51 protein-coding genes (1 of these 51 only partly in view) are annotated in these 56985 nt (G+C 69.4%); 18 read left to right on the top strand and 33 right to left on the bottom strand.

The window, feature by feature from the left end:
- On the top strand, positions 1–351 hold the end of the coding sequence (locus F4X11_07485; GenBank protein ID MYN64853.1) for a Na+:solute symporter. 1395 nt of this gene lie to the left of the window's left edge; only the last 351 of its 1746 coding nucleotides appear in the window; the start codon falls outside the window, past its left edge; its stop codon occupies positions 349–351.
- Between the two features lie 9 nt (positions 352–360).
- Here the strand turns inward: F4X11_07485 and F4X11_07480 are convergent, their stop codons facing one another.
- The 10 genes from F4X11_07480 to F4X11_07435 form a co-directional block, all read right to left on the bottom strand.
- Complete coding sequence (locus F4X11_07480; GenBank protein MYN64852.1) at positions 361–1074, bottom strand: type II secretion system protein; 714 nt, start codon at positions 1072–1074, stop codon at positions 361–363.
- A gap of 13 nt (positions 1075–1087) precedes the next feature.
- Entirely contained in the window at positions 1088–1483 is a 396-nt protein-coding gene (locus F4X11_07475; GenBank protein ID MYN64851.1) for a prepilin-type N-terminal cleavage/methylation domain-containing protein, read from the bottom strand.
- A 4-nt stretch (positions 1484–1487) separates the two neighbouring features.
- A complete protein-coding gene (locus tag F4X11_07470) occupies positions 1488–2039 on the bottom strand; it encodes a type II secretion system protein (GenBank protein ID MYN64850.1) in 552 nt (183 codons plus the stop codon).
- Positions 2017–2616, bottom strand: coding sequence for a hypothetical protein (locus F4X11_07465; protein MYN64849.1), 600 nt, complete (start codon positions 2614–2616; stop codon positions 2017–2019). The genes F4X11_07470 and F4X11_07465 overlap by 23 nt, the downstream gene beginning before the upstream one ends.
- A complete protein-coding gene (locus F4X11_07460; protein ID MYN64848.1) occupies positions 2613–3197 on the bottom strand; it encodes a PilN domain-containing protein in 585 nt (194 codons plus the stop codon). The genes F4X11_07465 and F4X11_07460 overlap by 4 nt, the downstream gene beginning before the upstream one ends.
- A 10-nt stretch (positions 3198–3207) precedes the next feature.
- Complete coding sequence (locus F4X11_07455; protein ID MYN64847.1) at positions 3208–4179, bottom strand: hypothetical protein; 972 nt, start codon at positions 4177–4179, stop codon at positions 3208–3210.
- Positions 4172–5806 carry a type II/IV secretion system protein gene (locus F4X11_07450; protein MYN64846.1) on the bottom strand — a complete coding sequence of 545 codons (1635 nt, stop codon included), beginning with the start codon at positions 5804–5806 and terminating at the stop codon, positions 4172–4174. The genes F4X11_07455 and F4X11_07450 overlap by 8 nt, the downstream gene beginning before the upstream one ends.
- A 41-nt stretch (positions 5807–5847) precedes the next feature.
- The gene (locus F4X11_07445) at positions 5848–7053 is read right to left on the bottom strand and encodes a type II secretion system F family protein (protein ID MYN64845.1); all 1206 of its coding nucleotides are present in this window, start codon (positions 7051–7053) and stop codon (positions 5848–5850) included.
- A gap of 11 nt (positions 7054–7064) precedes the next feature.
- Positions 7065–7616 (bottom strand): lytic transglycosylase domain-containing protein, encoded by a 552-nt coding sequence (locus F4X11_07440; GenBank protein ID MYN64844.1) that lies wholly within the window; start codon positions 7614–7616, stop codon positions 7065–7067.
- A gap of 228 nt (positions 7617–7844) precedes the next feature.
- Entirely contained in the window at positions 7845–8621 is a 777-nt protein-coding gene (locus tag F4X11_07435; protein MYN64843.1) for a hypothetical protein, read from the bottom strand.
- A gap of 212 nt (positions 8622–8833) precedes the next feature.
- Here F4X11_07435 and F4X11_07430 point away from each other — a divergent pair, with 212 nt between their 5' ends.
- Together F4X11_07430 and F4X11_07425 are read left to right on the top strand one after the other, a co-directional pair.
- Positions 8834–9121 (top strand): BMC domain-containing protein, encoded by a 288-nt coding sequence (locus F4X11_07430; GenBank protein ID MYN64842.1) that lies wholly within the window; start codon positions 8834–8836, stop codon positions 9119–9121.
- Positions 9122–9288: 167 nt separating this feature from the next.
- Positions 9289–10989 carry an aldehyde dehydrogenase family protein gene (locus F4X11_07425; protein ID MYN64841.1) on the top strand — a complete coding sequence of 567 codons (1701 nt, stop codon included), beginning with the start codon at positions 9289–9291 and terminating at the stop codon, positions 10987–10989.
- 57 nt (positions 10990–11046) lie between these two features.
- Here the strand turns inward: F4X11_07425 and F4X11_07420 are convergent, their stop codons facing one another.
- Positions 11047–11733: a glycosyltransferase family 2 protein gene (locus F4X11_07420; GenBank protein MYN64840.1), complete on the bottom strand. Its 687-nt coding sequence runs from the start codon at positions 11731–11733 to the stop codon at positions 11047–11049.
- Between the two features lie 173 nt (positions 11734–11906).
- Here F4X11_07420 and F4X11_07415 point away from each other — a divergent pair, with 173 nt between their 5' ends.
- From F4X11_07415 to guaB, 4 genes are read left to right on the top strand one after another with little or no spacing between them, the layout of a single operon-like run.
- A complete protein-coding gene (locus F4X11_07415) occupies positions 11907–13415 on the top strand; it encodes a YifB family Mg chelatase-like AAA ATPase (protein ID MYN64839.1) in 1509 nt (502 codons plus the stop codon).
- Between the two features lie 58 nt (positions 13416–13473).
- On the top strand, positions 13474–14364 hold the full coding sequence (locus F4X11_07410) for a M23 family metallopeptidase (GenBank protein MYN64838.1): 891 nt from the start codon (positions 13474–13476) through the stop codon (positions 14362–14364).
- Positions 14365–14377: 13 nt separating this feature from the next.
- Positions 14378–17272, top strand: coding sequence for a preprotein translocase subunit SecA (secA, locus tag F4X11_07405; protein MYN64837.1), 2895 nt, complete (start codon positions 14378–14380; stop codon positions 17270–17272).
- A gap of 47 nt (positions 17273–17319) precedes the next feature.
- A complete protein-coding gene (gene guaB, locus F4X11_07400; GenBank protein MYN64836.1) occupies positions 17320–18813 on the top strand; it encodes an IMP dehydrogenase in 1494 nt (497 codons plus the stop codon).
- Between the two features lie 70 nt (positions 18814–18883).
- Here the strand turns inward: guaB and tsaE are convergent, their stop codons facing one another.
- Both tsaE and F4X11_07390 read right to left on the bottom strand, forming a co-directional pair.
- Positions 18884–19318 (bottom strand): tRNA (adenosine(37)-N6)-threonylcarbamoyltransferase complex ATPase subunit type 1 TsaE, encoded by a 435-nt coding sequence (gene tsaE, locus F4X11_07395; protein ID MYN64835.1) that lies wholly within the window; start codon positions 19316–19318, stop codon positions 18884–18886.
- Positions 19315–20868, bottom strand: coding sequence for an NAD(P)H-hydrate dehydratase (locus tag F4X11_07390; GenBank protein ID MYN64834.1), 1554 nt, complete (start codon positions 20866–20868; stop codon positions 19315–19317). The genes tsaE and F4X11_07390 overlap by 4 nt, the downstream gene beginning before the upstream one ends.
- 123 nt (positions 20869–20991) lie before the next feature.
- On the opposite strand from F4X11_07390, the gene F4X11_07385 reads away from it, so the two are divergent.
- A complete protein-coding gene (locus F4X11_07385) occupies positions 20992–21867 on the top strand; it encodes a branched-chain amino acid aminotransferase (GenBank protein MYN64833.1) in 876 nt (291 codons plus the stop codon).
- A 1-nt stretch (position 21868) separates the two neighbouring features.
- Here F4X11_07385 and F4X11_07380 read toward each other — a convergent pair whose 3' ends face one another.
- Together F4X11_07380 and F4X11_07375 are read right to left on the bottom strand one after the other, a co-directional pair.
- Entirely contained in the window at positions 21869–22243 is a 375-nt protein-coding gene (locus F4X11_07380; protein ID MYN64832.1) for a type II toxin-antitoxin system VapC family toxin, read from the bottom strand.
- Positions 22227–22520: a ribbon-helix-helix protein, CopG family gene (locus F4X11_07375; GenBank protein MYN64831.1), complete on the bottom strand. Its 294-nt coding sequence runs from the start codon at positions 22518–22520 to the stop codon at positions 22227–22229. Before F4X11_07375 ends, F4X11_07380 begins: the two co-directional genes overlap by 17 nt.
- Before the next feature lie 138 nt (positions 22521–22658).
- Here F4X11_07375 and F4X11_07370 point away from each other — a divergent pair, with 138 nt between their 5' ends.
- A complete protein-coding gene (locus tag F4X11_07370; GenBank protein ID MYN64830.1) occupies positions 22659–24638 on the top strand; it encodes a PQQ-binding-like beta-propeller repeat protein in 1980 nt (659 codons plus the stop codon).
- Between the two features lie 97 nt (positions 24639–24735).
- Here the strand turns inward: F4X11_07370 and F4X11_07365 are convergent, their stop codons facing one another.
- The 3 genes from F4X11_07365 to F4X11_07355 are packed head-to-tail and all read right to left on the bottom strand — an operon-like array spanning position 24736 to position 25819.
- A complete protein-coding gene (locus tag F4X11_07365; GenBank protein MYN64829.1) occupies positions 24736–25158 on the bottom strand; it encodes a hypothetical protein in 423 nt (140 codons plus the stop codon).
- Positions 25155–25583, bottom strand: coding sequence for a type II toxin-antitoxin system VapC family toxin (locus tag F4X11_07360; GenBank protein ID MYN64828.1), 429 nt, complete (start codon positions 25581–25583; stop codon positions 25155–25157). The genes F4X11_07365 and F4X11_07360 overlap by 4 nt, the downstream gene beginning before the upstream one ends.
- On the bottom strand, positions 25580–25819 hold the full coding sequence (locus tag F4X11_07355; GenBank protein ID MYN64827.1) for a hypothetical protein: 240 nt from the start codon (positions 25817–25819) through the stop codon (positions 25580–25582). Before F4X11_07355 ends, F4X11_07360 begins: the two co-directional genes overlap by 4 nt.
- Before the next feature lie 24 nt (positions 25820–25843).
- Between F4X11_07355 and F4X11_07350 the strand changes: the two genes are divergently transcribed.
- Positions 25844–26830: a hypothetical protein gene (locus tag F4X11_07350; protein MYN64826.1), complete on the top strand. Its 987-nt coding sequence runs from the start codon at positions 25844–25846 to the stop codon at positions 26828–26830.
- A 31-nt stretch (positions 26831–26861) separates the two neighbouring features.
- Here the strand turns inward: F4X11_07350 and F4X11_07345 are convergent, their stop codons facing one another.
- The 3 genes from F4X11_07345 to F4X11_07335 all read right to left on the bottom strand — a co-directional run bounded on the left by F4X11_07345 (position 26862) and on the right by F4X11_07335 (position 30082).
- Entirely contained in the window at positions 26862–27596 is a 735-nt protein-coding gene (locus F4X11_07345; GenBank protein ID MYN64825.1) for a hypothetical protein, read from the bottom strand.
- A 13-nt stretch (positions 27597–27609) separates the two neighbouring features.
- Positions 27610–29052, bottom strand: a complete 1443-nt coding sequence (locus tag F4X11_07340; GenBank protein ID MYN64824.1) for a PQQ-dependent sugar dehydrogenase — start codon at positions 29050–29052, stop codon at positions 27610–27612.
- Positions 29053–29158: 106 nt separating this feature from the next.
- Positions 29159–30082: an MBL fold metallo-hydrolase gene (locus tag F4X11_07335; GenBank protein MYN64823.1), complete on the bottom strand. Its 924-nt coding sequence runs from the start codon at positions 30080–30082 to the stop codon at positions 29159–29161.
- Between the two features lie 93 nt (positions 30083–30175).
- On the opposite strand from F4X11_07335, the gene F4X11_07330 reads away from it, so the two are divergent.
- The gene (locus F4X11_07330; protein ID MYN64822.1) at positions 30176–31792 is read left to right on the top strand and encodes an amidohydrolase family protein; all 1617 of its coding nucleotides are present in this window, start codon (positions 30176–30178) and stop codon (positions 31790–31792) included.
- 27 nt (positions 31793–31819) lie between these two features.
- On the opposite strand, the gene F4X11_07325 is transcribed toward F4X11_07330, so the two are convergent.
- The 3 genes from F4X11_07325 to F4X11_07315 all read right to left on the bottom strand — a co-directional run bounded on the left by F4X11_07325 (position 31820) and on the right by F4X11_07315 (position 35793).
- Entirely contained in the window at positions 31820–33454 is a 1635-nt protein-coding gene (locus tag F4X11_07325) for an amidohydrolase (GenBank protein MYN64821.1), read from the bottom strand.
- Positions 33455–33667: 213 nt separating this feature from the next.
- Complete coding sequence (locus tag F4X11_07320) at positions 33668–34252, bottom strand: Uma2 family endonuclease (protein MYN64820.1); 585 nt, start codon at positions 34250–34252, stop codon at positions 33668–33670.
- On the bottom strand, positions 34243–35793 hold the full coding sequence (locus tag F4X11_07315; GenBank protein ID MYN64819.1) for a Uma2 family endonuclease: 1551 nt from the start codon (positions 35791–35793) through the stop codon (positions 34243–34245). The genes F4X11_07320 and F4X11_07315 overlap by 10 nt, the downstream gene beginning before the upstream one ends.
- Between F4X11_07315 and F4X11_07310 the strand changes: the two genes are divergently transcribed.
- The 3 genes from F4X11_07310 to F4X11_07300 all read left to right on the top strand — a co-directional run bounded on the left by F4X11_07310 (position 35782) and on the right by F4X11_07300 (position 39481).
- Positions 35782–37677, top strand: a complete 1896-nt coding sequence (locus F4X11_07310; GenBank protein MYN64818.1) for a PQQ-binding-like beta-propeller repeat protein — start codon at positions 35782–35784, stop codon at positions 37675–37677. The two genes, F4X11_07315 and F4X11_07310, sit on opposite strands and share 12 nt — an antisense overlap.
- Positions 37678–37786: 109 nt before the next feature.
- Complete coding sequence (locus F4X11_07305; GenBank protein ID MYN64817.1) at positions 37787–38860, top strand: asparaginase; 1074 nt, start codon at positions 37787–37789, stop codon at positions 38858–38860.
- Positions 38861–39157: 297 nt separating this feature from the next.
- Entirely contained in the window at positions 39158–39481 is a 324-nt protein-coding gene (locus tag F4X11_07300) for a hypothetical protein (GenBank protein ID MYN64816.1), read from the top strand.
- A 100-nt stretch (positions 39482–39581) separates the two neighbouring features.
- On the opposite strand, the gene F4X11_07295 is transcribed toward F4X11_07300, so the two are convergent.
- From F4X11_07295 to F4X11_07275, 5 genes are all read right to left on the bottom strand, one after another.
- On the bottom strand, positions 39582–41318 hold the full coding sequence (locus tag F4X11_07295; protein MYN64815.1) for a PQQ-dependent dehydrogenase, methanol/ethanol family: 1737 nt from the start codon (positions 41316–41318) through the stop codon (positions 39582–39584).
- Positions 41319–41469: 151 nt separating this feature from the next.
- Positions 41470–42507: a lactonase family protein gene (locus F4X11_07290; GenBank protein MYN64814.1), complete on the bottom strand. Its 1038-nt coding sequence runs from the start codon at positions 42505–42507 to the stop codon at positions 41470–41472.
- A 221-nt stretch (positions 42508–42728) separates the two neighbouring features.
- Positions 42729–43313, bottom strand: coding sequence for a DUF1080 domain-containing protein (locus tag F4X11_07285; protein ID MYN64813.1), 585 nt, complete (start codon positions 43311–43313; stop codon positions 42729–42731).
- 90 nt (positions 43314–43403) lie between these two features.
- Complete coding sequence (locus F4X11_07280) at positions 43404–44411, bottom strand: alpha/beta hydrolase (protein MYN64812.1); 1008 nt, start codon at positions 44409–44411, stop codon at positions 43404–43406.
- A 44-nt stretch (positions 44412–44455) separates the two neighbouring features.
- The gene (locus tag F4X11_07275) at positions 44456–45784 is read right to left on the bottom strand and encodes a PQQ-binding-like beta-propeller repeat protein (protein MYN64811.1); all 1329 of its coding nucleotides are present in this window, start codon (positions 45782–45784) and stop codon (positions 44456–44458) included.
- 816 nt (positions 45785–46600) lie between these two features.
- Between F4X11_07275 and F4X11_07270 the strand changes: the two genes are divergently transcribed.
- A complete protein-coding gene (locus F4X11_07270) occupies positions 46601–47752 on the top strand; it encodes a beta-lactamase family protein (GenBank protein MYN64810.1) in 1152 nt (383 codons plus the stop codon).
- A gap of 121 nt (positions 47753–47873) precedes the next feature.
- The gene (locus F4X11_07265; GenBank protein ID MYN64809.1) at positions 47874–49052 is read left to right on the top strand and encodes an ATP-binding protein; all 1179 of its coding nucleotides are present in this window, start codon (positions 47874–47876) and stop codon (positions 49050–49052) included.
- A gap of 32 nt (positions 49053–49084) precedes the next feature.
- On the opposite strand, the gene F4X11_07260 is transcribed toward F4X11_07265, so the two are convergent.
- From F4X11_07260 to F4X11_07250, 3 genes are all read right to left on the bottom strand, one after another.
- Positions 49085–50392 carry a beta-lactamase family protein gene (locus tag F4X11_07260; protein MYN64808.1) on the bottom strand — a complete coding sequence of 436 codons (1308 nt, stop codon included), beginning with the start codon at positions 50390–50392 and terminating at the stop codon, positions 49085–49087.
- A gap of 9 nt (positions 50393–50401) precedes the next feature.
- Positions 50402–52036, bottom strand: a complete 1635-nt coding sequence (locus tag F4X11_07255; protein MYN64807.1) for a PQQ-dependent dehydrogenase, methanol/ethanol family — start codon at positions 52034–52036, stop codon at positions 50402–50404.
- 115 nt (positions 52037–52151) lie between these two features.
- Positions 52152–53060 carry a hypothetical protein gene (locus F4X11_07250; protein ID MYN64806.1) on the bottom strand — a complete coding sequence of 303 codons (909 nt, stop codon included), beginning with the start codon at positions 53058–53060 and terminating at the stop codon, positions 52152–52154.
- Here F4X11_07250 and F4X11_07245 point away from each other — a divergent pair.
- A complete protein-coding gene (locus F4X11_07245) occupies positions 53041–53916 on the top strand; it encodes a Uma2 family endonuclease (protein MYN64805.1) in 876 nt (291 codons plus the stop codon). The two genes, F4X11_07250 and F4X11_07245, sit on opposite strands and share 20 nt — an antisense overlap.
- Positions 53917–54009: 93 nt before the next feature.
- Positions 54010–56187 carry a xanthine dehydrogenase family protein molybdopterin-binding subunit gene (locus F4X11_07240; GenBank protein ID MYN64804.1) on the top strand — a complete coding sequence of 726 codons (2178 nt, stop codon included), beginning with the start codon at positions 54010–54012 and terminating at the stop codon, positions 56185–56187.
- A 78-nt stretch (positions 56188–56265) separates the two neighbouring features.
- On the opposite strand, the gene F4X11_07235 is transcribed toward F4X11_07240, so the two are convergent.
- A complete protein-coding gene (locus F4X11_07235) occupies positions 56266–56871 on the bottom strand; it encodes a helix-turn-helix transcriptional regulator (GenBank protein ID MYN64803.1) in 606 nt (201 codons plus the stop codon).
- Between the last annotated feature and the right edge of the window lie 114 nt (positions 56872–56985).

The raw sequence follows: 56985 nt of genomic DNA, 5'->3' as shown, positions 1-56985 counted from the left end.
GACTCGCTGCTCTATCTCGTACCCTGGACGACGGCCTGCTGGATCGCCGTCACGCTGGCCACCCCGCCCGAGCCGCTGGCGCACCTGATCCGCTTCTACCGCCGCACGCGGCCCGCCGGTCCGGGCTGGCGCCGCGTGGCGTCCGCCGCGGCAGAGCCCGCGCCGGCGCCCCTGCTTCCCGATCTGCGCCGCTGGGGAGCCGGCTGCGCCGCCGTCTACCTGACGCTCGCCGCGACGCACAGCCTGTTGTTCGGCTCGGTTCCCGGCGGGGCGCTGCTGCTCGTCGGCGCCGCCGTTTCGGCCGCGTGGCTCGTCAGGGGCCTCACCCGCAACGGACCGGCGGGCGACTGACCGTCACCGTCATCGTCCGCCTCCGCCGCGGCCCTGTCGGAACGCTCCCGGGCCGATTCCCGCTCCCCGGCTCGAGGGTCCGCCGAAGGGATCCGACAGACCTGGCTCCGGCTGCCCTGCCTCGCCGCCGGCCTCCCCCGCCGCCGACCCCTCGCCGAGAAAGACCCAGTCGCTGTACTTCGACTGCCCGTTGTAGAGGGCGATCGAGGTCTCCTCGCTACGGCTCACGACGCCGGCGATGTTGCCGTCCACGCCCCCGGGATCGCGCTCGTCCCGATTCGCGACCGGCCGGACGCCCCGCATGAATCCCGGTCTGTTCCCCGCGTCGTCGTCCGAACGCCGCGTCCCGCCCCCCGCTTCCGAGGATGCGCCGCCCGCTGGCGACCCGTCGCCCCCCGCACCGCCGAACTCCGACAACTCCGACTGCAGAATGAGGCGGAACTCACCGCCGGCGGTCATCGGATCACGGTAGGCGCGGCGCAGGAACCTGCCCTCCACGAGCGTATCGACGTCGGGTGGATAGGCGCCGGGGGTCTGCCGCTGATAGAGCATGATCGCCCGCGCGTACTGCTCGCCGCGGAAGATCAGCTCGGCCTCGCGCTCGCGCTGCGCCGCGTGGTGCCAGGTGGGGAGCGCCATCGACAACATGAGGCTCATGATGGCGAGAACGACGAGCAGGGCCGCCATCGCGAACCCCCGCTGCCCCCGCAGTGGCCGGCGCATCTTCACGCGGTCCCTACCAGTCGGCGTAGGTGGTGCCGTCGAGGGCGATCCCCTCGGACCCGCTCCTGATGTCATAGACGCCCTGCACGAACGGATCCGCCAGATCCGGTTCCGCCGGCACGACCACCCAGGTCTCGGACGAGCGCGTCATCGGATCCTCGGGAATCGCACGCAGATAGCCGGCGCTCACCAGGGCGTGCAGATCCGGGGGGTACTCCCCGAGGTCGGCGTAGTGCTGATCGATCGCGTCGCGCATGCGGAAGAGATCCTCCTTGAGCACCGCCTCGCGCGCGCGGGCCACCGCGTTGCCGTAGCCGACGAGGGCAATCGTCGACAGTACCGTGATCAGCGAGATGACGATCGTCAGCTCGATGAGCGTCCAGCCGCGCGCGTTCCGCCAGTCCTGCATCGTGTCACCAGTCCCGGTAGCGCGTGCCGTCGAGTGCCATGCCCCGCGACCGTGTGTAGACGTCGTACACATTATCCCCACCCCAACGTGTCGCGTCCGGATCGTCCTGGTAGGACCGCAGGCCCCAGTCGGTGCTCTTCGTCATCGGATCGATCGGAATCCGCCGCAGGAAGCGCAGCACGCCGCCGGTGCTCTCGTCGACCGGCTCCACGCCCTCCACCAGCGTGCCGAGGCTGGGCGGATAGCCCTGGTTCTCCGGATCGATATCCGTACCCCCGATGACGCCGAGGTCCACCGCGTCCTTGTAGCGGTCGATGGCCGTCCGCATCTCGCGCAGGGCCCGCCGCAGCTCCGATTCCCGTTGGCGCTGCATCGTCACCTGCGCGAGCGGCGCCACCGCCGACGCGAGGATCAGGAGAATGCTGCTGACGACGAGCAACTCGACGAAGGAATAGCCGCGCGTTGCGCGGTCCGGGCGCTCGCGCACACGCCGGAGCGCGGCCCTCCACGGGCCGCTTCTGCCGTGCAGGCTCCTAGGGCTCGAGGCGCTCGGCATGGTCATGGTGCCGATAGTACGTGGAGAGCATCAGGTTCAGCACTTCGCCGGCCTCCGACTCGTCTCCCCGGCTCAGGACGATCTCCTCGATGACGAGAAACTCGGGCGCGGTCTCGATCGCGTGAATGAACCGGCGGATGTCCCGGTACGCCCCGCTGAGCAACATCGAGACCTGCAGGCGCGCCAGGAGGCTGCCTTCTTCGCGGTCCGTCGCCGAAGCGCGCCGTTCCATCAACAGCGCGTGCTCGGACGCGAGCCCCGCGAGTCGGGCGAACGTCAGCGCGCGTGCGCCGGCCAGGTCACGCGGCAGAATGTCCTGGTGGAACGCAAGCAGTCCGGCCTCGGCGCGCGCCATCCCGTCCGCCGCAAGCCGCGCGGTCTCGAAGCGCCGCCGCGCCGCTTCCAGTCCGGCGGAGGCCGCCGCCGCGCGCAGACCGGCGTTCTCCACCCTGACGAACTCCGGATAGACCACGAGGGCATAGAGGCCGGCGTCGACGATCAGGCCGATCGCCAACAGCAGAGCGACGACGCGTTTCTCCGCAATCACCCGCCGAACGAACGCGAGGGTCCGGCTCATGCTCCCTCCGCCGGTTCGTCCCGGCCGGCCGTCGTCTCATCGGGGCGCACCAGGCGCCCGCGCAACTGCGCCCGGTACATGCCCTCCTCGTTCAGCTCGCCCTGCCGGGCCAGCACGTCCGCGAAGACCCCGGTCTGCTCGAGTCGTCGGATGAACTCCTCGATGTCGGCGACGGTGCGGCCGATCACCGCCAGATCGACGCTGGTCCCCTCTTCGTCCGCGTCCGGACGTACCGCGGTCAGCATCACCGCCGCCGGCAGGGTCTGCTCGATGACGTTGAAAAAGGCGGTCCACGAGAACAGCCGCTGCTCGATCAGCCGGTTGACCTCTTCCGCTGCGGCGACCACAGTGGCCGTTGCGTCGCGAGGCATCTCGCGCTCGAGTCGCGCCGTTCGGGTCGAGACGGCGGCCGCTTCGCCTTCGGCCGTCTCCGCCGCCAGCGTCAGCTCGCCGTGCGCCCGCGACAGCGCCACGAAGCGGACGACCTCCAGCGCGAGGATCGCGACGATCGCGAGCCCGACCGCCGCCACGACGAGATGAACCGCGCGTTCGTTGTAGAACGGTCGCGTCGCCAGATTCATCCTCGGCACCTCATGCGGACGCCCGCCGCGGCGGACGCGTCCGCAGGAGTAGTCCCAGGGGCGCCGCCAGGCCGTCGAGCGCGGCGGCATCGAGCCCGTCCCGGTCCGGCAGCAGACGCGCGAGCCGGTTCGCAATCGGCTCGACCGCAATCGCCAACCGGCCCTCGATGGCCCGCCGGATGGCCTCGAAACCGTGCTGCGCCCCGCCGTTCCCGGCGATCAGCGCGTGGGAGAGCCCACCGCCTCCGAGCCGGTCCTCGTAGTACATCGCCGTCTGGTGCACGAGGTCGCCCGGCGGCTGCCCATCCGCAACGGTCCGGAACAGGAGCGGATGCCGGTCGCGCACCACGGCGAGCGTGCTGGAGCCTCCACCGACGAGCACGAGCAGCCAATCCGCGGTCGGGTCGGTCGCGCCGCACGCGACCGCCGCTTCGATCAGGCTGAAGCTCAGCAGGTCCACCAGCCCGGCGTGCATTCCCGCCGCCGCGCAGACCCGCTCGTACTCCTCGATCACCGCGCGATGCGCGAGAACCGTGACGAATTCCTGCTCGCCCCCGGCGGTCGTCCGGCCCGGCATCCAGTCCACCTGCGCTTCGTCCACGTCGAACGGCACGGTCTTTCGTACCTGCCAGCGCAGCATGGAGTCGAGATCCGCGGCCCGGGCCGGCACGCTGGCGAACCGCACCATCGAGACCTTGGCCGCGGCATCCGGCAGCAGGAGCCCGATCCGGCGCGGGCGGCGCGGAAGCCGCTCCAGCACGCCATCCAGTGCTTCGGCAACCGCAGCCGGGTCCGCGAGGTTCGTGCCCTGGACGGCGGGCGTCACGGCTCCCGGGGGCAGGGGCAACCGCGCGTGCCCCCGCACCAGCGGCCCCGTCCGGCCCGATTCCACGTGCACCGCCGTCACCTGCTCCGGCGCGATCGAGACGGCGACCGCCGGACCGGGGGTCGTGAACAGTGACCGCAGGAGGTTGCTACGCAACGAAGGTGACCTTGTTGATTTCGTGCAGGGTGGTCCTCCCCTGCAGTACCTGCTCGACCGCCGATTCGCGCAGGAAGCGCATGCCGGCGTCGCGCGCCGCCTGCTTGATCTCCGACGTGGGGCGCCGGCCCAGGATCAGCTCCCGGAGGTGGTCGCTCAGGTCGAGCAGCTCGCATATCGCGGTACGGCCCCGGTAGCCGGTCCCACCGCACTCGATGCAGCCGCCGCCCTCGTAGAAGGTGTGCTCCGCCGCGACTGCCGGATCGATCTTCGCTTCCCGGAGCTCTTCTTCGGGGACCGTCACCGGATGCCGGCAGTCCCGGCAGATCGTCCGCACGAGGCGCTGCGCCAGAACGCAGTTGAGGGCCGATACGAACTGGTACGCCTCGACGCCCATGTTCAGGAACCGTCCGAGCACGTCGATGACGTTGTTCGCGTGCACCGTGGTGAACACCAGGTGGCCCGTGAGCGCGGACTGAATCGCGATCTGCGCGGTCTCCGGGTCGCGGATCTCCCCTACCATGATCTTGTCGGGATCGTGGCGCAGAATCGAGCGCAGGCCGCGGGCGAACGTCAGCCCCTTGCGCTCGTTGATCGGGATCTGGGTGATCCCCTTGAGCTGATACTCGACCGGGTCCTCGATGGTGACGATCTTGTCCTCCAACGAGGTGATCTCCGCCAGCGCCCCGTACAGCGTCGTCGTCTTCCCGCTGCCGGTCGGACCGGTCACGAGCACCATGCCGTACGGCTCCGCGATGGCGCGGCGGAAACGCCGCAGCTCGTCGGCGGGAAAACCCAGGATGTCGAGCCGCAGCTCCCGGAACTGCTCGCTGATCGATTCCTTGTCGAGAATGCGGATGACCGCGTCCTCGCCGTGGATGCTCGGCATGATCGACACCCGGAAGTCGATGGTCTTGCCGGGCATTCGCAGCTTGAAACGCCCGTCCTGCGGCACCCGTTTCTCGGCGATGTCGAGCTCCGCCATCACCTTGATGCGCGACAGCACGGCGCTGTGGAACTGCTTGTCGATCGGCCGCATGGCCGCCTGCAGCACCCCGTCGATGCGGTACTTGACGTGCAGCGCGTCGTCCTGGGTCTCGACGTGGATGTCGCTGGCGCGCCGCTGGATGGCCGTGTAGATCATCGAGTCGACCAGCTTGATCACCGGACTGATGTCGCTGGTCAGTCGTTCGACCGTGAGGCTCTCGTCGGCCGCCTCCTCCTCGCGCAGGAATTGCAACTGGAAGCTCTCGGTGGCCTCGTCGAGCACGCGCTGCGAGCTCTCGCTACGGGTGAGAATCGACTCGATAGCCGACGCGGTTCCCACCGTCACGGTCACCGGGGCGCCCAGCAGGAGCGCAAGCTCGTCGATCATCGGCAGGTCGGTCGGATCCGAGACGATGATCTCGAGCGCCTCGCCCGTGCGGCGCCGGGGCACGAAGCGGTAGCGCAGCATCATGTCGGCGGGAATCGACCGCAGCAGAGCCTGATCGACGTAGTACCGCTCCATGTCGACGTACTCGAGGCGGTACCGCTCGGCGAGCGCGCGTGCGCGCGCGACCTCGGCGTCGGCGTCGGGCGCCGGCGGCTTGCCGGGCGTGGAGGCGTCGGCGGCTTCGTCCAGCATCGCGTTCCCGGGTGGGGCGGCCGGCCGGCGCTCGTCGGTCATCAAACGATGGCGCCGAGTTGCAGCAGCGGCCAGTACAACGCCAGCAACAGTCCGGCGATCACGATACCCATGATCACCAGCAGCAACGGCTCGATGAGCGTCATGAACCGCCCGAGCGTCGTCTCGATTTCCTCGTCGAAGAAATCGGCCACCGCGTTCAGCATGTCCTGCAGCGCCCCCGTGGACTCTCCCACTTCTACCATCTTGACGGCCACCGGCGGAAAGATCCCGCGCGCGTCCAACGAGGACGAGAGCGCACCGCCCTCGCGCACCTCCCCGGCGATGGTCTCCAGGTTGCGGGAGACGTGGCGATTGCCGACCGAGCGGGCCGTGACGTCGAGCGCGTTGACGAGCGGAATGCCCCCGCCGAGCAGCGTGGCCAGCGTTCTCGCAAACTGTGAGGTGGCGAACCGGGTGGCGACGTCGCCGACGAACGGCAGCCCGAGCAGCAACCGGTCGAGCTGCGCGCCGCGTCCGGGCTGCCGGCTCCACGTCCAAACCGCGCCGGCGAGCGCCGCGGCCGCGAGCGCCAGGACCCAGAAGAACTCGGTGACGAAACGCGAGACGCCGGTCAGCACGCGTGTGGTAACCGGCAGGCTCGCCCCCATCGAGTCGTAGAAGCTGGTGAACTCCGGCACGACGCGAACGACGATGATGGCCACCACGATGCCGGACAGCGCCAGCAGGATGGCCGGGTAGATGAGGGCCGAGAGCGTCCGGCGGCGCACGCCGCTGATGACCCTGGCATAGCTCACGTAGCGCCGGAGCGTCTCTTCGAGGTTGCCGCTCTTCTCGCCCGCCAGGATCGAGGCGGTATAGACGCCGGGAAAGAGATCACGATGGCTGTCGAACGCGTCGGACAACGAGGAGCCGCCCCGCACTCGCTCGTGAACGTCGTCCAGGACGGTCTTCAGGACCGGCTGATCCGTCCGCCGCCGCAGGATGTCGAGCGACTGCAGCAGCGGCATGCCCGCCCGAAGCAGCGCAGCCAGCTCCTGGTTGAAGACCGTGAACTCCCGCAAGCCGGGCCGCCGTCTCCACCCGAGCGGCGCGCCCGCCCACGCGAATCCGCCCCGTCGCCGGAGCGACAGCAGGTACAGGCCTTCCTTCTCCAGGTCCCGCCGGAGGATGGTCTCGCTATCCGCGATGCAGACCCGTTCGACGATCTCGCCGGTCTCGGTTCCGAGGCGGCAGCGAAACTCCATCGGTGCATCGGTCAGTCGCCGCCGCCCCGGCCCCGTTGTGACAGCAGGACCTCCAGAACGCGGCGCACGAACCTGCGGGTCTGCGGATAGGGTGGAATTCCCCCGTGCCGCCGGACGACGACCTCGCCAGCGTTGTACGCGGCCAGCGCGCTCAGCTCGTAGAGGGGGCCGAACTCGTCGAGCAGCGCCCGCAGGTGCTGCGTTCCCGCGTCGATGTTGGCTGCCGGATCCAGCGGATCGGAGACTCCGTAGCGCCGCGCGGTGCGCGGCATCAATTGCATCAGACCCATCGCGCCGACGGAGGAGACCGCGTCGGCGCGATAGCCGGACTCCACCTCGATCAACGCGTGCACCAGACCCGGGTCGACGCCGTGGCGGGCCGCGGCCTGCTCCACCAGACGGTCATACGGCCGTTCCGGCGTCGCGGACCGTACCGCCGGGGACGCCTCGCCCCGGTAGCCGCCGGTTGCCGAAGAGGCCTCCTGCCCGACGGGCTCCGCCAGCCGTGCCGGGACGGGCCGCGCGTCGAGAAAGCCGTTCCCGCTACCCTGAAACGCCGGCATGACCGGTGCCCGTGCCGCACGATCGACGATGGACTCCACCCGTTCGCGGGCGGCCCGACCCTTCCCATTCACCACATAGGCGACGGGCGCCCAGGCGAGGGCCAGCATCGCCGCCGCGCCGCAGAGTATCAATCCCCACTTCAGCACCATGGTTACCGCCTGCCGGTTCGCACGCCGTCGTCGCGCCCCGCCGTGGGCGGATGCGCAGCGACCCGCCGCCGCCCAGAATCAGAGCGGCTCGAAGTACGTGTAGAAGACGCGGACGCCGAGCTCGCGCTCGTCCGGCGCCTCGCCATCGATATCCGCGGGTGTGAAGGTTCGATCCACCCGCAGCTCCAGATTCACGATGTCTTCCGATCCGAGATCGGACGCCGCGATGTCGCACGTGAGATAGACGACCTCGGTGGCATCCACCTCCGATTCCTCGATCGTACGATCGCCGATGACGACGGACAGCCTCTGCGGCGATTCGAACACGTCCGCACGGCCGTCGAACTCCACGACGAACCGGGAGTCGCGTTTCGGATTCCGGAACGACAACACGCCCCGGCCGGTCGTCCAGCGCCACTGCCTGCGCCCGTCGGCGCTGATCTCCGCCTCGTGCCACCCGTCGCCGTACGTGACGAAGCTGCTCTCGTGCTGCGGCTCGAGCCGGATGCTCGCCACGTCGTACCCCATCTGACCGAGATCGCTTCCGGCGAGGGGGAGGCGCGTTCCGTCCCGGGGAGAATAGAGCCCCGCCGCGATCATCGAATCGCCGATATACGGATACATCGGAATCTTCACGCGCCGCGAGTACTCGATGGGCTGCCCCGCGGTCCACTGCGACGTCGGCACGGGAGGATCGTGATCCTCGGTCCACAGGATCTGTTCGCGGTCGTCGAGGAAGTGCACGAACACCCGGTAGTCGTCGCCGGGTCCGTCAGCGAGATCCGGCAGGACGTCGAAGCGGAAGCGCAGGTCCAGAGGGGCGCCCAGGGATACGGCCGCGCGATCGGGCTCCACGGAGATGGAAGCAATCGGTTCCGGGGGATCCGCACAGCCAAGTGAGGTCGAGAGCCAAACTACAACGAGCGCCCCGCGCACCGGGGTCGAACGAACAGAGAGCATCTGTCACCCATGCTAGCGTGTTGCGGGTGTCTTCGGCAATGTGCTAGTCTGCCGGCCGTTCAGCGCTGCGTGCGCGCGGCGCCTCCGTCGGGGAGATTGACGCGGGAATGACACTCGAAGCGCTCGGCATGGTGGAGACCAAGGGCCTCGTCGGATCCATCGAGGCCGCCGATGCGATGGTCAAGGCGGCGAACGTCCTGCTGATTGGCAAGGAGTACATCGGGGCCGGCTATGTGACGGTCATGGTGCGGGGCGACGTCGGCGCCGTGAAGGCGGCTACCGACGCCGGGGCGGCCGCTGCGCGCCGGGTCGGCGAGCTCGTCTCGGTCCACGTCATTCCGCGGCCGCATCACGAGGTCGAGAAGATCCTGCCCGCGGCCGGGGACGCGACCTAGGAGTCTGCGCCGCAGAACGGTGCGGACCTCCCGACCGGGCCCGGTTGGGCGGCAATCGGAGGCCGTAGCGCGACCGCAGCGGTCGCGTAGGGCGACGATTGTCGGACGAGCCCGGCCCTCCTTTGCCGCGCGTCCTCCGGCGTTGGGTGCGAACCCCTTGCGCCGCCATGGCTGAACTGGATTCGGGCATCGACCAGCGCTCCACGGAGCAGGCCCGCAGCCTCGCGGCGCGGGCCTGCGAGGCACGATCCCCCCTGGCGGAGCTGGATCAGGAACAGGTGGACCGCATCGTCGGCGCCATGGCCGCGACGGCCGCCGAGCACGCCGGCGAACTGGCGGCGGCCGCCGTCGACGAGACCGGCTACGGGGTCCGTGCCGACAAGGTCCGGAAGAATCTCTTCGCGGCGCGCACCGTGTACGAGTTCATCCGACCGATGAAGACGGTCGGCGTGCTGCGGCGGCTCGACGACCGGCGCGTCGTGGAGATCGCAGAGCCCTTCGGGGTGGTCGCCGCGATCGTCCCGTCCACCAATCCCACCTCCACCGCCATCTACAAGCTGCTCGTAGCGATGAAGGCGCGCTGCCCGATCGTTATCAGCCCGCACCCGGCGGCGGTCGACTGCATCAACCGAACCGTGCGCCTGCTGGAGCGTGCGGCACGCGGCGCCGGAGCTCCCGAGGGCGCGATCTCCGTGATGGAGTCGGTAACCCTTGCGGGCACGCAGGAGTTGATGCGCCGGCGGGAGGTCGCGGTCATCCTCGCGACCGGAGGCATGGGTCTCGTCCGCGCCGCCTACTCGGCCGGCAAGCCGGCCTACGGCGTCGGTCCGGGCAACGCGCCCGCCTACATCGAGCGATCCGCCGACGTCGGGAAGGCCGTGCGCGACGTCCTCACCGGCAAGACCTTCGACAACGGACTGCTCTGCTCCTCCGAAAACTCGGTAGTGGTCGACGCCCCGATCGCCGAGGAGGTGCGCCGCGAGTTCCAGGCCCAGGGAGGGAACTTCCTGAACAGCGCCGAAACGGCGGCCCTGGCCGGAGTCCTGATCACCCCGCAGCGGCTCCCGCATCCGAAGCTCGTCGGCCGCACGGCGGTGGAGATCGCCGGGCGCGCCGGCCTGGAGGTCCCGAAGCACACGCGGGCGCTCATCGCGCCGCTCGACGGGGTCGGCCGCGACCATCCCCTGTCCATCGAGAAGCTCTGCCCGGTGCTCTCCTTCTACGTCGTGGCGGACTGGCGCGAAGGCTGCGAGCGATGCAGACAGATTCTGGCCTACGGCGGCATGGGCCACACCATGGCAATCCACTCCAGAGACGAGTCGGTCGTTCTCGAGTTCGCTCTGCGGAAACCTGCCTTCCGCATAGTGGTGAACACGCCCGCGACGCTCGGCTCCATCGGCATGACGACCGGCCTCGATCCGTCGATGACGCTCGGCTGTGGCGGGCACGGCGGCAACGTCACCTCCGACAACATCTCGCCGCGCCATCTGCTCAACGTGAAGCGGCTGGCATACGAGTTGCGCACCGCACGCCAGGCAGCCGCCACCCTCGACTCGCCCTCGAAGCAGGACTCGGACGCGGGGGGCGGCCGCTCGGGGCGCGCGGCGGGGCTGGACCGGCGTCTGGTAGCCGAACGCGTCGCGGCGCTGGTGGACGCGCCGGCCGCCGCTGGCGCGCCCGTCCCTCCATCGCCGACGCGGGACCCGGGCCGCGCCGCCGGACCACCGACGGCGGTCCCGTTCGTCTGCGAGGAAGACGTCCGGGCCGCCATCCGCGAATCGCGGCCGATCGTGATCGGCGAGCGCACCATCGTGACCCCCGCGGCGCGCGACCTTGCGGCGACGCACGGGGTCTTCGTGGAAAGCTGAGCCGACCGCAGCGCGTACCGCAGGCGAGGCTCCGGCCCACGTCCACGCGCGCGGGCCTCAGCCGGAAACCCGCAGCCGCACCAGCGTCCATACCGCCAAAACGAAGTCGACCCACGAGATCTTCTTCCCCTCGGCGAAGCTGCGCCCGGTGTAGCTGATCGGCACCTCGTGAATCGTCACCCCCGCCCGCAGCAGCTTGGCGGTGATCTCGGGCTCGACGTCGAAGCGGTTGCAGGTAATCGCCAACTCCACGAACAGGCTCCGCCGGAGCAGCTTGTAGCAGGTCTCCATGTCCGTCAGCGACGATCCGTACAGCACATTCGTCAGACCGGTCAGCAACCGGTTGCCCATCCGATGACGCACCGACATGTTCGGACGGCCTCCGCCGAAGCGCGAGCCGTAGACCGCTTCCGCCTGTCGCGCGTCCACGACGGCGATCAGTTTCCTGTAGTCGGCCGGGTCGTACTCCAGGTCCGCATCCTGAACGATGACGTAATCGCCGGTAGCGCGACCGACGCCGGAGGCGAGGGCCGCCCCCTTTCCCCGGTTGACCGGATGTTGCACCAGCGTGATCTTCCGGTCGTTCCGGCGGGCGCGCTCTGCGAGAAGCGCCCGCGTGCCGTCCGTCGATCCGTCATCGACCACGACGATCTCCGCTTCGGAGTCGATCGCCGCCACGCGGTCGAGCACCTGCAGGACGGTCGCGCGCTCGTTGAAGACGGGAACGATGATGGAGAGCCGCATGTGACGCCTTGGGCCGCAAGCTAGTGCGGAGGGATTATAGGTGGCCGCGCCGGAACGCAGTTTCTGCGCCGCCTTCGATCCGCATCGACTGAAGAGACTGCACACGCCGTCCCCGAAACCGCCGGAAGAAGCAACTCGACGATATGGACCGGGGTTTGCAACCTGCACGCGGCATGTTGGGCAGGCTGCGGTCCGCGGCGATGATCGGCGTCGAGGCCTCGCTCGTCGACGTCGAGATCGACGTCGCGGGCGGCCTTCCCGCCTTCAACGTGGTGGGTCTTCCCGATTCGACGGTGCGGGAGAGCCGCGACCGCGTCCGCAGCGCCATCCGTCATGCCGGTTTCGAGTTTCCCGAGCGCCGGATCACCGTCAACCTGGCCCCGGCCGACGTCCGCAAGAGCGGCGCCAGCTACGACCTGCCGATCGCCCTCGGGCTGCTGGCCGCCACCGAAGTGCTTCCGACGCGGCTCCTCGACGATCTCGTCGTCGTGGGCGCGCTGTCCCTCGACGGCGGGGTGCAGCCGGTCCGGGGCGTGCTCCCGGTCGCACTCCTCGCCGCGCGCCACGGTCACCGCCTGGTCCTTCCGGCGGCCAACCTCCGGGAGGGCCGCATCGTGCGGCAGGTCGCCCTGCGCCCCGCCGCCTCCCTGGCGCAGATCGTCGCCGACCTGGTCGACGGCGCCGAGACTGCGCCGTGCGTGCCGGAACGACCCGCTTCGACACCCGTTCGCCCCGCGCTCGACCTCGTCGACGTCCGGGGGCAGCGCGGCGCGAGGCGGGCACTCGAGATCGCTGCCGCCGGCCGTCACAACCTGCTGTTCGTCGGTCCTCCCGGCGCCGGCAAGACCCTGCTGGCCCGGCGACTGCCCGGCATCCTGCCGCCGCCGACGTTCGAGGAGGCGGTGGCCTCGACGGCCGTCCATTCGGTCGCCGGACTGCTCGATCCGGCGGCCGGCCTGCTGTCGGAACGCCCCTTTCGGGCTCCCCATCACAGCGCGTCGGACGCCGCGCTCATCGGCGGCGGACGCGACCCGCGACCCGGCGAGGTCAGTCTCGCCCACAACGGCGTCCTGTTTCTCGACGAGATCGTGGAATTCGACCGGCGCGCCCTCGAGGCGCTGCGCGAACCCCTCGAGGAGGGTGTCGTCCGCATCGCACGGGCTCTGCGCACGGTGCAGTTCCCCTCTCGCTTCCTGCTGGTTGGGGCGATGAATCCCTGCGCGTGCGGATACGCCGGGGAGGCGCTCGACCGCTGCCGGTGCAGTCCGACGGACATCCGTCGGTACCACGATCGGCTGTCCGGTCCGCTGCGCGACAGGTTGGACCTCACGGTGCGCGTGGAACGCGTCCCGTTCGAGGTGCTCGCCGGGGACGCGCCCGCCGAGGACTCGACCGCGGTGCTCGAGCGGGTGCGCCGCGCACGGGACCGCCAGGCGGCGCGCTACTGCGACGAACCGTGCTCGACCAACGCGGACCTCGGCGGGCCGGCGCTCCGGCGTCACGGCCGACTCGATGCCGAGAGCCTGGCCCTCGTCGAGCGGGCCGTGCGGCGGCTCGGACTCACCGCACGAGGGTTCGACCGCATCCGCCGCGTGGCCCGCACCATCGCGGATCTGGACGATTCGCCGAGCATCGGAAGAATGCATGTTGCAGAAGCGATCCAGTATCGCGTGATACACTAGGCTCCGTCCGGCACGGAACATTCCAAGGACTTCTGGCGGAATCGGGAGTGCTCCCTTCATGATCCGACGACGCTACGCATTCATCGTCGCCGACCGGGCAACCGGGGCAGTTCGCCGTTTTTCCGTATCGGCCGGTCTCGCGGCGATCGTTGCGACCGCGGCGGCGGGCCTCCCGCTCGGATGGCTCCTGCACGTCGGCTGGGACGCCCACGTCGAGATCCTGCACCTGCGGCTGAACAACGCCCGTCTCGAGATCGAGAACTCGGACTACCGCGCCACGGCGGCGGAGGTCGTCGGCGACATCGCATCGCTGCAGGCGGTCATCGAGAACCTGGCTGCGCGCACGCCGCTCGACGCGTTGCGGGTGCGGACGACCACCGAACGGCTGCCGGCGAGGATGGCCGCAGCCTTGCGTCCGGACGTCGCCGCCCCGGTCGGCGGCCAGATATTCGGAAGCCTGCGCGAGCTGTTGGACTCGCTCAGCGAAGAGCTGGATGGGGTGCGGCACGGCGTCGCGTATCGCGAAGCCCTGGCCGCGGCGACGCCCACGCTCTGGCCGGTCGACGGCTGGGTGTCGGCAACCTACGGCTACCGCCGCGATCCCTTCACCGGCGCGCGCGACTACCACCCGGCCATCGACATCTCCACGCGCCCCGGGGAGCCGGTCTACGCGACGGGCGCCGGTCTGATCGCCTCGGCGAAGCGCAGCGGCGCCTACGGCAACCTCGTCGAGATAAACCACGGGTTCGGACTGGCCACCCGCTACGGCCACCTCTCCACGTTCGCGGTGCGCTCGGGCGACACCGTGGAGCGCGGAGACCTGATCGGACACGCCGGGGCGACGGGCCGGGCGACGGGCAATCACGTTCACTACGAGGTCTGGGTGAACGGGCGCACCATCAACCCGTTGCGGCTGATCAGCCCGACGGACGCGCTCGCCGCGAACTAGCTCGCTCACGATAATGCTGGACACCTTACTGGCCAAGGTCTTCGGCACCCAGAACCAGCGGGATCTCAAGCGCGTTCAGCCCCTGGTCGCCGCCATCGGGGAGCGTGAGGACGAAGTACGCGCGCTCTCCGACGGCGATCTCCGCGGCCGTACGGCGGATCTGCGCGCGCAGCACGACCAGGGAGCCGCGCTCGACGACCTGCTGGTCGACGCCTTCGCAGTGGTGCGCGAGGCCGGACGGCGCATGCTGAGCATGCGGCACTTCGACGTGCAGCTCATCGGCGGCATCATGCTGCACCGCGGCAAGATCGCCGAGATGAAGACCGGTGAGGGCAAGACCCTCGTCGCGACCCTTGCCGCCTACCTCAACGCCCTCGCCGGCGAGGGCGTGCACGTCGTCACCGTCAACGACTACCTCGCTCGCCGGGACGCCGACTGGATGGGCCGCATCTACCGCTTCCTCGGGATGACGGTCGGCGTGATTCAGCATGATCTGCGCGACGCGGAGCGCCACGCGGCATACCGTTGCGACATCACCTACGGCACGAACAACGAGTTCGGCTTCGACTACCTCCGCGACAACATGAAGTTCGATGTGGCGCAGTTCGTGCAGCGCGGCCATCACTTCGCGGTCGTGGACGAGGTTGACAGCATCCTGATCGACGAGGCCCGGACCCCGCTCATCATCTCGGGGCCCGCCCAGCAGTCGACGGAGCTGTACTACGAGGTGGACCGGATCATCCCGCGCCTGAAGCCGGGCGCCGTCACCCAGGGCAACGTACCGGCGGAACGTCGGGAGGAGCTCGAGGACACCGGCGATTTCCTCAAGGACGAGAAGCACAAGACCGTCACGCTGACCGAAAGCGGCATGGCGATCTGCGAGAAGCTGCTCAAGCATCGCCTGCAGCCCGGCGGATTGTACGACCCGTCCAACATGCCGCTCCTGCACCACATCAACCAGGCGTTGCGCGCCCACAGCCTCTTCGAGCGCGACGTCGACTACATGGTCAAGGACGGCCAGGTGGTGATCGTCGACGAGTTCACCGGGCGCCTCATGCCCGGCCGGCGCTGGAGCGACGGGCTGCACCAGGCGGTGGAGGCCAAGGAAAAGGTCAAGATCGAGCGCGAGAACCAGACCCTGGCCACGGTCACCTTCCAGAACTACTTCCGCAAGTACGAGAAGCTGTCCGGCATGACCGGGACGGCCGAGACCGAAGCCACCGAGTTCGCCAAGATCTACGAGCTCGACGTCTTCTCGGTGCCGACCAACCGCGAGTTGATCCGCGTCGAGGAGCCCGACCTCGTCTACCGCACCGAGCGGGAGAAGTACGTCGCCATCGTCGACGACATCATCGAGCAGCAGGAGGCTGGACGGCCGGTGCTGGTCGGCACGGTCTCGATCGAGAAGTCCGAGCGGCTGTCGGGCCTGCTCAAGCGCCGCGGCATCAAGCACGTGGTCCTCAACGCGAAGTACCACGACAAGGAAGCCGAAATCGTGGCCCAGGCGGGCCGCTCGGGCACGGTGACCATCGCCACCAACATGGCAGGACGCGGCACCGACATCCTGCTCGGCGGCAATCCCGACCACATGGCGCGCCGGCAGGCGCTGGCCGACGAGGCGGCCGAGCGGCTGCCGGAGGGCGAGGAGAAGTTCGTCGACGACGAGGAGTTCGTCTATTTCTCGCACGACGGCTTCCATCGGGTGCCGCGCGCGGACTGGGATCGCCTCCAGGCCCGGCACGTGGCGCAGACCCAGGCCGATCACGAGGCCGTCGTCGAGGCGGGCGGGCTGCACATCATCGGCACCGAGCGGCACGAGGCGCGACGCATCGACAACCAGCTCCGCGGGCGCGCCGGACGGCAGGGAGACCCCGGGTCGTCGCGCTTCTACCTGTCGCTGGAGGACGACCTGATGCGGATCTTCGGGTCGGATCGCATTCAGGGGTTGATGGACCGTCTCGGGATGGAAGAGGGCGTGCCGATCGAGCACGGCATGGTAACCAAGGCCATCGAACGCGCGCAGAAGCAGGTGGAGGCGCAGAACTTCTCCGTCCGCAAGCACCTGCTCGAGTACGACGACGTGATGAACAAGCAGCGCGAGAACGTCTACGCGCTGCGCCGGGAGCTGCTCGAAGGCACGATCATCATCGAGGAGGACGAGGAGATCGATACCCACGAGTACGTCCTGACCCTGGGCGAGGGCGCGATCGACGAGGCCGTCCAGACCCACTGCGGGCGGGATGTCGATCCGGACGAGTGGGATCTGACCGCCCTCCGGCAGAGCGTCGAGGAGCTGTTCGGCCTCGATCCCGACGAGCTCGACGCGATAGAGCTCGACGACAAGAGCCCCGACGAGATGCACGAGGCGCTCTGGTCGATGGCGCGGGGCCACTACGAGGAGAGAACGTCGGCGCTCGACGGCGGCGTGCTGCGGCGCGTGGAGCGCGACCTGATGCTGCAGGTGGTCGATTCGCAGTGGAAGGACCACCTGTACGGCCTCGACCACCTCAAGGAGGGGATCGGCCTGCGCGGGTACGGCCAGCGCAACCCGCTCGTCGAGTACAAACGCGAGAGCTTCACGATGTTCCAGGCGATGAAGCAGCGGATCGACGAAGAGACGCTGCGTTATCTCTGGCGACTGCGGCCCGTGGTGCGAGACGGTGACGGCAACGGCAACCGGCCTTCCCCGGTTCCGGCCCGGCAGGCGACCCCGCTGTCGTTCAACGATCCGGGCCAGCGGGCGCCGGCCTTCCCCGGCGCAGCGGCCGGCGGCGCCCCCCGACCGGCTCGCACGGGCGGCGACGACGTCCGCGTCAAGACGGTACGCCGCAACGTGCCGAAGGTCGGACGCAACCAGCCGTGTCCATGCGGCAGCGGCAAGAAGTACAAGAAGTGTTGCGGAGCGTGAACGGCGGGTGCAGCATGACAGTCAAGATCGAGACATCCACCGAGCGGCTGACCAGCGCCACCGTCGAGACGGCGTTGACGTTCGACGACGTCCTGCTCCGCCCGCGCCACTCGACCTCCCTGCCGCGCGAGGTGGACGTCGGCACGCGTCTGACGCGGCGCATTCCCCTGAACCTGCCGCTCCTCAGCGCGGCCATGGACACCGTAACGGAGTCACGGATGGCGATCGCGATGGCGCAGCTCGGCGGCATCGGGATAGTCCACAAGAACCTCGACGTCCAGGCGCAGGCATCGGAAGTGGACCGGGTAAAGCGCTCGGAGAGCGGGATGATCGTCAATCCAATCACGCTCTCGCCGGAAGCACGGGTCTCGCAGGCGCTCGAGTTGATGCGGAAGTACCGGATTTCGGGCGTGCCGATCACGGCCGACGGGCGCAACGAGGGGCGCCTGGTCGGAATACTGACGAACCGCGACCTGCGGTTCCACGGCGACGTCCAGCGTCCCATCTCGGAGGTGATGACGCGCGAGAAGCTCATCACCGTGCCGGTCGGCACGACGCTCGCGCAGGCGAAGGACATCCTGCATCAGCACCGCGTCGAGAAGCTCCTCGTCGTCGACCAGCAGTTCAACCTGCGCGGTCTGATCACCGTCAAGGACATCCAAAAGGCGATCAAGTATCCCAACGCGTGCAAGGACTCGCTCGGCCGCCTGCGGGTCGGGGCGGCCGTCGGCATCGCCGCCGACGCCCTCGAGCGGGCCGAGGCGCTCGTCGCCGCCAATGTCGACGTGCTCGTCCTCGACAGCGCGCACGGGCATTCCCAGAACGTGATCGACGCGGCGGCCCGACTGCGGCAGGCGTTTCCGTCGGTGGATCTCATCGCCGGCAACGTCGCGACCGCGGGCGGGGTGCGCGCGCTGGCCGAGGCGGGGGTGGACGCCGTCAAGGTCGGCATCGGCTCCGGCTCCATCTGCACGACCCGGATCATCGCCGGCATCGGGGTCCCGATGGTCACTGCGGTCGCCGAGTGCGCCGCTGCCGCGGCGAAGTACGACGTTCCGGTCATCGCCGACGGCGGGATCCGCTATTCGGGCGACATCACGAAGGCGCTGGCGGTCGGCGCCAGCGCGGTCATGATGGGCAGCCTGTTCGCGGGCACCGACGAGAGCCCGGGCGAGCTCGTCCTCTACCAGGGCCGCAGCTTCAAGGACTATCGCGGGATGGGCTCCCTCGGGGCGATGCGCGGCGGCGGCACGGATCGCTACTTCCAGGAGGAGTTCGATCTGTCCCGGCCCGAGGATAGTGAGCAGAAGCTCGTGCCCGAGGGCATAGAGGGACGTGTCCCCTACAAGGGCAGCGTCGCGACGATGATCCACCAGTTGGAGGGCGGGCTGCGGGCCGGCATGGGGTACTGCGGAGCGCCGAACCTGGACGCGCTCCGGCGCGACGCGGAGCTGGTTCGCATCACGCCGGCCGGGGTACGAGAGAGCCACGTCCACGACGTGGTCATCACGAAGGAAGCCCCGAACTACCAGAGCGAGTAGCGCCGGCCGAACCCGTCGCAACGCGCCGCGTACGGTCCCGGCCCCCGCCGCCCCAGGAGTCTGCGCCGCGTCACGGCGGCACCGGTCCGTCCACGGTGATCTCGCGGTCGTCTCCGCCCCGGTCGGTGATGCGCACGCGCACGGCGGCTTCGGGCAGGCTGCGAAGCCGGTCGGCCCACTCGATGGCGACGATGGCGTCGGCGGCGAGCATCTCGTCCAGCAGCGGCTCCAGATCCGCGACGTCTTCGCCGCCCAGGCGGTAGAGGTCGACGTGGTGGACGAGCCGGCGGCCGGGATACTCCTGCATCAGTACGAACGTCGGGCTGCTGACCTCGTCCGGGCAGCCGCCGGCGCCTTCCACCAGCCCGCGCACGAAGGCCGTCTTGCCCGTCCCGAGATCGCCGTACAGGAGCACGGCGGACGGCGCCCGCTCCAGGACGGTGGCCAGATCGCGGGCGATGCGCATCGTGTCCGCCTCGGAGCGGCTGGCGTGCGTCGTCGTCACCGGTCGTCGTCCTTCCCGGTCAGCTTCTCGACCGCCCGGCCGAGATGGTACGCGATGTCCCGTGCGATCACGCCGGTCTCGCCCATTTCCGCCGCGGCCAGGTCACCGGCCAGACCATGGAGGTGCACGGCCAGCGCGACGGCCGCACCGACGTCCTCCACCTGCGCCAGCCAGGCCGCCACGACGCCGGTCAGCACGTCGCCGCTGCCGCCCGTGGCCATCCCCGGGTTGCCGGTGGTGTTGATGAGCACCCCGCCGTCGGCGCGGGCGATCACGGTCCGGGCGCCCTTGAGCACCACATGGACGCCGTGGGAGGTAGCGAGCCCGTGCGCTGCCCCTATCCGGTCCCGCTGAACGTCGTCGACCGTGGCGCCCGACAGCCGCGCCATCTCGCCCGGATGCGGCGTGATGACGACCGGCGCTTCCGGACGGCCGCGCAGGCGGCCGGGATCCTCGGCGCAGACGGTCAGCGCGTCGGCGTCCAGCACGAGCGGTCCCCGCCCGGCACGATCGAGCAGCCCGTGCACGATCGCACGGCATCCCGGCCCCGTCGCCAGGCCCGGTCCGGCCGCCACGACGTCGAACGAGCCCGCCAGCAGGGCCGCCAGTCCGGCCCCGGTGACCACCCCCGCCGCGTCCGGCAGATCCAGGGTCATGTACTCCGGCTCGCCGGCGATCATCTCCCGGCACGACGCCGGCCCCGCCACCGTCACCAGGCCCGCGCCCGCCCGCAGCGCGCCGAGCCCGGCCAGCCGCGCCGCACCGGTCCGCCCGCGCGAGCCCGCCACGATCGCGACCCGCCCGTAGTCGCCCTTGTGCGACTCCGCCGGACGAACCGGTATCGAGGAACGAATCGCTTCGGCCGTGAGCAACTCGATGCGCGGACCTTCCAGGGTCGCGATCACGCCGGCCGGGATACCGATGTCCGCCACCACCACCCGGCCGGCCGGTTCCGGTCGCAGGGCGAGGGCCAGCTTCGGCGCGCCGAGCGTGACGGTGAGCGTCGCACTCGGGCACGGCCCCGACGGGCGCGACAGGTCGGCGAGCAACCCGGACGGAAGATCTATCGCCACCACCGGACCGCCCGCGGCGTTGACGTCGTTCGCGACGGTGGCGAGCAACCCGTCCAGCGGGCGTTTCAACCCGGTCCCGAAGAGCGCGTCCACGACGAGGCCGCCGGCCCCCAGCCGTCGCCGGTACGGATCCCAGGCGACGTCGTCCAGCACCTCCGCGACCGGAACGCCGGCCTCCCGTGCCCGCTCCAGATTGACACGGGCGTCGCCGGCCACCTCGTCCACCCGCGCGAACAGGAGCCCGGCCACGTTCCACCCGCGCTGCCGGATCAGCCGGGCCGCCACCCAGCCGTCGCCGCCGTTGTTCCCGCGGCCACACAGAACCGTCGCCTCGCCGGGCCGGCTCGCCACGTGCGCCTCGATGGCGGCGACGACCTCTTCCCCGGCGCGCTCCATCAGGTGCAGCGACGGTACCTGGTGGTCGTCTATCGTGCGGCGCTCTGCGTCGCGCATCTGCGCCGGGGTGAGGATGCGCATCCCGGCGATCCTATCCGGTGTCGCCACGGCCCCGCATCGCGCCGCACGGCCGTCCCGACAAGGCGGCGGTCCCGCGCGGCCCGCGCCCCCGGCGGAAACGCCGACAGGCGATAATCAGCGACCATGCACATAGCCATCGACGTCAACGGACGCCTCGGCGACGGCGAGAGCGCCGGCGTCCCGGTCCTGGATCGCGGGTTTCTGTTCGGCGAGGGGGTCTACGAGACGCTGCGCACCTACAACCTCCAGCCGTTCCTGCTCGACCGCCACCTCGCGCGACTGCGCGCGTCGGCGGAGCGCATCGCGTTGCAGCCGCCGCTCGACGACACGGCGTTCAGGGCCCGCATCCTGGCCACCATGCAGGCCGTCGATGCGCCCGGCGAGCGCAGCATCCGGCTGCTGCTGACCCGCGGGGCCGGCGAGCTCAGTTACGACCTCGCGAACTGCCCCGCGCCCACGGTCGTGGTCATCATCCGGCCGCACCGGGAGACGCCGCCCGAGGTCGCGGCGCGCGGCATCGGCATCGTACGGTCGTCCATCATGCGCAACCACCCCGCGGCCCTCGACCCGCGCATCAAGTCGAACAACCTCCTCAACAATGCCCTCGCCATGCAGGAGGCGCTGCGCGCCGGGGCCTCCGAGGCCCTGATGTGCAACCATCGCGGAGAGCTGGCCGAGTGCGCGCAGTCGAACGTCTTTCTCGTCCGCGGCGGCGCCGCACTCACGCCGCCCGTCGACGCCGGCATCCTGGAAGGCGTCACCCGCAACTTCGTCTTCGAGGTGGGCAGGTCCGCCGGCGTTCCCGTGCGGGAAGAAACGTTGCGGCCGGCCGACCTCGACACCGCCGACGAGCTGTTCGTGACGAGCACCACCCGGGAGGTTCTCGCGGTCACCCGCGTCGATGGGCAGCCCGTCGGCGAAGGGCGGCCGGGGCCGGTGACGCGGACCCTCGCGGCGGAGTTCCAGCGGCTGGCGCGGCGACTCTGCGCGGCAGGGTGACTCAGGCGAGTTCGAGGCCGGGTACGTCGCTGAAGTCCTTCGGGTTCAGCGTCCAGAGCGCCGCCTCGTCGACCAGGGCGCAGGCGGCGATGGCGAGGTCGAGGTCCCGACCGCGCGGGCGCGGCAGTCGCGTGTACAGGGCGGCGGCCTCGGCCGCGGCCTCGGGATCGAACGGGACAGCGTGCTCGCGCGGGAAGAGGTCCTCCTGCACGCGCAGCTCGCCGGCCGTGCGCGGCCCGCGCAACCACTCGTAGAGGACGATCGAGGAGATCCGCAACCGATGGCTCCGGTCTATGAACGCATACAGGCGGTCAGCGACGACACGCGGTCCGGTGAGCGCCCCGACGAGCGCGGAGGTGTCAAGATGGATCGTCATGGACGGCACGCTGCAGGGATGACTCGCGACGGGACAGACGAATCTCCCTGAGCTCCGATTCGACGCTCTCGCGGGAGCGCGGAGCCTGTTCCTCACGCCAGCGGTCCAGCACCCCGAGCATGCGCAGCCGCTCGGCCTCGCTCAACCGGTCGGTTCGCGCGTCGTATACGGCGACCGCCTCGCGGACGACGTGGCTCTGCGGCTTGCCCAAACGCTCCGCCGCCCGGCGGATCCGGCGCACCGTGGCGTCGTCCAGAGAATAGGTGACCTTTGCCATATAGTTGCAATACTACCATACTCCCGCACCGCGCGGCTCCGTCTCGGCGCACGGCCGGGCGTTCGCGTCATATGATCGGCGGGACGTCCGGGCCGGCCCCTGCCGTCCGTACGAATACGCCACACAGGAGGGACTCCAATGGTCCGAGGCCGACGACTTCGATACTGGTCCACCGGCGTCGCGATTCTGCTTGCGGGGCTCGTGCTTGCCGCGCCCCGACCGGCTGCGGCGCAGTCGAAGGCCGACACGGAGTGGCATCACTTCGGCCACGATGCCGCCAACACGAAGTACTCCCCGCTCGATCAGATCACGCCGGCCAACTTCACCGACCTGGAGATCGCCTGGCGCTGGAGGTCGATCGAAACCGAGGTCACCCGCGAACGGGAGGAAGTCCGACCCGGCCCGTTCAAGTCGGTGTCGCTGATGATCGACGGCCGCGTCTACCTCAGCACGTCGCTCGGGCAGGTGGCGGCGCTCGACGCGGGCACGGGCGAGCTGATCTGGTCGTACGACCCGCAGACCTACGATCGGCTCGACCGCCCCGCCAACATGGGTTGGCAGCATCGCGGCGTCTCCTACTGGGAGGACGACGCGAGCGACGACGCGCGCATCTTCATCGCGACGCACGACCTGCTGCTCGTGGCGCTCGATGCCCGAACCGGCCAACAGTACGCCGACTTCGGCGCCGACGGAGCCGTGGACCTGAGCACCTCCCTCGGCCGCGGGATCGACCGCTCCCGCTTCACCCACTCGCAGCCGCTCGCAATCGCCGGCGACACGGTGATCGTCGGCAGCATCGTGCAGGACACCAGCCTCACCCGGCGCGAGGCCGACCCGGGCCACGTGCGCGGCTTCGACGCGCGCACGGGCGAGATGAAATGGATCTTCCACACCATCCCGCAGGGGGAGGAGTTCGGCGCCGACACCTGGCACGACGAGTCGTGGCGCTACAGCGGCCATTCCAACGTCTGGGGCACGATGGCGGTCGATGAGGAGCTGGGCTACGTCTACCTGCCGACCGGCACCCCGACGAACGACTGGTACGGCGGCATGCGCCCCGGCGACAACCTCTTCGCGGAGAGCATCATCGCGGTCGACGCCGAGACCGGCGAGCGGGTCTGGCACTTCCAGGCCGTGCATCACGGCCTCTGGGACTACGACTTCCCCACCGCCGGCAACCTGCTGGACATCACCGTCGACGGCCGCGAGATCAAGGCGATCGCGCAGTCGAGCAAACAAGCCTTCACCTATGTATTCGACCGGGTCACGGGCGAGCCGGTGTGGCCGATCGAGGAGCGGCCCGTGCCGCAGGGCAACGTGCCCGGCGAGTGGTACTCCCCCACGCAGCCGTTCCCGACGAAGCCCGCGGCGTTTGACCTGCAGGGAATCACCATCGACGACCTCGTCGACTTCACCCCGGCGATCCGGGAGGAGGCAATCCGCATCGCCGACCGGGCCCAGCTCGGTCCCATCTTCACGCCGCCGCCGGTGCGCGGCGAGGGGAAGCCGATCATCCAGTCGCCCGGTCCCGGCGGGGGCATCAACTGGCCCGGCTCGGCCGTCGATCCGGAGACCGGCCGCCTGTTCGTCCCGTCGCAGACGCGCCTCCGCGCCGTGGAGCTCGTCGAGTACCCGCCGCCGGCCACGGTCGGCTACTTCACCGATCCGTGGGCCGTCGCGGTGCCCGGCCCGCAGGGACTCCCGCTCGTCAAGCCGCCGTACAAGCGCGTCACCGCGATCGACCTCAACACCGGCGACCACGTCTGGATGGCGCCGCACGGCGACGGCCCACGCAACCACCCGGCAATCCGGCACCTGAACCTGCCGGCGCTCGGCGGCCACGGCGGCATGCACGGCGGCGGCCCGCTGGTCACCAAGACCCTGCTCGTCGTCAACTCGGGAGCCCGCTACGTCGAGGATCAGAACGCCTCGGCAAGGGCGATCACGGCGTACCACAAGGACAACGGCGACTACCTCGGTTCGATCGAACTGCCGTCCATCCCCTACGGCAACCCGATCACGTATCTGCACGAGGGCAAGCAGTACATCGTGGTCGCAGTGGGCACGGGGAGCAGCGAAGCGGCGCCGCCCGAGCTCATCGCGCTAGCGCTCCCCTGAGGCAATGAGATTCCTTCGGCGGGCAGTCGGCAGTCGCTCCAGCGGCGGAACGGGCGCAAGCCGGTCCGGCGGATCGGGGACCACTCGGCAGCCTAAACTATCCGATGTCGTCGGATGCGAGATCGGCGGCGGCCGCGAGTACGCGGTCGATGTCGTGGAGAGCTCCCTGCGGTGCCGTGTCGTCCTCGATCCAGCGGTTGCTCGACGCGAACCAGAACGCGAGCTGCCACGGTGACATGCCGGCGGGAAGCACCGCCAGGATTCTTGCGAGCTCGGGTCTCGGCCGGCCCCCGGCAAACTGGAACGCCGGGTAATGATCCTGGTTGCCGACCGGCACGCCGAAGATGCGACGGTGGCGCTTCCAGCGTGACGCCGGTTCGGACGGATTCCGCGTGGCCGATCCCGACAATTCCCTGACTTCGCGACTGGTGTACGTCTTGTGGCCGTCGAGGTACCGCGCGCGCAGGATCGCGTTGTGCACCTCGATATCGGCCGCCAGATTGGATGGGGAATCGATCATGTGCTGAAGTCGGCGGGCCGGGTTCGCCAATTCTCTATTCGAAGATCCGTGATGCGGCTCATGTGCGCTACGTTGTCGCTCACCAGCGTCGCATCCAGCGCCAGCGCGTGGGCGGCAATCGCCACGTCCAGATCCTCGATTCGGATGCCTTCGCGTTCCAGTCGGGCCTTGATCCTGCCGAACGCCCGGCTCACCTCATCGGTCCAGACGGCTCGCGTCAGCTCGCCGAGGAACACCCCGAAGCGTCGGGTCAGTCGTTCCCGTTTCTTCGACTTCCGCAGCCGTGCCAGACCGTACTGGATTTCGGCGATGACCGGTTGCGGCAGGAGCACGTCGGTACGACCGTGCGACACGATGCGCTCGCACACCGTGGCGTCGCCGCCCATCGCAAAGGACAACGTGTTGGTATCCAGGACGTACTTCACAACGGAGGCCCCTTGCGCGTCCGGCCGGCCGCGACCGCGACCCGGAGGTCCTCCATTTCTCGTCGACCCTCGACATCGGCCCGCGCCGACCCGAGCGCTTCGAGAAACTCGGCGCTCCACCCCGTCTCGGTTGCCAGCGCCCGTTCCAGCGCACGAATGATGTAGCGGTTTCGGCTCATCGCGAGAGCCCGCGCCTGTCGATCGACGGACGCCAGCAGGTCCACGGGCAAGTGCACGGTAGTGCTCATGGCGAATAGAATATGAGTCTATTCGAGCATGGTCAATCCCTGCCGCGGACAGCCCTCCCTTGCCCTGCGTCCCACGATCCTGTAGAAACTGCACGCGTAACGTGCCGCGACGCCTCTCGACACCCACGCGCGGCAGCGGAGGATTCCAGAACGATGAATGACGTATTGACCGGAGTCGAGTTCAAGCAGCAACTGCGCGAGGGGATGCCCAAGCTGGGGCTGTTCCTCAATGCGCACAGCCCCACCGTGGCCGAGCAGCTCGCCCACAGCGGCTACGACTGGCTGCTGGTGGATTCCCAGCACGGCCCGATGGGCTTCGAGACGCTGTCGGCGATGATCGCGGGGATCTCCAGCGGCGGGGCCAAGTCTCTGGTGCGCGTCGCCGGCTGCCACGACCGGGGCGGCATCCAGCAGTCGCTCGACGTGGGCGCGGACGGGGTGCTGGTGCCGTACATCAACACCGCCGAGGAGGCGCGGCAGGCGGTGAGCTGCTGCCGCTACCCGACGGCGGGCACGCGCTCGGTCTACTTCCCGCAGCGCAGCATGAACAAGGGAGGCCTGCTCGGCTACGCCGGCGCCGCCAACGACAACGTGATCGTTGCGCTGCAGGTGGAGACGGCCGACTGCATCCGGAACATCGACGAGATCGCCGCCGTGCCGGGAGTGGACCTGCTGTTTCTCGGCCAGAACGACCTGTGCATGTCGCTCGGCCTCTACGAGAAATACCAGTTCCCCGACATGTACTTCTCGGACGAGCTGCGCGACGCGACGGATCGCCTGCGCGCCGCCGCCGCGAAGAACAACGTGATCCTCGGGCTCTTCCTCTTCGGCACCGACCGGGTCGGCGAGTTCCTCGAGAAGGGATTTCCGTTCATCAGCGTCGGCAACGACCTGCACCACGTGCTGACCCAGGCCGGGACCTACGTCGGCAACGTGGAAGGAATCTCGCAGGACAAGGGCAGGCAGCCCTGGCAGCGCCGCTCCACGGCGCTCTTCTAGATTCGGATCCGGGAAGGGACGGGGAAGACGGCTATTCGCCGTCTTCCCGTTCCAGCACCAGCGTCGCGAAGGGCACCTCCCGCACCCCGGCGGGCAGGTCGTCGATCGGTCCAATCGGCTCGTGCGGGGTGACGTCGGCGTTGGGCGCGGTGAACGTCGCTCCGCTGTCCGTTCCCGCGTCGTAGCCCGCGAGGTCCATCTCGATTCGGGGCGCCCAGCATTCCCCTTCACGCAGGCCGATCCCGTCGACGCCGACGAACCAGTCGGGGCTCGGGGCGATCATCGACACCAGGGTGAGGAACGGGAACCCCTCGTCGGCCTCGAAGGACAACGTGACCGTGCCCGGGGATCTGAACGAGCCCTCTTGTCCCCTGATGCAGCCGTTCGCCCGTCCGCTTCCGACCTCCGCCTGCACCTCGTCGCACAACACGTCGACGGCGCCGGTCTCGGCCATGATCTCGATACCGTCGGTCGCGATGCCGCCGCTGCTCCAGAACGAGGCCTCCTCGACGTGCGTCGTTCCGACCACACGGGAGAAATGGGCGCCGGATGGAAACGGCGGCGAGTCGCCGTGGGACGCCGCGTCCCAGGTGGCCCGGAACGTCACGCCGTAGGTTGCCGACGCGGGGCACTGCCCCGCCGGTTCGACAGGGATGGCCGGAACGATCGAGGTCGGCGCCACCGGCGCGTCCTCGCCGTCGCCGCAGCCGACCCACCAGACCGAACAGCTTCCCACGAGCAGGGCGAGCAGCAGTGTGCTTCTCACGTCGTCCTCTCCGTTACGGCACCAGCCGGCGGATGACGCCGTCGTGCTTGTTCAGCAGGAAGAGCTGGCCGCCGGGGCCGGAGTCCACGCGCACGTCGGCACGAGTCGCCGGCGTCCGCCCCTGGCTGACGTTCTTCTCCCGGATCATCTGCAGCAGCGTCTTCGTCTCGCCGCCGTGGTCGAACAGGACGCGGCGCATCGCATCCTGGCCTCCTGCGGGCAGGTCGTCGGCGGAGAAGTAGAAGACCTCGCCGCTGGGACCGTCCCCGAACAGCACCAGGTTCTCGAGCTGCGGCACGACGTCGTCCCGGTAGACGACCAGGCCGGTGGCCATGGAGCTGGGCTGGAAGAGCGGATCGAGCTGGCCGTACTCCACCACCGGGTACGACAGGCCCGCCTCGCCGCGCGGATCGACCAGGCTGACCGCGCGCCGGCTGATCCACCGGAAGCTCCCCTCCCAGTCGTTCCACCCGAGGTTGCCGCCGCGGGGCACGAGGCTGATCTCCTCGACGATGTTCTGGCCGATGTCGGCCAGGAACAGGTTGCCGTTCCGCTCGTCCCACGCGAAACGTTGCGGATTGCGAACGCCGTAGGCGTAGATCTCGCCGAGCGTGGCAGGGTCGCCGTCGCCGGCGAACGGATTGTCGGCGGGCACGCCGTACTGTCCGTTCGTGCTGTTCGTGCCGAGCGGGTCGATGCGCAGGACCTTGCCCAGGATCGAGCCGAGGTTCTGAGAGAGGTCCAGCGGGTCTCCGCCGCTCCCGCCGTCCGCCGATCCCACGTAGAGGAGGCCGAAGTCCGGATCGCCGGGTTCGGCGAGCGGCTTGAAGGCGAGCTGTCCGCCGTTGTGGTTGCGGAACGGCTGCTCCACGCGCAGCAGCTCGCGCGGCGGACCGCCGTCGTAGACCGCGGCCGTCGGATCCGCCGCGGTCCACTCGAGCAGGATCGTGTCCTGCGCGTCGGAACCGCCGTCCGGCTCGAAGTCGGCCGCCGGCCCGGTGTTGCTGCTATCCGTGTAGGTGTAGAGCTTCCCGAAGCCCGGCGTGCCCGGCCGCCCGAACTGCGGGTGCACCGCGAAGCTCTGGAACCCGCGCTCGCGGCGGGACGCCTCGACGTCGAGCCCCCAGCGCGGCTCCCGCAGATCGAGATAGCGCGTCACGGTCTCCCCGTCGTAGCTGACGGTGTAGACGAGCCCCCACATGTCGCTCACGAACAGCCGTCCAATGCCCGGCTCGTCGACCAGCCGCATCATCCGCGGGGCCTGGTCTTCCAGGAACGGGAGAGCGGCGAACTCGACGACGCCGACCGTGATGACGCCGTCGGTCCTTGGAATGGGATCCGGGAACGGGTCGTTGGTGGTCTGGCCGGCGGCCGCGGAGGCGGCCAGCACCACCGCCGCTGCGCCGAGACGCACGCCCATGCCGTGTAGTGTCTCCATGTAGCCTCCTGGCGTCATGCGGCCCGGCGCCCTGCCGCGGACGCGCGCAGAAAGGCGCCCGTCGCCACGCGAGCCCGAGCCTGCTCCGACCGAGGCGTGGCGACGGGGCGCTTCCGGATGTCGCCTACCGCCCGTCGTAGACGTACTGCATGGTCGTCCGCACGCTCTGCTCGGGCGCCGAGAAGTCGCTGTACTCGTCGGGCACGCGGTAGGCGGCGACCGCGTCGTCCACGGACCGGCCGGCTGCCTTGCCGTTCCGGGCCTTGCTCACCACGTCGTTGTAGAACCCGCTGAAGTCGACGAATTCCGCCCAGGTGACCGGCGTCGGGTTGTGGCCCGGGATCACCGTGTCGACGTCCGCGATGCCGGCCACTGCCTTCAGCAAGGTGGAGCCGAACTCGGTCGCGCTGCCGTTGCCGTTGGCGACGTCGATGAACGGCAGTCCCTTGCGCTGGAACATGTCGCCGGTGTGCATCGTGCGCACCGCCTTGAAGACGATGAAGGTGTCGCCGTCGGTGTGGCCGCGGCCGAAGTGGTAGAGGTCGATCTGATCCGGCCCGGCAAACAGCGACATCCGGTCGGAATAGGTGGTCTGCGGCAGGTACTTCGCGTTCTCGCCCTTGAACGCGTCGCAGTTGGTCACCGGCTCGCAGGTGTCCCGCGCCATCTGTGCGCGGGTGTTCTCGTGCACCACGAAGTCGATCGTGTCGGGGAGTTCGATGTTGCCGCCGCTGTGGTCGAAGTGCGTGTGGGTGTTGATGACGGTCGTGATCGGCTTGTCCGTGATCCCGGCCACGTGACGGATGATGTCCTGTCCGTAGCCGTTGATCTTGGTGTCGACGAGCGCCACCCCGTCGGCCATGACCCAGATCGCGGTATTTCCGCCGCCGCCCATCCCCTGCACCGTCGAGGCGTTGGCCAGCATGTAGAGGTTGTGGGCGACCGTCTGGACCTCGAGGTCCACGCGCTCCTGCCGCGCCTCGTAGGTCGCCACGGTCAGGACGATGCCGACCAGAGTCAGAATTCCCAGGCACGCGCTGCGTCTCATCTGTTTTCCCCCCCCGAGCACCGGATGCGGCGCTCGGCGAAACTATACTTGCGCTGCCGGAACCAATCCAGATTCATACACGGGAGCTCCACCATGCACCGAGAGCGACTGACGACGACATGCGTCCCATGGCTCGGCCTTTCGCTCGCGCTGGCCCTGTCGGCGACGCCCCTCGCCGCGCAGGAGGAAGAACCGTTCGACCTCCTCATCCGCGGCGGCCGGGTGGTCGACGGCACGGGGAACCCCTGGGTGCGCGCCGACGTCGCGGTGAGCGGGGATCGGATCGCGCGCATCGGCCACCTGCCGGACGCGACCGCGGACCGCGTCATCGACGCCGAGGGGCTGGTGGTGGCGCCGGGGTTCGTCGATCCGCATACCCACGCGGTGCGCGGCATCTTCGACGTGCCGACAGCCGACAACTACCTGCTGCAGGGCGTCACGACGCTGACCGAGGGCAACGACGGCAGCTCGCCGTGGCCCGTCGGCGAGCACCTCGACCAGATCGCGGAGCTCGGCATCAGTCCGAACTGGGGCATTTTCGCCGGCCAGGGGACGATCCGCCGCGAGGTCATGGGCAGCGAAGATCGCGATCCGACTCGCGACGAGCTCGACCGGATGCGGGCGCTCGTCGCCGAGGCGATGGCGGAGGGCGCGTTCGGCCTGTCCACGGGGCTGTTCTACGTTCCCGGCAGCTTCACCTCGACCGAGGAGGTCATCGCCCTTTCCGAAGTCGCCGCTGCGCACGGCGGCATCTACATTTCCCACATGCGCGACGAAGCCCTGCTTCTGCTCGATTCCGTGCGGGAGACGATCCGCATCGGCGAGGAGGCCGGCATCCCCGTGCAGATGACCCACCACAAGGCGATCAGCCGCGACATGTGGGGCCGCAGCGCGGACAGCCTCGCGCTGGTGGACGCCGCGAGGGCGCGCGGGGTCGACATCACGATAGACCAGTATCCCTACACGGCCTCCCAGACGGGGATCACCGCAGTGGTGCCGCAGTGGGCGCAGGCGGGAGGAACGCAGGAGCTGATCGCGCGGCTGCGGGATCCGGAGACGCGCCGGCGCATCCGCGGGGAGATCGTCTACCGCATCGAGCACGACCGGGGCGGCGGTGACCCGGCGAACATCGTCATCGGCCTGTGCGAATGGGACCGCTCGCTGGAAGGCAAGAGCCTCGCCGACATTCTCGCCGAGCGGGAGATCGAGGTGACGGTGGCCAACGCCGCCGACCTGGTCATGCAGATCGTCGAGCGCGGCGGCGCGCGCGCCATCTACCACGCGATGGACGAGCGTGACGTCGAACGCATCATGCAGCACCCGGCCACCGCCATCGGCTCGGACGGCGGCGTGTCCGTTTTCGGCGCCAGCGTGCCCCACCCGCGCGAGTACGGCACGTTCGCCCGCGTGCTCGGCCGCTACGTGCGCGAGCGCGGCGTGCTGACGCTCGAGCAGGCGGTGCGCAAGATGAGCGGCGCCACCGCCGCGCGGCTCGGCCTGCAGGACCGGGGATTGCTGCGGGAGGGCTTCTTCGCCGACATCGCCGTCTTCGATCCCGACCGCGTCATCGACCGCGCGACGTTCCCGGAACCCCACCAGTACGCGGTGGGCGTCGAGTACGTCCTGGTCAACGGCACGCTGGTCGTGGACGGCGGCGAGCACACGGGCGCCCGGCCCGGACGGGTGCTCTACGGGCCGGGACGCCGTTAGCCGCCCGGCCCGCGGCAAGGATCAGGCTCAGTCCTGCGGCGGCTCGAACTGCGGGTACTCGACGCCGAGCTGCTCCAGGTACGTGTCGTAGCGCGTCTCGTCGTAATAGAGCTCTTCGAGCTGCGGCTTGAAGCGCTCCATGATGTCGCGGTTCAGCCAGATCGCCGGCTCGTCCTCCGGACGCAGGAACGTGGTGTATTGCCGGTCCTTCGTCTGGTTCTCGAAGTAGTCCCGCGCCTGCTGCACAAGCTCCGGCCGGAGCACGAAGTCGAGCAGGGTCAGCGCCTGCACCTTGGCCCCGGCGGTCGCCCCCTTGTGCGCGATCGGCGTGGCCATGGCGATGCTCTTGTTCCAGTTGTGGCCCGGGCCGCCGGGGATGTTGGACGGGAACCGCAGCGTGGCGGTCGGCACGACCCACGAGACGTCGCCGATGTCGTCGGAGCCGCCGCCGCGCCGCTCGTTGTCGGGAATCCGCTCGGCGCCGTCCAGACCTTCCTGCGCCTCCGTCAACAGGCCCTGCTCCTCGACGCCGATCATCTTCTGCACGGCGCGTGCGAAGCGCTGATCGTCCTCCGACCAGTCGGGCATCCCGACTCGCCGGATGGCGCTGAACATCGTCTCGGCGATCACCCGGTTGTGGTGCTGCGGCCAGGCGGCGCCGAGGACCCGCGACGTGACCGTGGTATCGGTCATCTTCGCCGCGCCTTCGGCCATGGCGTCTCCGATCCGCCACATCCGCATGATGTTCTCGTAATCGCTCTCGCGGAAGAAGTACCAGACGCTGGCGGTCGACGGCACGACGTTCGGCTGGTCGCCGCCGTCGCTGATGACGTAGTGCGAGCGCTGCTGTATGCGCAGGTGCTCGCGGCGGAAGTTCCAGCCGATGTTCATCAGCTCGACCGCGTCGAGCGCGCTGCGGCCGTTCCACGGATCGCCGGCCCCGTGCGCGGATTCGCCTTCGAAGGTGTACTCCACCGAGACCATCCCGTTGCCGCGGCTGTCGCCCCAGGCCGTGGTCATCGCGGCGCTGACATGGCTGTAGAGGACCAGGTCGACGTCGTCGAACACGCCGGCCCGGACGAAGAACGCCTTGCCGCCGAGCTGCTCCTCGGCGATGCCGGGCCAGATGAGGAGCGTGCCGGGAATCCCCTCCCGCTCCATGATCTCCTTCACCGCGAGCGCCGCCGCGATGTTGACCGCCTGTCCCGAGTTGTGTCCCTCGCCGTGGCTCGGGGCGCCCTCGATCTGCGGCTGGCGGTACGCCGCTCCAGGCGTCTGCGACGACCTGGGGATGCCGTCGACGTCGCTGCCGAGCGCGATCACCGGTCGTCCCGAACCCCACCGCGCCAGCCAGGCGCTGGGCATTCCCGCCGTCCCGAGCTCGATCTCGAAACCCTCCCGCTCGAGGATCCCGGTGAGGTAGCGCTGGGTCTCGAACTCCTGGAACCCCAGCTCGCCGAAGCTGAACTGGCTGTCGACCATCCGCTGGATGAAGCCGCGGCGGTCGTCGATGTCCGCGAGCACCTCCTGCTTGAGCTGCTCGAGCCGATCGTCCCCTGCGGACTGCGACTCGGCGGCCGAACCCGGTTCGCCGGCAGTGGTCCCGCCCGCGACGGCCAGGATGAACAGAGCGGCAACGACGGCGACGGTCGACTTCGGCATCATGGAACGCACGGTTGTCCTCCTCGACACTCTCACCGGCCGACGATCTCTCGTCGGCTGCAAGTGGAATCAATAATGACGGGCGCGCCGGGCGTCCGCCCACGCCGGACAGCCGGCAGAGGAGAGACTCGGCGGTCCGTCCCCGCTCGCCGCCGCCGGCCGGGCGCGGCGCGCCGTCGCTTCGACGCGCCGAGCCCCCTTGCGCGCCGCCGTTCATTCGCCGAAGACGTCGTCGATCGCAAATCCGAGCTCCGGCACGCCGGTCGCGGTCAGCTTGTCGCCGCGCCGCCGCACGTTCTGGTGCGCATAACCGTCGGCGCCGGGTCCGGTGCAGACGGTTACGGTGCGCGCCTCGGCGTCCACCAGCCACGTCTCGGGGATGCCGGCCCTGCCGTATCGCGGCACCTTCTCGAGCCTGTCGTAGCGCAGGGACGAGTCGGCCACCTCGATGACGAGAAGAATGTCGTCCGGCTCGGGATGGCGCTCGGCATAGGCGCCGCTCCTGCGTGCAACCACCAGGTCGGGCTGTGGCTCGGTATGGCTTCCCAGGCGAACCGGATTCTGGATCCGTACGTGCACCCGGCCGGCAAGACGCCCCATGATCAGTTCGTTGAGGCGATCCACGATCCACGCGTGCAACGGGCCGATGGGCGTCATTTCCAGGATCTCTCCATCGATCAGCTCCACCCGGTCGTCCTCAGTGAAGATCCCGGCTTCGCCCATCCGTGCGAACTCCTCGACGGTGAAGCGGTACCGCTGGACGTCCGCGACGCGTTCCCGCTCTGCGGCTACGGCCATCGTGCGCCCCTCATCGACTGCCGGCTGCTCACGCAAGGAAGAGGATCTTCGTTGTGGTATCGGCTCCCGCTGATCCACACCTCGAGGCCCGGCTCGCGAGCCCGCTGCCGGTCCAGTTCCTCCCGTGCCCACGTCGCCCAACTGTGCCAGGGCGGCAGAAAAAAGTAGCCACCTGCTTCGTTGCCGACCGCGGCGTAGTGCCCCGCAAACACCCCCGCCGCCGTCAACAAGCATACGAGCGCAGCGCGCTCGTCGTGTTGCCGGTTGCGGTTGAACGTGCCTTCCAGATCAGCAAGCTGTTCCAACGCGATCTTCTCGACCACCCGTCCGAACAGGCCTCCCTTCACCCAGCGGTCGAACAGCCAGTCGAACTTCCGGCCACGTGGGAGCCTCGGCATCTGGTCGTACGCATCGTCGGAAACGCACACGCCGAGATAGGCGTTGGGGAACGCCTCTACGATGTTGGAATCCTCGATCCGTGGGAACTTCACCTCCGCACCCACGGCTTTCCGGTCCACCATGGGCCGCAGCTGTTGGGCCGTTTTCCATCCGGCGGCGCGGAGCTCCCGACCGGTCCCTCGAACATGCGAGAGACCCGGCTTGCATCGCCCCTGGAACCTGCCCAGTGTGAAGACGCGCTCACAGCTCCGGAACTCGTCCGGTTTCGCGGTCGTGTACGGCGCGTCTATGGCAGCGATGTCCGCTCGCTGCGTCCCGACTACGACGCTGCGGCTCGCCCAGGTCGAAGTCGCAAGGGCGAGTCGCAGTGCTCCGTCTGCATCGAGCCTCGCCACACCGGAAGTCGGCCGTGTCGAGAATCCGACATCCAAGCCGATCAGTGCCGGCGAGTGCTCCGTCCCGGAATGAGTCCGACTCCGTCGGCCCGTTCGGTCTCGAGCAGTAGAACTCCCGAGGTATGCAAAAACGTCATCGACCGAAAAGCGAATCTCCGGCGCCCGGGTCGCGACGATCTCGTCACCACGATGCCGCACCTGCCGGTTCGCGTATCCATCCGGGCAGGGGCCGGTATACGCGGTGATGGTGACGGCGTCCACGTCCACGAGCCACGTCTCGGGGATGCCGGCCCTGCCGTAGCGAGGCACCTTCTGCAGCCGGTCGTAGCGTAGGGACGAGTCGGCCACTTCGATGACGAGGAAGATATCGCCGGGCTCGGGATGACGATCGGTATAGAAGCTATTCCGGCGCCGAGCCACCACGAGATCAGGTTGCGGTTCCGTGTGGTGGTCCAGTCGAACCGGATTCTGGATGCTTACGTACGCCTTGCCGGCCAGGCGTGCAACGATCAGCTCGTTCAGGCGGCTCACGACCCCTGCGTGCAGCGCACCAATCGGCGTCATTGCGACGATCTCTCCATCGATCAGCTCGACCCGGTCGTCCTCGGCAAAGATCCCGGCTTCGCCCATCCGTGCGAACTCGTCGACGGTGAAGCGGTACCGCTGGACATCCGCGACGCGTTCCCGCTCTGCGGCTACGGCCATGGTGCGCCCCTCTCGTGTACCGCGCGAGCCATGCCCGATCATAGTCAATCGACGAGGGCGACGAGCGCACAGGTAGAATCGGACCGTCGGGTGCGTCGGGTTGCGCCGGGAGCACCGCCGGGAACCGATAGGAGCGTCTCCATGAACCGCTACGCACGGCCGCTCGCCACCGTTCGGATCGTTCTGTTCCTGCTGACCGCCACCGCTCTGGCGCCGGCTGCGGCCGGCGCGCAGACGTCGACCGGCGATTTCGTCCCGGTCACGGATGCGATGCTGCAGGATCCGGCGCCGGGCGACTGGCTGATGTGGCGCCGGACGCTCGACAGTTGGGGCTACAGCCCGCTGGACCAGATCAACCGGGAGAACGTCGATTCGATCCGCATGGTCTGGTCCCGGGGGATGAACGACGGCATGCAACAGGGCACTCCCCTGGTGTATGGCGGCGTGCTGTACATGCCGAACCCGAGCGACGTCATCCAGGCGATCGACGCGCGCACCGGCGACCTGGTCTGGGAGCACCGTCGGGACCACCCCGACGACCTCGACGACCATGTGCCGGGACTGACCCGCACCAACCGGAACATCGCCATCCACGACCGCTTCATCATCGACACGAGCGCCGACGACTACGTCTTCGCGCTCGATGCCCTCACGGGAGAGCTCGTCTGGGAGACCGAGATTCTCGACTACCGCACGCTCCCGGCGCACCAGTCGTCGGGTCCGATCATCGCGGACGGCAGGATCGTCTCGGGTCGGGGCTGCAAGCCGGAGTCGGGCCCGAACGCCTGCGTCGTCACGGCCCACGACGCGGCGACCGGCGCAGAGCTGTGGCGCCGGCGGCTGATTCCGGGACCGGGCGAGCCGGGGGACGAGACGTGGGGCGGCGTGCCGTTCGAGGAGCGCCGCCACGTCGGCGCCTGGATGGTGCCAAGCTACGACCCGGAGCTGAACCTGGTCTACATCGGCACGTCGGTCACGTCGCCGGCGCCGAAGTTCCTCATCGGCGGGGTCGCCAACACGCACCTCTACCACAACTCGACGCTGGCTCTGGACGCCGAGACCGGCGAAATCGTCTGGTACTACCAGCACCTGAACGACCACTGGGACCTCGATCACCCCTTCGAGCGGCTCCTGGTCGACACGGCCGTCACTCCGGACCCGGCAGCCGTTGCCTGGATCAACCCGCGTCTGCAACCCGGCGAGCGCCGCCGGGTGGTGACCGGCATACCCGGCAAGACCGGCGTCGTGTACACCCTCGACCGCGCGACCGGCGAGTTCTTGTGGGCGCGGCCGACCGTCGCGCAGAACGTCATCAGCGACATCGACGGGTCCACCGGCGCGGTGACGGAGAACGGCGAGGTCGTGTTCACGAGCGAAGGCCAGGAGGTGATGGCCTGCCCCACCTGGCACGGCGGCAAGGACTGGGAAGCGGGCGCGTACAGTCCGCTGACGAACCTGATGTACATGCCGCTGCGCCACACGTGCGGGCGGATGCTGGCGTCGGCCGGGGTCGGCTGGTACGCCCTGACGGTGCGGACGGAGGTGACGCCCGGCGAGCAGTACCTCGGAACGATCCAGGCCATCTCTGCCGAGACCGGAAAGACCGTCTGGACCCATGCTCAGGAAGCGTTCACCATGTCGCTCGTGGCCACCGCCGGCGGCCTGATCTTCGGCGGCGACGCCAACGGCCGCTTCAAGGCGTTCGATCACGAGTCCGGCGAGGTGTTGTGGGAGATCAACCTCGGCTCGCCGGTCACCGGCTTTCCGGTCACCTACGCGGTCGACGGCCGGCAATTCGTCGCCGTGAGCACCGGCGACTCCCTGAACACCACCGGCCTGCGGCGGCTGACCCCCGACATGCGCCCGAGCGACGGCAACAACCTCTTCGTTTTCGCGCTGCCGGCGCAGGAGGCGGCCGATGAGTAAGCGATCCGATCCTGTCTTCGGCGCCCTGGCTTCAGCGCTTCGCACCTCGCCGGAGCGCCCGGTGCGGGACACTGCATGGGACACCGGCCGAACCCCGAAGCGCGGGTTCATGGCCGCGGTCGCTCTGGTCGCGCTGGCCGCGACCCCGGGCATACCGGCGCGCGCCCAGGAAACGCCAGGCGCCCCCCCGGTGGTCTGGGTGCTCGCCACCGGCGGCACCATCTCCGGCGGCGGCGCGTCGCCGACCAGCCTGACCGAGTACCGCGCGGGCGCTTTCTCGGGCGAGGAGCTCGTCGCGGCGGTGCCGGACCTGGCCCGGCACGCCACCATCCGCGTGGAGCAGGTCGCCAACGTCGGCAGCCCCAACATCACCTTCGACGACTGGCTCACGCTCGCCCGCCGCATCGACGCGATCTTCAACGACGAGCCGGACACGGCCGGCGTGGTGATCACCCACGGCACCAATACGCTGGAAGAGACGGCCTACTTTCTCAACCTGACGGTCCGCCACGACCGGCCGGTCGTGCTGGTGGGCGCGCAGCGGCCGGCGACGGCCATCAGCGCCGACGGTCCCCTGAACCTGCTGAACGCCGTCCGCACCGCAGCGTCGCCCGAGGCGCGCGGCAAGGGAGTGCTGGTCGTCTTGAACGACCAGGTCAACGCCGCCCGCGACGTCACCAAGACCAGCACGTACCGGCTGGAGACGTTCAACTCCCGGGACCTCGGCCTTCTCGGCTACGTGGACGGTGACCGGGTGTCGTTCTACCGGGCGCCGACGAAACGTCATACGGCCGATTCCGAGTTCGCTCTCGCGGGCATCGAGGCTTTTCCGCGGGTGGACATCGTCTACTCGTACGTGGAGGCGAACCCGGTGCTGATCGAGGCGCTGATCGAGGACGGCGTCGACGGCATCGTGCTGGCCGGCACGGGCGCCGGCGGGATGTCGCGCCGGGAACGCGATACGCTGGAACGCGTAACCACCCTGCCCGCCGGCGCGAGGCCGATCATCGTGCGATCGAACCGGGTGGGGAGCGGGCGCGTGCTGCCGCGCACCGCGGACGACGGGCTGGAAATGGTGGCCGGCGACACCCTGAACCCGCAGAAGGCGCGCATTCTCCTGATGCTGGCGCTCACCCGAACCCGCGACCTGGACGAGATCCGGCGGATCTTCCGCGAGTACTGAGCGGCGCGCGCCTCCCGAAGTCCTCCACGCGCAATCACGATTTTCCTTGACCGCTGCGCGTGAACGCGAAAGACTGTCTCCCCACGTCTACGGCAAGTAGGGTTCGGCCAGCACGTCTCATGGGGCGTGCTGGCGGCAGATCGGGAACGTGAGCGCGCAAGTGTCGCTGCTGCAACGTCTCGTTCACCCTGTCTCGTCGGCAGCCGGCCCGCCGGTAGCGCCTCTTGCCGGCTTCCCGACCACGCTCTCTCTCGTCGACCAACGGTCTGTCGTACTGCTCCCTGAAAGGAGAAGAGAATGGCAACCAGAGTCATCGTCGGTCTGACCCTCCTCGCGGCAATACTGGCCTTGGTACCTGCCGCCAACCCCGGCGGCGCTATGGGGATTCTGCTGGTCCTGCTGGGCCTCGCCTACGCCTACGTGGCGATCGACGCCGAGGATGCGTCGGCCTACCTGATTGTCGTCCTGGCGGTCGGGGCGGCAGCCGGCGCGGACGTGCTCAGTGCCATCCCCACGGTGGGCATGTACCTGGACGGCATCCTCGACGGCCTGTCGACGGCCCTGTACGCCAGCGTGGCAACCATCGCCGCGCTGCGAATAGTCAACCGACTGAAGGGCTGAGGAGCGGCCTGAGGCGGTCCATGCAAGACCGCCTCAGGCGACCTCGATTGACGGGGCAGGCTGCCCCGCCCGGCCCAACCGGACCGAATCGGCCGCAGCGTCAGCGGCGATCCGGCGGCAGGGCGAAGACCCAGATGACGCCCCCCTGCGGCACGAGCCTCTCGGCGTCGAAGTGGGCGTTCACGGCGCGCTGCATTCCCGCCGCGTCGACGCCCCAGCCGGACTGCACGGCGATGTACTGCACGCCGTCGATCTCGTAGGACGACGGCACGCCGATGACCCCCGAGTTGGTGCGCTGCTCCCAGAGCAGGTCGCCGGTCTCGGCGTCGAAGGCGCGGAAGTAGCGGTCGTTGGTGCCGCCGGTGAAGATCAGGCCGCCGCCGGTGGCGAGGATCGGCCCCCAGTTCTGGGACGTCCCGAACTCGTGCGTCCAGACCTGCTCGCCGGTCGCGAGGTTCCAGGCCTGGATCTCGCCGATGTGGTCGGCCTCGTCCACCACGAACACCGTCTGCGACGCGCCGGTGAAGCCGCGGCCCGGCACGTAGTCCACCTCCACGCCGACCATGGTCGAGCAGAGGTTCTCGTTGGCCGGGATGTAGAGGTATCCGGTCTGCGGGCTGTAGGCGGCCGGCGGCCAGTCCTTGCCGCCCCAGAGCGACGGGCAGAAGGTGGCCGGCTTGCCCGTGCCCGGCTTGCGCTCGAGGTCGTATTCCGGCCGTCCCGTCACCGGGTCGATCGCCGTGAACACGTTCTGGTCCACGTAGGGCCGCGCCTCGACGAAGCCGATGGAGTCCGGCTTCCGCTCCAGCATCCACAGGTAGCCGTTGCGCGCCGGATGGATCAGCGTCGGAATGGTGCGGCCGTCGCGCGGGACGTCGATCAGCAGCGGCGCCGAGACCTCGTCCCAGTCCCACGACCCGTTGTGGTGGTACTGGTGGTAACCCTTCAGCTCGCCCGTATCGGCGTCGAACGCGACCACCGAGTTGGTGTAGAGGTTGTCCCCGGGCCGCTGGTCGCCGATCCACGGGCCCGGGTTGCCAGTGCCCCAATAGGTGAGGTTGAGCTCCGGATCGTACGAGCCGGTGATCCAGATCGAGGCGCCGCCGGTGCGCCAGGTCTCGCCCGGCCACGTCTCGCTGCCCGGCTCGCCCGGCTCCGGAATCGTGTGCGTGCGCCACACTTCCTCGCCGGTGTCGGGATCGTACGCAGCCACGAAGCCGCGGATGCCCCGCTCGCCGCCCGAGGGCCCGATCAGCACCTTGCCGTTGGCCACCAGCGGCGCAATGGTCATGTAGTAGCCGGTCCGGTAGTCGGCGACCGCCGTCTCCCAGACCACCTCGCCCGAGACCGCGTCGAGCGCCACCACGAACGCGTCGTGCGTCGTGTAGAACACTTTGTCGCCGTACAGCGCGACGCCGCGGTTCGTGCGGTGCGGGTGGGCCATGCCCTCCGGGAACTGCCGGTTGTAGATCCAGAGCTGCTCTCCGGTCCGCGCGTCGATGGCAATGACGCGATCCTCCGGCGTCGTCACGAACATCACGCCGTCGTTGACGATCGGCGGCGCCTCGTGGCCGGAGGTCACGCCGGTGGACATCGTCCACACCGGCACGAGGCCGGCCACGTTCTCCGTCGTGATCTGGTCCAGCGGGCTGTAGCCCTGGCTGTCGTAGGTGCGGCGGTACATCAACCAGTCGCTCGGATCGCCGGCGCGGAGCCGTTCGTCCGTGACCGGGGTATACGACACTTCCGCTTCCTGCGCCGACGTCACGTCCGCTGCCAGCGTCAGGGCCAGCGCAGCGGCCGCCGCCATCGCGACCTGTCTTCCGAACGGCTGCATCCTCATCTCCTCCTCCACCTGTGCGCACACATTGCACGCCACCGTATACACATGCCACCGTCAACTGCTGCGGCTGGGCGCATTCGGGATCTCGGGATCCCACCCCCAGCGCCCTTCGCACTCCAGTCGCAGCAGCCTGCTCCCGCCGCGTTCACCCGTCCAGCGTGGTCATCAGGACCCACATCGGGTTGTTGCCCACCTCGTAGGTCTCGAGCGGCGTGAGATCGCCGCTCTCGTGGTCCACGGCGTAGGACGCCAGCCGTCCGGACTGCTGCCCGGCCGCGAACAGGAAGCGACCTTCCGGATCGAGGCCGAACGCGCGCGGGACCGGCTCTGTCCCAACGCGGGCCGCCGCCGTCAGCCGACCCGTGGTGTCGTCGACGCGAAAGCTCGCGACGCTGTTGTGCCCGCGATTCGGCGCGAACAGGAACTCGCCGGTGGACGAGATGCGGATCTGCGAGCAGGTGTTGTTCCCGGTGTAGCCCGCGGGCAGCGTGGAGATGGTCTGCAGCGGCGATAGCGTTCCTTCGTCCGGGGCGATCGCGTACGCGGTCACGCTGCTCCCCTGCTCGTCCGAGAAGTAGACGACGTCGAGGAACGGGTGGAACGCCAGCGCCCGCGGCCCGAGATACTCCTCCGGAGCATGGAAGGGCGGGTCGCCGGGCGTCAGCCGGCCGGTCTGCGCGTCGAAGCGGAACTGGTCGATCCGGTTCGGACCGCGGTTGGCGATGTGCGGAACGTAGGCGAACCGGTTGGACCGGTCGGTCAGGATCGCATGCGCCCCGTGCGCCGTGAAGCGCCACTCGACGGGCGGGAAGGTGGCCACGCCGTCGTCGTTCACCGCGTGCACCGCCGCCGTGCTCTGGTAGTAGTAGGCCGAGAGCACGAAGCGCCCGGTACGGTCGGTGGAGACGTAGACCGGCTCGCCCTGCAGCGGCGTCGTCCCCAGGAACGACAGGCTCCCGGTCCGCTGATCGACCCCGTAGCTGGAGATCTCCTGGCTCCCGCGCCGGCCGACGTAGAGCACGCGCTTGTCGGGCGAGAGCGCCAGCGGCGCCGGACCGCCCTCGATCGCCACGTCCTCCTGCCAGCTCAGGGCGCCGGTGGACGGATGCATCGTGAAGATCGAGATCTTGTTGTCGTCCTGGAGCGCGACGTACATGTGATGCCGTGTCTGCCGGCTGCTCATCGTTGTCACCTTTCTGCGTCCGGGCGTCGGTTCCCGGCGAGATCACTCCCCGGACGCGGCCGGCTCCGCTCGTCCTGCCCTTGCTGCTCCGACAGCCGGTGGTCGGCGTGGCCGCAGACCGTCTCCGCGAGCGGCGAGCGCAACCCCGACAGGCGACCCGGGGGGAAGCATGCGGTCGTCACGCGGCCGCTGGCGTTCCCCCCGCGTCGATCCGCGATGCCCTACAGCCCGCGGACGCGCACGTTGCGGAACTTCACGACGCCGAGCCCGTACTGCAGCGCGATCGGACCGTCGGCGAACTGCGTGTCCTCGACGTCGACCATCGGGAGGCCGTTCAGCGTCACCAGGATGCGCGAGCCTTCCACGCGGATGTCGTAGCTGTTCCACCGTCCGCCAGTCATCACCACGCTGTTCGGCGCCGCGATGTGGACGATGCCGCCGGTGCGGTAGGTCTGGTCGGCGCGCGTGTCGTAGATGTTGACCTCGTACGAGTTGCGGTCGTTGACGCTCATGGCGTCGGCGCACCGGACGAAGATGCCGCTGTTGGCCGGCTCGTCCACCCAGAAATCCAGAGTCAGGTGGAAGTCGGCGTAGGACTCCTTCGTCACCAGGAAGCCGCTGCCGCTGTCGGCCTGCACGACGCCGTCGACGATCTCCCAGTTGGCGTCGCCGATGGGATTGAAGGCGTCCAGGTTGGATCCGTCGAAGAGGGTCGTGAAGTCCTCCTGGCCGGAAACGCCCGGCGAGTGGACGGCGAAGAAACCCGCGACCAGCAGACTGAGAACAAGAATCGATGCGCGCTTCATGTGGATCCTCCTTCAAGGGTTCGTGACAAACGGCGAGTATAGCCCGACCCAGGTTACGCGGGCGTTTCGCGAGGCGGCGACGCCGACGGTCTAGGCGAGCAGCTCGAGCAGCGCCGACGATACGGCGTCCGGCCGCTGCGGCGCCAGGTCGTGTCCGGCGCCGTCGACGATGCGGCGCGCCACGAGGTTGACGAACCGGCCCCGATCGGCCGTCGGGTCGGTCGACGGCCGGCCGAAGCCGCTGTCGTTGCCGCGCAGCACGATGGCCGGCACGGTGATCGGCGGCCGCTCGGCGAGCTGTCGCTCGACGTCCAGGAAGCGCTCCTCGCCGGGCGCGTAGCCGTGGCGGTGCCGGTAGGAGTGGATCACGATGTCGACGAAATCCGGGTTGTCGAAGGCCGGGGCCGAGCGGTTGTACGCCTCGTCGGTGTACTCCCAGGTCGGCGACCAGGTCTCCCACAGGTAGCGCACTATCGCGTGGCGGTTCGCTTCCAGGCCGGCCCTGCCCCGCTCGGTGTTGAAGTACCACTGGTACCAGAGGCGGGCCTCGGCCGCCGCCGACGGGGACGGAGCCGACGGGGACACGGTGTCCTGCACCGAATAGCCGCCGATGGCGACCTGCGCGCGCACCCGCTCGGGATGCAGGATGGAAGTAATGCACGCCGCCCGATTGCCCCAGTCGAACCCGGCCAGCGCCACCTGCTCCAGCCCCAGCGCATCGGCGAAATCCGAGACGTCCTGGGCTATCGCCGCCTGCTCGGCCATCCGCGGGGCGTCGGGATCGAGAAAGCGGGTCGTGCCGTAGCCGCGCAGGTAGGGCACGAGCACGCGGTACCCGGCCTCGGCCAGCGGCGGCACCACGCCGTCCCACGATCGGATGTCGTACGGGAACCCGTGCAGGAGGACAATCGGGAACCCGGCCGGGTCGCCGCTCTCCTCGTAGCCGATCTCCAGCACGTCGGTCTCGATCGACCGCAGCACGGCAGGGCCCGATGGCGTCTGTGCTCCCGCGCCCGCCGGTCGGACCGACCCGCCGGCCGCCGCCACCGCGCCCGCGACGCCGGCACTCTTCAGGAACTCTCTCCGGCTGGGCCCCATGACCGTTCCTCCTCGGTGATCGTGCAATCCGCAAACGGCATCCACTACTTCCGGATGCTGTACAGCTTCGAGTTGGTGCGGATCAGCAGCCGATCCCCCGCGACGGCCGGCGACGCCATCGCCATCTCGTCCAGGCTGTTGACGCCGATCACCTCGTACTCGCGCCCGGCGCGGATCACGTAGGTATCGCCCTGCTCGCTCAGTGCGAAGATCTTGCCGTTGTAGGCCCACGGCGACGACGTGAAGCTGGCTCCCACCCGGATCCGCTGGCGCCCGTAGACCGGCTCGCCGCTGACCGCGTCGTAGGCCTCGAAGAACCCGCGGTCGAGCAGACTGTAGTAGATGTCGCCGTAGATCAGCGGCGACGTGTTGTAGTTGCCGGCGCGCGGCTGGTACCACGCGACGAACGCGTTCGACCGCTCGCCCTCGGCGAGGGTGATGTCGCCGCTCGCGCCGGGGCGGATCGCGTAGGCCGGGCGGTGCTCGTCACGGAAGTAGCCGGAGTTGACGTAGACGAGGCCGTGGCTGGAGAACGGTGTCGCGATGGCCGCCCAGGACATCCGACCGTCCATCGACCACAGCAACCGTCCGTCGAGATCGTACGAGCGGATGCGGTTGACGCCGGAGGTGACGATCTCGGTGCGCAGCTCGTTCTCCCACACGTAGGGGGTCGCCCAGGTAGACACCTCGTCGCGGGCCGTGCGCCACAGCTCCTCCCCGGTCCGCTTGTCGAGGGCGGCGAGCCACGATTCCTCCTCGTTGTCGTAGAGGATGATCACCTTGTCGCCGTACACCAGCGGCGACGAGGCGGAGCCCCACTCGGACCGCGTGCGCCGATCGGGAATCAGGACCTGCCAGACCTCGTTGCCCTCCATGTCGAAGGCATACAGACCCAGGTCGCCGAAGCGGACGTAGACGTGCTCCCCGTCCGTGGTCGGCGTCTCCGACGCGTAGGTGTTCTTCATGTGGCGGGGAAACCCGGGCCGGCCGTGCCGCACCGAGCGCTCCCACAGGACGGCCCCGGTCTCCAGGTCCAGGCAGTAGACGCGCCAGTCGTGCTCCAGCGGCACCGGCTCCGGTCGTCCGCGAGGTGCGTAGAGCCCGGGCTTCGGCAGCTCGAAATCCCCCACCGCGGTCACCGTTGTCAGAAAGACGCGGTCGCCCCAGACCACCGGACTCGACCAGCCGAGGCCGGGAATGTCGGCGACCCACTCGACATTCTCCGTGCTGCTCCACGTCTCCGGCAGATCCGGGTTGTCGGCCACCGCCGCGTTCAGGGTCGGACCCCGGAAGTGGGGCCAGTTGTCGTTCGCCGCGGCGGGCCGCGCCAGGGCGAAGGCCGCAGCCAGCACCAGCAGGTTCAGAGTGAGCACCGTCCGCTTCATGGGTCGACCTCCAAGTCACCGCCCGGTCACGCCGAGCCGCCATGCGGGGCGGCGAAGAGCCTCTACATCATCGCACGCTGGCGTAGAGGCGCGCACCTGCCGGCGAGACGGGATGCGGCAACCACCCGCGTGCCGCCGGGGAGCCCGGCACGCACGGCGGCGCGGCGGGGCGTAGAAGCGCGTACATGAAGAAAGGGCCCCGACCCATGCGGATCGGAGCCCCCCCAAGATGGTTCTGCGATGGTGGCGTTGGGTTACCCCGATCATTGGGGCGTCCCGCCACCCGTTGGAGCGCGGGAGGTCCCTACGAGGACGCCACCTCCGCAGAGCCCGTACTTTGGTCGTCCACTGGATCACCTCCTTGCTTGGGCACACCCTTCATCGGCGGGTCCCAACCCGCCCGGCCTCCGGCGTCGCCCAGACCCGCCGGATGCCGCCGCGCCGAGGCGCGGACATCCCTCTGATAGTCGGCTACCGCGCGCCGGTTGTCAAATCGCGGCGCGCCCGTGCCTTGCCGTCGCACCCCGCGCAGGCGACGAAGCCGTGCGGGGGCTGACGCCGGCCGGCGTCCGAGGTCGAGTACCATCGGACGAGACGGCGGTGCCCGGCCGCCGTCGCCGGACCGACAAGAGGAGGCTCGCCATGATTCCCCGACCCGCGCAATTCGCCGCCCTGCTCGTCGTGCTCACCGCGTCGACCGCCGCCGGCCGGCCCGCCGCCGGCGATCCGCAGGGCGAGCCGGGCGGCGCGACCGCTCTCCGGGCGGATGCCGGCCTCCCCGCGGCCGTTCCCGAGAGCGCCGGGATGTCCTCCGAGGGCCTCGCCCGCATCGGTCCCGCCATGCACGCCTACGTCGACGACGGACGGCTGGCCGGCGTCATGACCATGGTCGCCCGGCACGGGCAGGTCGTCCACTGGGAGACCGCCGGCATGCGCGACGTCGCCGCCGGCGATCCCCTCGAGCCGGACGACATCTTCCGCATCTACTCGATGACGAAGCCGCTCACCAGCGTCGCGGTGATGATCCTGGTCGAGGAAGGCGCGGTCGCGCTGGATGACCCGGTCTCGAAGTTCATTCCCGCGTTCGCCGACGTGACCGTGCTGAACGATGCGGGCGAGCGCGTGGCGCCGGCCCGGCCGATGACCGTGGAGCACCTGCTCACCCACACGTCGGGCCTGACCTACGGGTTCTTCGGCGATTCGCCGGTGGACCGGATCTACGGCCAGTCGGGTTTCTTTACGCAGGCGGAAGGCCTCGACGACTTCGCGCGGCGGGTGGCGGACCTGCCGCTGTTGGCCAGCCCCGGCGACCGGTGGAACTACAGCGTGTCGACCGACATCCTCGGCCGCGTGGTCGAGGTCGCCTCCGGGCAACCCTTCGACGCGTTCCTGCAGGCGCGCATCTTCGATCCGCTCGACATGAGCGATACCGCCTTCGTGGTGCCCGCCGACAAGCGCGACCGCTTCACCGTCCATTACGCGCGCCCGGACGGCGCCCTGCAGGTGATCGACTCGCCGGTCGACGGCCAGTACACGCAACGGCCGCGCTGGCTGTCGGGCGGCGGCGGACTTGCCTCGACCGCTTCCGACTACATCCGGTTCGCGCAGATGCTGCTGCAGGACGGGGAGCTCGGCGGCGTGCGCATCCTCGAATCCGAAACGGTGCAGGCGATGCGCTCGAACCGGCTGCCGGACGCGCTGGTGCCAATCCAGCTCGGGACCTTTCTGAGCCCCGGCTACGGCTTCGGTCTGGGCTTCGCGGTGGTGGTGGACGCGGACGCCTCGCCGGAGCCGGACAACGACGGCGTGTTCCGCTGGGCCGGCGCCGCGAACACCTTCTTCTGGATCGATCCCGCGGCGGAGCTGATCGGGATGGTCTGGACGCAACTCAACCCGTTCGCGGCCTACGACCTCGAGCGCGAGTTCCAGACGCTCGTCTACGAAGCGCTGGAGTAGCGAAACGCTGATCTGCGGGGCGCCGGAGTAACGAGATGCTGGTCCACGAGGAACCGGGATAGGATTATCCGCAGAATAACTGTGGGAAAGTAGGTATTTTCCGCATTACTGTTGCGCTACAATGGCTCCCGTGCGTAGCGACGCCCTCGGGCTGCCGCGTCGTCTCGATCTGACTGGGGATCTTCGGACCCGTTCGGTGTTCCTGTTCGGACCCCGTCAGACCGGCAAGACCACGTGGCTCCGGCAGTGCTTCCCGGATGCGCCAGGGTTCAACCTGCTCCACGGCGAAGTGTTCCTGCGACTCTCACGCGACCCCGGCAGGCTCCGCGCCGAGTTGACCGCGAGCGATCCTCGAACGGGTCCGGTGATCATCGACGAGGTCCAGAAGCTCCCGAGCCTGCTCGACGATGTCCACGAGTTGATGGAGAGCCGCGGACTGCGGTTCGTAATGGCCGCGAGCAGCCCCGTCAAGCTGCGCCGCGGCGGCGTAAACCTGCTGGGGGGACGGGCGCGCACGCGCGCGCTCTTCCCCTTCGTCTCCGCGGAGGTGCCGGACTGGGACCTGATGCGGGCGATCAACATCGGCGGCATACCATCGATCTACCTCTCGCCCGATCCCGTCGAGGACCTTCGCGCCTACTGCGGGAGCTACCTGCAGATCGAGATCCAGGCGGAGGGATTGGTGCGCGGCATCGAGCCGTTCTCCCGCTTCCTGACGGCCGCGGCGGCCTGCCGCGGCCTGCCGATCGTGTTCGAACGTCTGGCCTCCGACGCGGCGGTGCCGGCCCGTACCGTCCGCGAATATTTCCAGGTTCTGGAGGACACGCTCCTGGCCACGCTGCTCCGGCCCTTCAGACCCGGCGGCGCCCGCCGCAAACCGGTGTCCCACGCCAAGCTGTACTTCTTCGATGTCGGCGTTGCCAACGTGCTGGCGGACGTCACGCATATCGCAGCCGGCAGCCCGACGTTCGGCCCGGCACTGGAGCAACTCGTCTTCTGCGAGCTGCGGGCGTGGCTGGCCTACGCTCGCGACCCACGGCCGCTCGCCTTCTGGCGTACCGCGGACGGGTCGGAGGTCGATTTCGTCGTCGGCGATTCGGCCGCGATCGAGGTCAAGGCGACCGGCGCCGTCACGAAACGGGACCTGACCGGCCTGCGGCGCCTCGCGGAAGAAACGCCGCTGAAGCACCGGATCGTCGTCTGCCGCGAGTCCGCCGCCCGCGTGATCGACGGCATCCGCATTCTGCCGGTGATGGACTTCCTGCGCGCGCTCTGGGACGGCGAGCTGCTCGCGGATTGACGCACCGTCGATCCGACATCGCGGCGAGGCCGTCAATCGACGATTGCCTGGTAGGTCATCGTCGCCAAGTCGTCGCGGATGCGCAGGTGCGTGTACGGCCGCATCTGCGTCAGCATGATGCCAATCAGCTCCTCCGACGGGTCCACCCAGAAGATGGTGCCGAAGGCGCCGCCCCAGTAGTAGGAGCCCTCCGAGCGCGGTGTCGCCGACGGCCCGAGGTCCGTGACGACGGCGTAGCCGAGACCGAAGCCGTAGCCGGGGCCGGCGAGCCAGATGCCGAAATCGCCGGTGTGGTTGGCGGTCATCAGCTCGATGGTCTTGCGGCTCAGGATCCGCACGCCGTCGAGCTCGCCGCCGTTCAGCATCATCTGGTGGAAGCGGAAATAGTCGCGCGCGGTCGATACCAGGCCGCCGGCGCCGCTGAAGTAGACGTGCGGCTCGCGGACGAACCGGCTGTCGGCGGTCGGCGCCTCGGTCAGAACGCGCTTCCCGTCGTCGTTCGGCCCGTAGAGCGCGGCGAACCGGTCGAGCTTCGACTTCGGCAGGTAGAAGTGCGTGTCCGGCATGTCGAGCGGCCCGAAGATGCGTTCGCGGAAGAACGCATCCAGTGTCTTGCCCGACATCACCTCGACCAGCCGCCCCACCACGTCGGTGGCCCGGCCGTACTCCCAGCGGTCGCCCGGGTGGAAGTTGAGGGGCAGCTTCGCCAGCCGCTCCACCATGTCGCCCACCGTGTCGTGCGGCTTGCGCTCGGCGTTCATCGCCTGGAACTCGGGCTGGGTCAGACCGCGGTAGGTGTTGGCCAGCCCCGCGGTGTGGGTCAGCACGTGCTGCACGGTGATGGGCCGCGCGGCGGGAACGAGCTTGTAGCGCCCGGTGAGTCGCTCCTGCTCGGGTGCGGGGATCGCCACCTGCATGTCCGCGAACTCCGGCAGCCACTTCGAGATGGGGTCGCGGAGCTGGAAGCGCCCCTCCTCGTAGAGCATCATCAGCGCCACCGAGGCGATCGGCTTGGTCATCGACGCCATGCGGAAGATGGTGTCGTGGGTCATCGCCTTGCCGCCTTCGACATCGCGATGGCCCTGCGCCGAGAAGTTGACCACCTTGCCGCGCCGGGCGACGAGGGTGACGACGCCCGCCACCTCCTCGCGGTCGATGTAGGCCCGCATCACCCGATCGAGCCGCTCGAGGCGCCCGGAAGACATGCCGACCGCTTCGGGCTCGGCCGTCGGCACGCCGTCCATCACCGGCAGGTCGGCCGACGCGCCGTGCAGGCCGACGGTGGCCGCCGCCAGGACGACCACACCGAGAATCGAACACCGCTGCACTGACGCCTTCATGCGAGCCTCCTAGTCGTCCAGGCCGAACGTGTAGACCGTGTTCCCCACCGACATCGTCACGTACTGCTGCCCGTCGACGGCGTAGGTCATCGGGTTCGCGTTGACCGGGCCGCCGAGCGGGATGTGCCAGAGCTCCTCGCCGGTATCGGCGTCGAGCGCGAAGAAGTAGCCGTCGACGGTCGCGCTGAAGACGAGCTCGCCCGCCGTGGCCAGCACGCCGGAGCGGGCCCGCGGCTTCATCTCGAACTCCCAGCGGATGTCGCCGGTGGTCGGCTCGATCGCCCGGATGGCGCTCCGGTAGTTGTCCATCGGCTGCGGCGACTGCACGCCCCCGCCGGTGTAGCGCTCGCCCTCGACGTACTCCTCGTCGCGCAGGAAGAACTCGCCCTCGCCGTCGAACGAGTTGACGTAGAGAAGCCCGGTGCGCGGGTTGAACGCCGGCGACCACCAGTTGGTGGCGCCGCCCGCGGTCGGCGCCACCACCGTCCCTTCGGGCGAGGGGAACAGGCCGGGCACCCGGATCGGACGGCCGTTCTCGTCGAGCCCCTCGGCCCAGGTCAGCAGGGCGAACGGCTTGCCGAGCAGAAACTCGCCGGTCTCGCGGTCGAGCGTGTAGTAGAAGCCGTTGCGGTTGGCCCAGAGCATGGCCCGCCGCGGCCCGTCCGGCATCTCGATGTCGGCGAGCACCGGGATCTGGATGGCGTCCCAGTCGTGGACGTCGTGCGGCGTGAACTGGAAGTACCAGCGCATCTCGCCCGTGTCCCCGTCGAGCGCGAGCACCGAGTCGGAGTACAGGTTGTCGCCCAGCCGCATCTCGCTGCCGTAGTCGGGGCCGGGGTTGCCGGTGCCCCAGTAGACCAGGTTCAGATCCGGATCGTACGAACCGGTGATCCAGGTCGGCGAGCCGCCCGTGCGCCACGAATCGCCCAACCAGGTCTCGTTGTCGGGATGGTCCGGCCCCGGGATCGTGTACGTCCGCCATTCGAGCTCGCCGGTCTCGGCGTCGTACGAGTCCAGGAACCCCCGTATGCCGAATTCCCCGCCGGCGATGCCGGTCACCACCCGGTCCTTGACGACGAGCGGCGCCGCGGTCTTGCTGTAGCCGCCCCGGTAGTCCGCCACCTCGGCATCCCACACCAGGTTGCCGGTGCGCGCGTCGATGGCGACCAGGTGCGCGTCGAGCGTGCTCATGTAGAGCGTTTCGCCCAGGATGGCGACGCCGCGGTTGTTGCGCCCGCAGCAGATGCGGAGGTCGTCGGGCAGTGGATGCTCGTAGCGCCAGAAGGGCCGCCCCGTGGTTGCATCCACAGCGGTCACGTTGCTCGGCGACTCGGTGATGAACATCACGCCGTCGACCACCAGCGGCGTCGTCTCCGTCCGGTCGAGCTGGCGGATGTTGTAGGCCCACTTCAGCTCCAGCTCGGCGACGTTCGTCCGGTCGATCCGGTCGAGAAGCGAAAAGCGCTTGCTGTCGAGCGTGCCGTTGTACATCAGCCAGTTGTGCGGCTCGTCGGCGGCGTTGACGAGGCGCTCCCAGGTGACCGGCGCGAACTGCGGCACGCCGTCCCCGGCGGACGGCTCCTGCGCGGTCGAGATCGAAGCGGATACGAACAGGGCGGCGACGACGAAGACAGACCGCTTCATGGCTTCCAACTCCTCTGTTCCGGCCGGGCCCCCGCCGTTCTCCGTGCGGCGCACTGCATTCCCGGCGGGCGCGTGCTGCCGTCCTGTCCCACCGACGAGCGCGGCTGACCGGTCCCTATTCCGGCGCCGGGAAGTAGGCCACCATCCCGCCGCGGTTCGTCCCGAGCCAGATCTCACCGGCGATGCGGATCGCCGCCGTCGACGACGCGAACCCCTCCAGGCGCGGGTGCGTGAAGATGTGCCTCACCTCCAGCGTCTCGGGATCCACGAAGGCGACGTTCGACGTCTCCTCCGGCGTGCCGAAGTTGCCGTGCCCGGCGGCCAGAATCAGCGCGCCGTCGTCGACGTACCGCAGGTTGTCCGGACGGAACGGTACGGGCACCACGTCCTTCTGCCGGGGCGGTCCCCCGCGCGACAACCGCGTGAGCTTCTCGCCGCGCCAGCCGGCCACGTACAGCCAGCGGCCGTCGGGCGAGATCTCCAGGCCGTTCGGCGTCGTGTCGTCGGTTCCGGGAATCACGGCCCAGCCGCCGGCGGTGCTCCATTCCCAGACGTCTCCGGTGGAGGTGCTCGTCGCCGCGAAGCCGCCCTCGGGAAGCGCCACCACCGAGTTGAGGCGCAGGCCCTCCGGCGCCACCGCGCACCCGACCCACGCCAACGTCATCGGCATCGCGCCGGCGTCGAGCTCGAACACCTCGATCGACTCCCGCCGCCCGTGGTGCACGACGTACAGCGCATGCACGTCGCCCTCCCCCGGCTTCAGGTAGAGGCCGTGCGCCCTGAACTCGTCCTGATCCAGCTCCGCCGCCTCCAGGGGGCCCGGACACGAAGGATAGGTCGCGGCATCGAGCCGCTCGGCCCGGTCGGCCGTCGGGAAGAGGACGGACGTGGTCTTGTCGGCAACGTTGATCAGATGAATCCGGCCCCCTTCCTGGTTGCCCGACACGACGACCCACTCGTCGCCGGGCACGACGGCGAGATCCTCCGGACCGATCAGGTCGCAGATGAACCGGATGTCGCCCACCGGCTCGCATCCGCCTGCCTCCTGTTCGGCGAGAACCCAGGTTCCCGACAGCAACAGCGCCATGCACAAGGCCGGCAACTTGCCTGTTCTCACGATGTTCCTCCCCGGAGCCGCACACCGTCGGCTCCCGCCCGGGCCACGCGACGACGCCCGTTGGAATCCCGCAATGATCGCAGCGAACTTCGCATTCCTCGCGATGATACTTCAGCGCGAGATCGCAGTTCCCGCCACCCGCACGCCGTCCAGGGTCCGGTCCCCGGGGTACTCGAGCGGCACGAGTTTCGCATTCGTTGCGGGTGCTACCATGGCGCCCATGCAGGACGTGCAACCGCGTGTCGGCTACGCCGACCTGGAGCGCATGCCGGATGACGGGCGCCGCTACGAGATCCACGGAGGAGAGCTCGTCGTGCTTCCATCGCCGCTCCCTCGTCACCAGTTGATCGTCCGGATTCTGGACGACTACATCGCGAGACGCGGCGGTCTGGTGCTGACCGCGCCGCTCGACATCGTGTTGGACGAGTTCGATGTCGTCCAGCCTGACGTGCTGTTCTTCCGCGCCGAGCGCCGCCGCCTGGTGCAACCCGATGCCGTGACCCGGCATGCGCCGGACATCGTGGTGGAGGTGCTGTCGCCTTCCTCGACCTCGACGGACCGGGGCCGGAAGCGGTGGCTGTTCGCACGCTACGGGGTGCCCGAATACTGGATTGTCGATCCCGTCGCCCGACAGATCGAGGTGCATGCGCTCGAAGAGGGCGCCTACCGGGAAACGCAGGTTGCTTCCGGTGACGAGACCGTGCAGTCGGTCCTCCTGCCGGACCTGACGTTCGACGCCGCGCGCGTCTTCGAGTCTCCGTAGCCTCCGTCACCAACATCTGCCGCTGCGGCACGTTCGTCCGCGTGCGCCGCGCGATTCACGCCATCGCGGAGGGCGAGAAGCAGGAGGAGCGTGATGCGTAAGTGGACGCGACGCGCCTTCATCGGTGCCGGGAGCCTCGTGGGCGGCGGTTTCGTCCTCGGCGTCGCCGGCGTGGCGTTCGCGCCGGGCCGCCACGGCGTCGTCTCGGCGGATGCAATCGACAAGGGCGAGCTGACGACCTGGATCACGGTCACCCCCGACAATTTCGTCACCATCCTGGTTCCGCACTGCGAGATGGGGCAGGGACCGCAGACCGGGCTCGCCATGATGGCGGCCGAAGAGATGGAGGCCGACTGGGAACGGGTACGCATCGAGGAGGCGCCCGCCCTCGACGCGTACGCCAACGCCTACATGCTGCGCGCGTTCACGGGCGAGTCGATGCCGGCGCCGCTGGGGCGCGCCGTCGACTACGGCGCCTACCGGCTCGCGCGCTGGTTCGGCACGCAGGCGACCGGCGGGTCGCTGGCGGTGCGGGGCACCGGCTACGGCATGCGCATCGCGGGCGCGGCGGCGCGGGAGATGCTGCTCGCGGCGGCGGCGGAGCGCTTCGGCGTCCCGGCCGCGGAGTGCGCCGCGGCCCGGTCCCACGTCGCGCACGCGCCGACCGGACGGCGGGCGAGCTTCGGCGAGCTGGCGAGGGCCGCGGCGGCAATCGGGGTCCCGTCGAACCCGGCGCTGAAGGATCCGGACACCTACACCATCCGGCGCACCGCGAAGCCGCGCTTCGACATCCCGCCGAAGGTCGACGGCGGCGTTCGCTACGGCATCGACTTCACCTTGCCCGGCATGCTCCACGCGGCGGTCGACATCGCGCCGGTGCAGGGCGGCAGGCTGATATCGGTCGACCCGGCGCCGGCGAAGTCGATGCCCGGCGTGGAGGCGGTCGTGGAACTGGAGGAGGCGGTCGCCGTCGTCGCCGACAGCTACTGGCGCGCCCGCAAGGCGCTCGCGGCACTGGAGCCGGCGTACGACGATGCCGGCCACGGCGACGTCTCCAGTGCGTCCATCTTCGCGGCGTTCGACGAAGCACTCGGCGCCGCCCCACAGATGCCGGCGGAGGCCGCCAGGGTCATCACGGCCGACTACCGCGTCCCCTTTCTCGCCCACGCCACGATGGAGCCGATGGCGTGCACCGTGCGGGTCGAGGGTGAACGTGCCGAGGTGTGGGCGGGGACCCAGGATCCGCTGAACGCGCGCTCCGTCGCGGCGAGCGCCCTGGACTTCGACACGGATCGAGCCCACCTCACGAACCTGATGCTCGGCGGAGGCTACGGCCGCCGCCTCCCGTTCTGTTTCGACTACGTCGACCTCGCCGCGCGCATCGCGAAGGCGATGTCGCCGGTTCCGGTCAAGCTGGTCTGGAGCCGCGAGAACGACATCCAGCACGACTACTACCGGCCGGCCGCGATGTGCCGCTACGCGGGTGCGCTCGATGCCGACGGCCGTCCGCTCGCCGTCGGGGCCCACTACGCGGGGGGCGGCGACCGCGAGTCCCTGTTCATGCCGTACGCCATCGCGGACCAGCGGTTCGACGCGAGGAATGTCGCACACCACATCCGCGAGGGCGCGTGGCGGTCGGTTCTCAACTCGCAGCACGGCTTCTTCAAGGAGTCGTTCATCGACGAGCTGGCCCACGCCGCAGGCCGAGACCCCTACGCGTTCCGCCGCGACCTGATGGACGAGCACCCCCGTTTCCGCGCCGCGCTCGACCGGGCGGCGGAGATGGCCGGCTGGGGCGGCCCGCTTCCGGAGGGTGAAGGCCGGGGCATCGCCATCGCGGAGAGCTTCGGCTCCATCGTCGCCCAGGTGGCCCACGTGGCGGTCTCACCGGCAGGCAGGCTCCGCGTCCGCAACGTCCATGCCGCCGTCGACTGCGGCGACGTGGTCAACACCGACGGCGCCGCGGCCCAGATCGAGGGCGGCGTCGTCTTCGGTCTCTCCGCCGCCATGGTCGGCGAGATCACGATCGAGGGCGGCCGCGTCGTCGAGAGCAACTTCGGCGACCATCGGATGATCCGCATGGTGGACGCCCCCGACGTCCAGGTGGCATTCATCCGCTCGGGCGAGCGCCTCGGCGGCCTCGGCGAGCCGGGCGTGCCGCCGGTGGCGCCGGCCGTCACCAACGCCATCTTCGCCGCTACGGGGATCCGGGTCCGGAATCTGCCGATCAAGAATCGGGACCTGTCGCGGACCGGGGAGTCTGCGCCGTAGAACGGTGCAGACCACCAGGTACGGCCGATCCATCCGGGCGGAGCAGACCGCCGTGGGGGATCAGGTCGCCCGCCAGGACTACCGCGGAAGGCGGCGTTGCCGGAGACGCTCGTCACCGGGGATTGGGGGGTCCGACCGATCGCCGAACTCGGCGAGCGACAGCACCAACCGCACCAGGTCCACCTGCCGCGAGATGGATTGCTTCCGGTAGATCTCCTTCAGGTGCCAGTAGATGGCGCCTTGCGTGTGTCCGGTCGCCTCGGCCATGTCCCGCACGCTCTTGCCTTCCGCCAACCAGACCGCCACCCGACTCTCCCCGGGCGTCAGACCCAGGGTCGTGGCCACCAGGCCCGGATCGACACGCTGGTGGTGTGCCGGCTCGACAATCAGCACCAGCGCGGCGACGTGCCGCGCGCCGTAGTCCGGTTGCGCGACGCTCACCGGCTTGACGTGCACCGCGAACGGCGGCGACACGGCCGAGCGGCGGACCAGCATGGCGCCGCTGACCGCGACCGCGCCGGAAGTCGGCAGCGCGTCGCCCACCAGTCGCTCGAGACGGACCTGTTCCTCCGGCGCGCGGGCGCGCAGCATTCCGTTGCGATCTGCCAACCCATCGCCACGCCGCAGGATGCCGCCGGCGCGATCGTTGACCGCCATGATCCGCCCGCGCCGGTCCAGTTGCACGACGCCTATCCGCGGGTTGTCGAGCAGGGCGGTAACCGTCGTGTTCCGTGCTTCGGCGCCGACCCAGTAGTGTCCCAGGAATTACTCCAATAGATTCAATAGGTTACCGGGACC

This window comes from Acidobacteriota bacterium (assembly GCA_009861545.1).
Taxonomy (GTDB): domain Bacteria; phylum Acidobacteriota; class Vicinamibacteria; order Vicinamibacterales; family UBA8438; genus WTFV01.
Note: the sequence above shows the minus strand (reverse complement) of the source record. Positions and strands in the feature narration are given on the sequence as shown.

What these genes read in the sequence shown, in the direction of transcription:
- F4X11_07480 (MYN64852.1), bottom strand. Translation starts at nt 1,074, where the DNA reads ATGCGCCGGCCACTGCGGGGGCAGCGGGGGTTCGCGATGGCGGCCCTG.
- F4X11_07475 (MYN64851.1), bottom strand. Translation starts at nt 1,483, where the DNA reads ATGCAGGACTGGCGGAACGCGCGCGGCTGGACGCTCATCGAGCTGACG.
- F4X11_07470 (MYN64850.1), bottom strand. Translation starts at nt 2,039, where the DNA reads ATGCCGAGCGCCTCGAGCCCTAGGAGCCTGCACGGCAGAAGCGGCCCG.
- F4X11_07465 (MYN64849.1), bottom strand. Translation starts at nt 2,616, where the DNA reads ATGAGCCGGACCCTCGCGTTCGTTCGGCGGGTGATTGCGGAGAAACGC.
- F4X11_07460 (MYN64848.1), bottom strand. Translation starts at nt 3,197, where the DNA reads ATGAATCTGGCGACGCGACCGTTCTACAACGAACGCGCGGTTCATCTC.
- F4X11_07450 (MYN64846.1), bottom strand. Translation starts at nt 5,806, where the DNA reads ATGCTGGACGAAGCCGCCGACGCCTCCACGCCCGGCAAGCCGCCGGCG.
- F4X11_07445 (MYN64845.1), bottom strand. Translation starts at nt 7,053, where the DNA reads ATGGAGTTTCGCTGCCGCCTCGGAACCGAGACCGGCGAGATCGTCGAA.
- F4X11_07440 (MYN64844.1), bottom strand. Translation starts at nt 7,616, where the DNA reads ATGCCGGCGTTTCAGGGTAGCGGGAACGGCTTTCTCGACGCGCGGCCC.
- F4X11_07430 (MYN64842.1), top strand. Translation starts at nt 8,834, where the DNA reads ATGACACTCGAAGCGCTCGGCATGGTGGAGACCAAGGGCCTCGTCGGA.
- F4X11_07425 (MYN64841.1), top strand. Translation starts at nt 9,289, where the DNA reads ATGGCTGAACTGGATTCGGGCATCGACCAGCGCTCCACGGAGCAGGCC.
- F4X11_07420 (MYN64840.1), bottom strand. Translation starts at nt 11,733, where the DNA reads ATGCGGCTCTCCATCATCGTTCCCGTCTTCAACGAGCGCGCGACCGTC.
- F4X11_07415 (MYN64839.1), top strand. Translation starts at nt 11,907, where the DNA reads ATGTTGGGCAGGCTGCGGTCCGCGGCGATGATCGGCGTCGAGGCCTCG.
- F4X11_07410 (MYN64838.1), top strand. Translation starts at nt 13,474, where the DNA reads ATGATCCGACGACGCTACGCATTCATCGTCGCCGACCGGGCAACCGGG.
- secA (MYN64837.1), top strand. Translation starts at nt 14,378, where the DNA reads ATGCTGGACACCTTACTGGCCAAGGTCTTCGGCACCCAGAACCAGCGG.
- F4X11_07390 (MYN64834.1), bottom strand. Translation starts at nt 20,868, where the DNA reads ATGCGCATCCTCACCCCGGCGCAGATGCGCGACGCAGAGCGCCGCACG.
- F4X11_07385 (MYN64833.1), top strand. Translation starts at nt 20,992, where the DNA reads ATGCACATAGCCATCGACGTCAACGGACGCCTCGGCGACGGCGAGAGC.
- F4X11_07380 (MYN64832.1), bottom strand. Translation starts at nt 22,243, where the DNA reads ATGACGATCCATCTTGACACCTCCGCGCTCGTCGGGGCGCTCACCGGA.
- F4X11_07375 (MYN64831.1), bottom strand. Translation starts at nt 22,520, where the DNA reads ATGGCAAAGGTCACCTATTCTCTGGACGACGCCACGGTGCGCCGGATC.
- F4X11_07370 (MYN64830.1), top strand. Translation starts at nt 22,659, where the DNA reads ATGGTCCGAGGCCGACGACTTCGATACTGGTCCACCGGCGTCGCGATT.
- F4X11_07365 (MYN64829.1), bottom strand. Translation starts at nt 25,158, where the DNA reads ATGATCGATTCCCCATCCAATCTGGCGGCCGATATCGAGGTGCACAAC.
- F4X11_07350 (MYN64826.1), top strand. Translation starts at nt 25,844, where the DNA reads ATGAGTCTATTCGAGCATGGTCAATCCCTGCCGCGGACAGCCCTCCCT.
- F4X11_07340 (MYN64824.1), bottom strand. Translation starts at nt 29,052, where the DNA reads ATGACGCCAGGAGGCTACATGGAGACACTACACGGCATGGGCGTGCGT.
- F4X11_07335 (MYN64823.1), bottom strand. Translation starts at nt 30,082, where the DNA reads ATGAGACGCAGCGCGTGCCTGGGAATTCTGACTCTGGTCGGCATCGTC.
- F4X11_07330 (MYN64822.1), top strand. Translation starts at nt 30,176, where the DNA reads ATGCACCGAGAGCGACTGACGACGACATGCGTCCCATGGCTCGGCCTT.
- F4X11_07325 (MYN64821.1), bottom strand. Translation starts at nt 33,454, where the DNA reads ATGCCGAAGTCGACCGTCGCCGTCGTTGCCGCTCTGTTCATCCTGGCC.
- F4X11_07320 (MYN64820.1), bottom strand. Translation starts at nt 34,252, where the DNA reads ATGGCCGTAGCCGCAGAGCGGGAACGCGTCGCGGACGTCCAGCGGTAC.
- F4X11_07310 (MYN64818.1), top strand. Translation starts at nt 35,782, where the DNA reads ATGCCCGATCATAGTCAATCGACGAGGGCGACGAGCGCACAGGTAGAA.
- F4X11_07315 (MYN64819.1), bottom strand. Translation starts at nt 35,793, where the DNA reads ATGATCGGGCATGGCTCGCGCGGTACACGAGAGGGGCGCACCATGGCC.
- F4X11_07305 (MYN64817.1), top strand. Translation starts at nt 37,787, where the DNA reads ATGGCCGCGGTCGCTCTGGTCGCGCTGGCCGCGACCCCGGGCATACCG.
- F4X11_07300 (MYN64816.1), top strand. Translation starts at nt 39,158, where the DNA reads ATGGCAACCAGAGTCATCGTCGGTCTGACCCTCCTCGCGGCAATACTG.
- F4X11_07295 (MYN64815.1), bottom strand. Translation starts at nt 41,318, where the DNA reads ATGCAGCCGTTCGGAAGACAGGTCGCGATGGCGGCGGCCGCTGCGCTG.
- F4X11_07290 (MYN64814.1), bottom strand. Translation starts at nt 42,507, where the DNA reads ATGAGCAGCCGGCAGACACGGCATCACATGTACGTCGCGCTCCAGGAC.
- F4X11_07285 (MYN64813.1), bottom strand. Translation starts at nt 43,313, where the DNA reads ATGAAGCGCGCATCGATTCTTGTTCTCAGTCTGCTGGTCGCGGGTTTC.
- F4X11_07280 (MYN64812.1), bottom strand. Translation starts at nt 44,411, where the DNA reads ATGGGGCCCAGCCGGAGAGAGTTCCTGAAGAGTGCCGGCGTCGCGGGC.
- F4X11_07270 (MYN64810.1), top strand. Translation starts at nt 46,601, where the DNA reads ATGTCCTCCGAGGGCCTCGCCCGCATCGGTCCCGCCATGCACGCCTAC.
- F4X11_07265 (MYN64809.1), top strand. Translation starts at nt 47,874, where the DNA reads ATGGCTCCCGTGCGTAGCGACGCCCTCGGGCTGCCGCGTCGTCTCGAT.
- F4X11_07260 (MYN64808.1), bottom strand. Translation starts at nt 50,392, where the DNA reads ATGAAGGCGTCAGTGCAGCGGTGTTCGATTCTCGGTGTGGTCGTCCTG.
- F4X11_07255 (MYN64807.1), bottom strand. Translation starts at nt 52,036, where the DNA reads ATGAAGCGGTCTGTCTTCGTCGTCGCCGCCCTGTTCGTATCCGCTTCG.
- F4X11_07245 (MYN64805.1), top strand. Translation starts at nt 53,041, where the DNA reads ATGAACCGGATGTCGCCCACCGGCTCGCATCCGCCTGCCTCCTGTTCG.
- F4X11_07240 (MYN64804.1), top strand. Translation starts at nt 54,010, where the DNA reads ATGCGTAAGTGGACGCGACGCGCCTTCATCGGTGCCGGGAGCCTCGTG.